This is a genomic window from Streptomyces sp. NPDC006296 (assembly GCF_040613235.1).
GTDB lineage: Bacteria > Actinomycetota > Actinomycetes > Streptomycetales > Streptomycetaceae > Streptomyces.
In genome coordinates this window covers 55,505-112,229 of the sequence record NZ_JBEXRT010000010.1, presented here as the reverse complement: position 1 = coordinate 112,229, position 56,725 = coordinate 55,505, and the positions used below count along the sequence as shown (strand labels likewise).

Annotated in this window: 50 protein-coding genes, 1 tRNA gene and 1 pseudogene (1 of these 52 only partly in view); 16 read left to right on the top strand and 36 right to left on the bottom strand. The window is 71.7% G+C overall.

Going from position 1 to position 56,725, the window contains the following annotated elements; translation table 11 throughout:
* The 13 genes from ABZ172_RS09815 to ABZ172_RS09755 form a co-directional block, all read right to left on the bottom strand.
* A protein-coding gene (locus ABZ172_RS09815) for a protein-tyrosine-phosphatase (RefSeq protein ID WP_356882042.1) crosses the window boundary here: on the bottom strand, positions 1-468 show its 5' portion. The gene continues 174 nt to the left of window position 1, outside the view; 468 of the gene's 642 nt are visible here — the first part of the coding sequence; it begins with the start codon at positions 466-468; its stop codon lies beyond the left edge, outside the window.
* The gene (locus ABZ172_RS09810) at positions 465-1,112 is read right to left on the bottom strand and encodes an L-threonylcarbamoyladenylate synthase (protein ID WP_356882040.1); all 648 of its coding nucleotides are present in this window, start codon (positions 1,110-1,112) and stop codon (positions 465-467) included. Before ABZ172_RS09810 ends, ABZ172_RS09815 begins: the two co-directional genes overlap by 4 nt.
* Before the next feature lie 58 nt (positions 1,113-1,170).
* Complete coding sequence (prmC, locus tag ABZ172_RS09805; protein WP_356882038.1) at positions 1,171-2,016, bottom strand: peptide chain release factor N(5)-glutamine methyltransferase; 846 nt, start codon at positions 2,014-2,016, stop codon at positions 1,171-1,173.
* A 47-nt stretch (positions 2,017-2,063) separates the two neighbouring features.
* The gene (prfA, locus tag ABZ172_RS09800) at positions 2,064-3,140 is read right to left on the bottom strand and encodes a peptide chain release factor 1 (protein ID WP_356882036.1); all 1,077 of its coding nucleotides are present in this window, start codon (positions 3,138-3,140) and stop codon (positions 2,064-2,066) included.
* Between the two features lie 153 nt (positions 3,141-3,293).
* Positions 3,294-3,518: a 50S ribosomal protein L31 gene (rpmE, locus tag ABZ172_RS09795; RefSeq protein WP_033298361.1), complete on the bottom strand. Its 225-nt coding sequence runs from the start codon at positions 3,516-3,518 to the stop codon at positions 3,294-3,296.
* 177 nt (positions 3,519-3,695) lie between these two features.
* Positions 3,696-4,799: an LCP family protein gene (locus ABZ172_RS09790; RefSeq protein WP_356882033.1), complete on the bottom strand. Its 1,104-nt coding sequence runs from the start codon at positions 4,797-4,799 to the stop codon at positions 3,696-3,698.
* A gap of 775 nt (positions 4,800-5,574) precedes the next feature.
* The gene (rho, locus tag ABZ172_RS09785) at positions 5,575-7,611 is read right to left on the bottom strand and encodes a transcription termination factor Rho (protein ID WP_356882031.1); all 2,037 of its coding nucleotides are present in this window, start codon (positions 7,609-7,611) and stop codon (positions 5,575-5,577) included.
* A gap of 387 nt (positions 7,612-7,998) precedes the next feature.
* The gene (gene thrB / locus ABZ172_RS09780) at positions 7,999-8,916 is read right to left on the bottom strand and encodes a homoserine kinase (RefSeq protein ID WP_356882029.1); all 918 of its coding nucleotides are present in this window, start codon (positions 8,914-8,916) and stop codon (positions 7,999-8,001) included.
* 330 nt (positions 8,917-9,246) lie between these two features.
* Positions 9,247-10,317 carry a threonine synthase gene (gene thrC / locus ABZ172_RS09775; protein WP_356882027.1) on the bottom strand — a complete coding sequence of 357 codons (1,071 nt, stop codon included), beginning with the start codon at positions 10,315-10,317 and terminating at the stop codon, positions 9,247-9,249.
* A gap of 6 nt (positions 10,318-10,323) precedes the next feature.
* Positions 10,324-11,676, bottom strand: coding sequence for a homoserine dehydrogenase (locus ABZ172_RS09770; RefSeq protein ID WP_356882025.1), 1,353 nt, complete (start codon positions 11,674-11,676; stop codon positions 10,324-10,326).
* A 95-nt stretch (positions 11,677-11,771) separates the two neighbouring features.
* Positions 11,772-13,163, bottom strand: coding sequence for a diaminopimelate decarboxylase (gene lysA / locus ABZ172_RS09765; protein WP_356882023.1), 1,392 nt, complete (start codon positions 13,161-13,163; stop codon positions 11,772-11,774).
* Positions 13,164-13,192: 29 nt separating this feature from the next.
* Positions 13,193-14,260, bottom strand: coding sequence for an ArgS-related anticodon-binding protein NrtL (nrtL, locus tag ABZ172_RS09760; protein WP_356882021.1), 1,068 nt, complete (start codon positions 14,258-14,260; stop codon positions 13,193-13,195).
* 79 nt (positions 14,261-14,339) lie between these two features.
* Positions 14,340-14,813, bottom strand: coding sequence for a response regulator (locus ABZ172_RS09755; protein ID WP_356882019.1), 474 nt, complete (start codon positions 14,811-14,813; stop codon positions 14,340-14,342).
* 172 nt (positions 14,814-14,985) lie between these two features.
* Here ABZ172_RS09755 and ABZ172_RS09750 point away from each other — a divergent pair.
* Positions 14,986-15,057: transfer RNA gene (locus ABZ172_RS09750), tRNA-Arg, on the top strand.
* Between the two features lie 251 nt (positions 15,058-15,308).
* On the opposite strand, the gene ABZ172_RS09745 is transcribed toward ABZ172_RS09750, so the two are convergent.
* Genes ABZ172_RS09745 through ABZ172_RS09735 form a run of 3 tightly spaced genes read right to left on the bottom strand, consistent with a single transcriptional unit; the run spans position 15,309 to position 16,608 of the window.
* Complete coding sequence (locus ABZ172_RS09745; RefSeq protein ID WP_356882017.1) at positions 15,309-15,683, bottom strand: type II toxin-antitoxin system VapC family toxin; 375 nt, start codon at positions 15,681-15,683, stop codon at positions 15,309-15,311.
* Positions 15,683-15,937, bottom strand: coding sequence for a prevent-host-death protein (locus ABZ172_RS09740; RefSeq protein ID WP_356882015.1), 255 nt, complete (start codon positions 15,935-15,937; stop codon positions 15,683-15,685). The genes ABZ172_RS09745 and ABZ172_RS09740 overlap by 1 nt, the downstream gene beginning before the upstream one ends.
* Positions 15,934-16,608 (bottom strand): ATP-binding protein, encoded by a 675-nt coding sequence (locus ABZ172_RS09735; protein WP_356882013.1) that lies wholly within the window; start codon positions 16,606-16,608, stop codon positions 15,934-15,936. Before ABZ172_RS09735 ends, ABZ172_RS09740 begins: the two co-directional genes overlap by 4 nt.
* A 190-nt stretch (positions 16,609-16,798) precedes the next feature.
* Between ABZ172_RS09735 and ABZ172_RS09730 the strand changes: the two genes are divergently transcribed.
* Positions 16,799-17,671, top strand: a complete 873-nt coding sequence (locus ABZ172_RS09730) for a helix-turn-helix transcriptional regulator (protein WP_356882011.1) — start codon at positions 16,799-16,801, stop codon at positions 17,669-17,671.
* Entirely contained in the window at positions 17,668-17,874 is a 207-nt protein-coding gene (locus ABZ172_RS09725) for a DUF397 domain-containing protein (protein ID WP_356882009.1), read from the top strand. The genes ABZ172_RS09730 and ABZ172_RS09725 overlap by 4 nt, the downstream gene beginning before the upstream one ends.
* 557 nt (positions 17,875-18,431) lie before the next feature.
* Here ABZ172_RS09725 and ABZ172_RS09720 read toward each other — a convergent pair.
* From ABZ172_RS09720 to ABZ172_RS09680, 9 genes are all read right to left on the bottom strand, one after another.
* Positions 18,432-19,502 carry a fatty acid desaturase gene (locus ABZ172_RS09720; RefSeq protein WP_356882007.1) on the bottom strand — a complete coding sequence of 357 codons (1,071 nt, stop codon included), beginning with the start codon at positions 19,500-19,502 and terminating at the stop codon, positions 18,432-18,434.
* Positions 19,503-19,582: 80 nt separating this feature from the next.
* A complete protein-coding gene (gene dapF, locus ABZ172_RS09715; protein WP_356882005.1) occupies positions 19,583-20,593 on the bottom strand; it encodes a diaminopimelate epimerase in 1,011 nt (336 codons plus the stop codon).
* A gap of 113 nt (positions 20,594-20,706) precedes the next feature.
* On the bottom strand, positions 20,707-21,615 hold the full coding sequence (locus ABZ172_RS09710) for a hypothetical protein (protein WP_356882003.1): 909 nt from the start codon (positions 21,613-21,615) through the stop codon (positions 20,707-20,709).
* Between the two features lie 412 nt (positions 21,616-22,027).
* Positions 22,028-22,882, bottom strand: coding sequence for a hypothetical protein (locus ABZ172_RS09705; protein WP_356882001.1), 855 nt, complete (start codon positions 22,880-22,882; stop codon positions 22,028-22,030).
* Between the two features lie 641 nt (positions 22,883-23,523).
* The gene (locus ABZ172_RS09700; RefSeq protein ID WP_356881999.1) at positions 23,524-24,255 is read right to left on the bottom strand and encodes a hypothetical protein; all 732 of its coding nucleotides are present in this window, start codon (positions 24,253-24,255) and stop codon (positions 23,524-23,526) included.
* 57 nt (positions 24,256-24,312) lie between these two features.
* Positions 24,313-25,008, bottom strand: coding sequence for an SUMF1/EgtB/PvdO family nonheme iron enzyme (locus tag ABZ172_RS09695; RefSeq protein WP_356881997.1), 696 nt, complete (start codon positions 25,006-25,008; stop codon positions 24,313-24,315).
* Between the two features lie 117 nt (positions 25,009-25,125).
* On the bottom strand, positions 25,126-26,085 hold the full coding sequence (locus tag ABZ172_RS09690) for a D-2-hydroxyacid dehydrogenase family protein (protein ID WP_356881995.1): 960 nt from the start codon (positions 26,083-26,085) through the stop codon (positions 25,126-25,128).
* A gap of 94 nt (positions 26,086-26,179) precedes the next feature.
* A complete protein-coding gene (locus tag ABZ172_RS09685) occupies positions 26,180-27,547 on the bottom strand; it encodes an NERD domain-containing protein (protein ID WP_356881993.1) in 1,368 nt (455 codons plus the stop codon).
* Positions 27,548-27,925: 378 nt separating this feature from the next.
* Positions 27,926-29,077, bottom strand: coding sequence for a Ku protein (locus ABZ172_RS09680; protein ID WP_356881991.1), 1,152 nt, complete (start codon positions 29,075-29,077; stop codon positions 27,926-27,928).
* Positions 29,078-29,136: 59 nt separating this feature from the next.
* Between ABZ172_RS09680 and ligD the strand changes: the two genes are divergently transcribed.
* The 5 genes from ligD to ABZ172_RS09655 all read left to right on the top strand — a co-directional run bounded on the left by ligD (position 29,137) and on the right by ABZ172_RS09655 (position 35,548).
* Entirely contained in the window at positions 29,137-30,030 is an 894-nt protein-coding gene (gene ligD / locus ABZ172_RS09675; protein ID WP_356881989.1) for a non-homologous end-joining DNA ligase, read from the top strand.
* Between the two features lie 176 nt (positions 30,031-30,206).
* Positions 30,207-32,324 carry a PBS lyase gene (locus ABZ172_RS09670; protein WP_356881987.1) on the top strand — a complete coding sequence of 706 codons (2,118 nt, stop codon included), beginning with the start codon at positions 30,207-30,209 and terminating at the stop codon, positions 32,322-32,324.
* Positions 32,321-32,641, top strand: a complete 321-nt coding sequence (locus tag ABZ172_RS09665; protein WP_356881985.1) for a zinc-ribbon domain-containing protein — start codon at positions 32,321-32,323, stop codon at positions 32,639-32,641. The genes ABZ172_RS09670 and ABZ172_RS09665 overlap by 4 nt, the downstream gene beginning before the upstream one ends.
* A gap of 82 nt (positions 32,642-32,723) precedes the next feature.
* Positions 32,724-34,094, top strand: a complete 1,371-nt coding sequence (locus tag ABZ172_RS09660; RefSeq protein WP_356881983.1) for an FtsW/RodA/SpoVE family cell cycle protein — start codon at positions 32,724-32,726, stop codon at positions 34,092-34,094.
* Complete coding sequence (locus ABZ172_RS09655) at positions 34,091-35,548, top strand: penicillin-binding protein 2 (protein WP_356881981.1); 1,458 nt, start codon at positions 34,091-34,093, stop codon at positions 35,546-35,548. The genes ABZ172_RS09660 and ABZ172_RS09655 overlap by 4 nt, the downstream gene beginning before the upstream one ends.
* 88 nt (positions 35,549-35,636) lie before the next feature.
* On the opposite strand, the gene ABZ172_RS09650 is transcribed toward ABZ172_RS09655, so the two are convergent.
* Positions 35,637-36,743, bottom strand: a complete 1,107-nt coding sequence (locus ABZ172_RS09650) for a ferritin-like domain-containing protein (protein WP_356881979.1) — start codon at positions 36,741-36,743, stop codon at positions 35,637-35,639.
* 189 nt (positions 36,744-36,932) lie between these two features.
* Between ABZ172_RS09650 and ABZ172_RS09645 the strand changes: the two genes are divergently transcribed.
* The 4 genes from ABZ172_RS09645 (at position 36,933) to ABZ172_RS09630 (ending at position 40,508) form a co-directional block, all read left to right on the top strand.
* The gene (locus ABZ172_RS09645; RefSeq protein ID WP_356881977.1) at positions 36,933-37,868 is read left to right on the top strand and encodes a diiron oxygenase; all 936 of its coding nucleotides are present in this window, start codon (positions 36,933-36,935) and stop codon (positions 37,866-37,868) included.
* A gap of 40 nt (positions 37,869-37,908) precedes the next feature.
* Positions 37,909-38,670, top strand: coding sequence for a TetR/AcrR family transcriptional regulator (locus ABZ172_RS09640; protein WP_356881975.1), 762 nt, complete (start codon positions 37,909-37,911; stop codon positions 38,668-38,670).
* 10 nt (positions 38,671-38,680) lie between these two features.
* A complete protein-coding gene (locus ABZ172_RS09635) occupies positions 38,681-38,956 on the top strand; it encodes a hypothetical protein (RefSeq protein WP_356881973.1) in 276 nt (91 codons plus the stop codon).
* A 409-nt stretch (positions 38,957-39,365) separates the two neighbouring features.
* A complete protein-coding gene (locus ABZ172_RS09630) occupies positions 39,366-40,508 on the top strand; it encodes a C40 family peptidase (protein ID WP_356881971.1) in 1,143 nt (380 codons plus the stop codon).
* Between the two features lie 211 nt (positions 40,509-40,719).
* On the opposite strand, the pseudogene ABZ172_RS09625 reads toward ABZ172_RS09630, so the two are convergent.
* Together ABZ172_RS09625 and ABZ172_RS09620 are read right to left on the bottom strand one after the other, a co-directional pair.
* A pseudogene (locus ABZ172_RS09625) lies at positions 40,720-41,064 on the bottom strand (tyrosine-type recombinase/integrase); the annotation flags it as partial.
* A gap of 135 nt (positions 41,065-41,199) precedes the next feature.
* Positions 41,200-41,580, bottom strand: a complete 381-nt coding sequence (locus ABZ172_RS09620) for a hypothetical protein (protein WP_356881969.1) — start codon at positions 41,578-41,580, stop codon at positions 41,200-41,202.
* 492 nt (positions 41,581-42,072) lie between these two features.
* Between ABZ172_RS09620 and ABZ172_RS09615 the strand changes: the two genes are divergently transcribed.
* Positions 42,073-42,822: a transposase family protein gene (locus ABZ172_RS09615; RefSeq protein ID WP_356881967.1), complete on the top strand. Its 750-nt coding sequence runs from the start codon at positions 42,073-42,075 to the stop codon at positions 42,820-42,822.
* Between the two features lie 94 nt (positions 42,823-42,916).
* Here ABZ172_RS09615 and ABZ172_RS09610 read toward each other — a convergent pair whose 3' ends face one another.
* The 6 genes from ABZ172_RS09610 to ABZ172_RS09585 all read right to left on the bottom strand — a co-directional run bounded on the left by ABZ172_RS09610 (position 42,917) and on the right by ABZ172_RS09585 (position 50,428).
* Entirely contained in the window at positions 42,917-44,416 is a 1,500-nt protein-coding gene (locus tag ABZ172_RS09610) for a PIN domain-containing protein (protein ID WP_356881965.1), read from the bottom strand.
* Positions 44,417-44,662: 246 nt separating this feature from the next.
* Complete coding sequence (locus ABZ172_RS09605) at positions 44,663-45,901, bottom strand: styrene monooxygenase/indole monooxygenase family protein (protein WP_356881963.1); 1,239 nt, start codon at positions 45,899-45,901, stop codon at positions 44,663-44,665.
* Between the two features lie 37 nt (positions 45,902-45,938).
* Positions 45,939-46,589: an ATP/GTP-binding protein gene (locus ABZ172_RS09600; RefSeq protein WP_356881961.1), complete on the bottom strand. Its 651-nt coding sequence runs from the start codon at positions 46,587-46,589 to the stop codon at positions 45,939-45,941.
* Positions 46,570-46,983 carry a DUF742 domain-containing protein gene (locus ABZ172_RS09595; RefSeq protein ID WP_356881959.1) on the bottom strand — a complete coding sequence of 138 codons (414 nt, stop codon included), beginning with the start codon at positions 46,981-46,983 and terminating at the stop codon, positions 46,570-46,572. The genes ABZ172_RS09600 and ABZ172_RS09595 overlap by 20 nt, the downstream gene beginning before the upstream one ends.
* Positions 46,980-47,459, bottom strand: coding sequence for a roadblock/LC7 domain-containing protein (locus ABZ172_RS09590; protein WP_356881957.1), 480 nt, complete (start codon positions 47,457-47,459; stop codon positions 46,980-46,982). The genes ABZ172_RS09595 and ABZ172_RS09590 overlap by 4 nt, the downstream gene beginning before the upstream one ends.
* Positions 47,456-50,428: a nitrate- and nitrite sensing domain-containing protein gene (locus ABZ172_RS09585; protein ID WP_356881955.1), complete on the bottom strand. Its 2,973-nt coding sequence runs from the start codon at positions 50,426-50,428 to the stop codon at positions 47,456-47,458. Before ABZ172_RS09585 ends, ABZ172_RS09590 begins: the two co-directional genes overlap by 4 nt.
* Before the next feature lie 372 nt (positions 50,429-50,800).
* Here ABZ172_RS09585 and ABZ172_RS09580 point away from each other — a divergent pair, with 372 nt between their 5' ends.
* Positions 50,801-51,586: a hypothetical protein gene (locus ABZ172_RS09580; RefSeq protein WP_356881953.1), complete on the top strand. Its 786-nt coding sequence runs from the start codon at positions 50,801-50,803 to the stop codon at positions 51,584-51,586.
* A 25-nt stretch (positions 51,587-51,611) separates the two neighbouring features.
* Here the strand turns inward: ABZ172_RS09580 and ABZ172_RS09575 are convergent, their stop codons facing one another.
* Positions 51,612-52,094 (bottom strand): MarR family transcriptional regulator, encoded by a 483-nt coding sequence (locus ABZ172_RS09575; protein ID WP_356881951.1) that lies wholly within the window; start codon positions 52,092-52,094, stop codon positions 51,612-51,614.
* Positions 52,095-52,345: 251 nt separating this feature from the next.
* On the opposite strand from ABZ172_RS09575, the gene ABZ172_RS09570 reads away from it, so the two are divergent.
* Positions 52,346-53,185, top strand: a complete 840-nt coding sequence (locus tag ABZ172_RS09570; RefSeq protein ID WP_356881949.1) for a lysozyme — start codon at positions 52,346-52,348, stop codon at positions 53,183-53,185.
* 116 nt (positions 53,186-53,301) lie between these two features.
* On the opposite strand, the gene lon is transcribed toward ABZ172_RS09570, so the two are convergent.
* Entirely contained in the window at positions 53,302-55,734 is a 2,433-nt protein-coding gene (lon, locus tag ABZ172_RS09565) for an endopeptidase La (protein WP_356881947.1), read from the bottom strand.
* Positions 55,735-55,862: 128 nt separating this feature from the next.
* Between lon and ABZ172_RS09560 the strand changes: the two genes are divergently transcribed.
* Positions 55,863-56,720: a nucleotidyltransferase domain-containing protein gene (locus tag ABZ172_RS09560; protein WP_356881945.1), complete on the top strand. Its 858-nt coding sequence runs from the start codon at positions 55,863-55,865 to the stop codon at positions 56,718-56,720.
* Positions 56,721-56,725: the final 5 nt, after the last annotated feature.

The window sequence follows — 56,725 nt, the reverse complement described above, 5'->3', positions numbered from 1 at the left end:
CAGCGCGCGGGCGCGCTCGACGACGCCCTCCTCGCGGGCGTCGGGCAGGGTGGCCGGGTCTATGGCCCGCACCAGCCGGGTGAACTCCTTGAGGGTGAAGGTCCGCAGTCCCGCCGAGTGCCCCATGGAGATCACCTGGGCGCGGTGGTCCCGGGTGGCGGTGAGCACCAGGTCGGCGCGGATCACGTGCTCGTCGAGGAGCTCACGGCCGACGAACCCGGTGGCGTCGGCGCCGAAGTCGGCGAGGACGACCTCGGCGTTCGCCTCCATGGGGGCGCCCTCGTGCCCCCAGGTGCCCGCGCTCTCCACGATGAGGCCGCCACTGAGCGGATCGCCGAGGCGGTCCACGAGGGCGTGGCGGGTCAGCCGCTCGGTGATGGGCGAGCGGCAGACGTTGCCGGTGCTGACGTGGAGGATGCGGAAAGTGTCGGGCCGCCCCGCTATGCCACGCCCCTCAGGGGCGGTCAATTGGCCACCTCGAGGTCCGGTACCACCTTGCGGAGCTCCTCGACCGAGAGGGCGCCGGCCCGCAGCAGCAGGGGGATCCGGCCGGTGACGTCGACGATCGAGGACGGGACGATCCCGGGCGTCGGGCCGCCGTCGAGGTAGACGGAGACGCTGTCGCCGAGCATCTCCTGGGCGGCGTCGCAGGTCTCGGGCGAGGGGTGTCCGGTGAGGTTGGCGCTGGAGACGGCCATCGGGCCGACCTCCGAGAGGAGCTCGATGGCGACCGGGTGCAGCGGCATCCGGACCGCGACGGTGCCGCGGGTGTCGCCGAGGTCCCACTGGAGCGACGGCTGGTGCTTGGCGACGAGGGTGAGGGCGCCGGGCCAGAACGCGTCCACCAGCTCCCAGGCCTGCTCGGAGAAGTCGGTGACCAGGCCGTGCAGGGTGTTCGGGGAGCCGATCAGGACGGGGGTCGGCATGTTGCGGCCGCGGCCCTTGGCGTCGAGGAGGTCGGCCACGCCCTCCGAGCTGAAGGCGTCCGCACCGATCCCGTACACGGTGTCGGTGGGCAGCACGACCAGTTCGCCGCGGCGGACGGCGGACGCGGCTTCACGCAGGCCGGTCGTACGGTCGGTCGCGTCGTTGCAGTCGTATCGCCGTGCCATCAGCCGGCCTCCTCGGACAGGTGCGGGTAGGGGTGGTGCGGTGCCGGTCGCCCGGTGGTCACGGCATGGCCTTGCGGGCCGTCGCGAACCGGGGCCGCTTGTTCAGGTCGGGGTGGTCGGCCGCATCGGCCCAGCCGCGTTCCTCGGTGAAGATCCACGGCACCTGGCCGCCCTGGGTGTCGGCGTGCTCGATGACGACGAGCCCGCCGGGGCGCAGCAGGCGGTGTGCGGTGCGCTCGATGCCGCGGATGGTGTCGAGGCCGTCCTCGCCGGAGAAGAGCGCCATCTGCGGGTCGTGGTCCCGGGCCTCCGGCGCGACGTACTCCCACTCGGTCAGCGGGATGTAGGGCGGGTTGGAGATCACCAGGTCGACCTGGCCGTCGAGCTCGGGAAGGGCGCTCAGGGCGTCTCCCCGGTGGACGGTGACCCTGGACCCCTCGGCGTTCTTCCGGGTCCACCTCAGGGCGTCCTCGGACAGCTCCACGGCGTGCACGCGCGAGCGCGGCACCTCCTGCGCCATGGCGAGCGCGATCGCGCCCGATCCGGTGCAGAGGTCGACGATGAGCGGTTCGACGACGTCCATCGCGCGCACGGCGTCTATCGCCCAGCCGACGACCGACTCGGTCTCCGGGCGGGGGACGAAGACGCCGGGACCGACCTGGAGCTCCAGGTAGCGGAAGAAGGCGCGGCCGGTGATGTGCTGGAGCGGTTCGCGGGCCTCGCGGCGGGCGATCGTCTCCCAGTAGCGCGCGTCGAAGTCGGCGTCCTGCACGTGGTGCAGCTCGCCCCGCTTGACGCCGTGCACGAACGCGGCGAGTTCCTCGGCGTCGAATCGCGGTGAGGGGACACCGGCGTCGGCCAGCCGCTGGGTGGCCTGGGCCACCTCGGCGAGCAGCAGGTTCATCGCGGTTCTCCGTACGGGTTCACGGGCGGGGCGGTGGGGCTCACGGCCTATGCGGCGGCGAGCTTCGCGGCGGAGTCGGCGTCGACACAGGCCTGGATGACGGAGTCGAGGTCACCATCGAGCACCTGGTCCAGGTTGTACGCCTTGAAGCCGACGCGGTGGTCGGAGATCCGGTTCTCCGGGAAGTTGTACGTCCGGATCTTCTCGGAGCGGTCCACGGTGCGCACCTGGCTGCGGCGCACGTCGGAGGCCTCCTGCTCGGCGGCCTCCTGGGCCGCCGCCAGCAGACGGGAGCGCAGGATGCGCATGGCCTGCTCCTTGTTCTGGAGCTGGCTCTTCTCGTTCTGGCAGGAGGCGACGACACCGGTCGGCAGGTGCGTGATGCGGACGGCGGAGTCCGTGGTGTTGACGGACTGGCCGCCGGGGCCCGAGGAGCGGTAGACGTCGATGCGCAGGTCGTTGGCGTGGATCTCGACGTCGACCTCCTCCGCCTCGGGCGTGACGAGCACGCCGGCGGCGGAGGTGTGGATGCGGCCCTGGGACTCGGTGGAGGGCACACGCTGCACCCGGTGCACGCCGCCCTCGTACTTCATCCGCGCCCAGACGCCCTGGCCGGGCTCGGTGGCGCCGTTGCCGCCCTTGGTCTTCACGGCGACCTGGACGTCCTTGTAACCGCCGAGCTCGGACTCGGTGGAGTCGATGATCTCGGTCTTCCAGCCCACCCGCTCCGCGTAGCGCAGGTACATGCGCAGCAGGTCGCCGGCGAACAGGGCGGACTCGTCGCCGCCCGCGCCCGCCTTGATCTCCAGGAGCACGTCCTTGTCGTCACTGGGGTCGCGCGGGACCAGGAGGAGCCGGAGCTTCTCGGTGGTCTCCTCGCGCTGCTTCTCCAGGACCTTGACCTCGGCGGCGAAGTCCGGGTCGTCGGCGGCGAACTCGCGGGCCGTCTCGATGTCGTCGCCGGTCTGCTTCCAGGACCGGTAGGTGGAGACGATCGGGGTCAGCTCCGCGTAGCGCTTGTTGAGCCTGCGCGCGTTGGCCTGGTCGGCGTGGACCGACGGATCGGCGAGCTTCTTCTCGAGATCGGCGTGCTCGCCGATCAGTTCCTCGACCGCCTCGAACATCTTCGGGCTCCTGGTTTCTGCGTCATACGTCTGCGGGCCTGCTGGAGGTGTGCCGCCGGTGCGCGCCGCTCGGGCGCGTCCGGCCGCACAGCCGGAAAAAACGCCGGTCCCGGCGCCCCGTCGGAGGGCGTCGGGAACCGGCGCAGTGGCTCGCTACTTGCTGGCGGAGCCGGCAGCCTTGCCGAAGCGGGCCTCGAAGCGGGCCACGCGGCCGCCGGTGTCGAGGATCTTCTGCTTGCCCGTGTAGAACGGGTGGCACTCGGAGCAGACGTCGGCGCGGATGGCGCCGCCGTCAAGGGTGCTCCGGGTGGTGAACGAGGCACCGCAGGTGCAGCTGACCTGCGTCTCGACGTACTCGGGGTGGATGTCGCGCTTCAAGGTGTCTCCTAGATTCGGGAGGGTTCCGGGTCGTTCGCGCGGATTGCGCGTCCGTGAACCGGGACCGACGTACCAGTCTGCCAGGACCGGCCGTATCTCCCAAAACGAGGACGCGGCCGGGTGTATTCCCGTGCGTACGGGGCACGTTCCGCGACCGCGGGGTGACGGAACGTCGCGCTACCGCACGACCGAGCCCGCGGTGCCCTTGTCGCCGGCCGACTGCGCGGTGGCGGACGCCGGGACGGGCTTGTCCTGCTTGAGCGCAGCCCACACCAGGCGGTCGGCCTTCTCCTGGGGCAGGACGCGGTTGGGGTCCTGGGGGTCGTACTGCACCGGCATCGTGATCATGTCGACGTTCCGGGAACCGAGCCCCTTGAGCCCGTTCGCGAAGCCGGCGAGCTTCTTGACGGAGGCCAGTTCGGAGTCGGTGGTGACCGCCTTGGTGGCGGTGTCGGCGAGGCCGAAGAGGGTCTTCGGGTCCGAGAACACCCCGACGCTCTTCGCCTGGTCCATCAGGGCCTTCACGAAGGCCTGCTGGAGCTGGATGCGCCCCAGGTCGCTGCCGTCGCCGACGCTGTGGCGGGTGCGCACGAGACCGAGCGACTGCTCCCCGCTCAGGGTGTGGGTGCCGGGCTTCAGCGCGAGGTGGCTGCCGGGGTCGTCGATCGCCTGCGAGGTGGTGATCCGCACGCCGCCGAGCTCGTCGACGAGCTTCTTGAACCCGGTGAAGTCGACCTCGACGTAGTGGTCCATGCGGATGCCGGACATGGCCTCGACGGTCTTCACCGCGCAGGCGGGTCCGCCCACCTGGTAGGCGGAGTTGAACATCGTCTGGTGCTCGGCGGCGACCTGCTCGCCGGTCGTGTCGCTCGTGCAGGCCGGGCGGTCGACGAGGGTGTCGCGCGGGACCGAGACCACACTGGCGGAGGTGTGCCCCTCGTTGACGTGGACGATCATCGCGGTGTCCGCCCGGGCGGTGCCCTCGTCCGCGCCGTACGCGCCGTTGGCGCCGGAGCGGGAGTCCGATCCGAGGACGAGGATGTCCTCGGACCCGTTGTCCACGTCGTCGGGGCGGGCGGTGCCCAGGGCCGCGTTGATGTCGACGCCCTTCAGGTTCCCGTTGAGCGTGACGTAGGCGTAACCGAGTCCGGATCCCCCGACGACCACCAGGGCGGCGGCGCCCCACAGAGCGATCTTCTTGGCGCGGCGGGTACGCGACGGCTTCCTCCGGCGGCTGCCGGTGCCGCGTATTCGGCCGGCACTCCTGCTCTGCTCGGTCATACGGCTCCCTCGTTCGGCGGTGCTCCCTGGTCCCCTGCCAGGAGATTCAGTCGTGGCCGGCCGGCGCTGCGCCGGAGCCCGAAGCAGGGGAAAGCGTTGCACAGCGCACCGGCCGCCCGGGAGGAGCGGCGGCGCGTGCGGGACGGCCCGCGCCGCCGCGCGAACGGGCCGGTACCACCCGTCCCACCTGCGGATTCTCCGGACCGGGCACGGTCCCGTCACCGCGTCCGGCCGCCCGCGCCGCTGTGGGCAAGGTCTCCTCGCACCGGGCCGGGCCCGCGCGGCGGGCGGGGGCGGGCGGCGAGCGGGAGCGCGGTCCTCCCTCCGGGACGCCGCAGGACTGAGCCGTGGCCCTTCCGCAGGGGCGCCGCACGTGTCCCACCGGAGGCCCGGCTCCTCGGCAGGGCAGGGGCCGGCGCGCGTGTCCGGCCGGGCGCCGAGGTCCGCCGGCGCCTGTGCGCGCGGCGCGCGGGCGGTCGGTCGGTGCGCACGCGCGGCGACCGACGTGCTCCTGCGGCGGTCTGCCCGCGGCCACTGCGACGCGCGCGTGCCGTCTGCGGCGCCCACGTCACCGGGGCGGGCGATCGCGGGGACGGCCGCGGGAGGCAGGGCGCGGGCGCGCCGCCGGGCCGCACCCCGTCCAGAAGGGACAACTGCCGCCGGGTGTACGGCGGTACGGGCCGCTCAGTCCGCTCGGAAGCGTCTGCGTCACGGCATGGAACTGCCCCCGTCACCGGGGTGACGGGGGCAGTTCCACGGGGCTGGTGACACGGCGTCAGTCGTTGCCGCCGCCGTTGCCCGGCGTGGTCTTCTGGATCTGGAGCAGGAACTCCGCGTTGGACTGCGTCTTCTTCATGCGGTCCAGGAGGAGCTCGATGGCCTGCTGCTGGTCGAGCGCGTGGAGCACCCGGCGCAGCTTCCAGGTGACGGCCAGCTCGTCGGTGCCGAGCAGGATCTCCTCCTTGCGGGTGCTGGACGCGTCGACGTCCACCGCGGGGAAGATGCGCTTGTCCGAGAGCTTCCGGTCGAGCTTGAGCTCCATGTTGCCGGTGCCCTTGAACTCCTCGAAGATCACCTCGTCCATGCGCGAGCCGGTCTCGACGAGCGCGGTGGCCAGGATGGTCAGCGAGCCGCCGTCCTCGATGTTGCGCGCCGCACCGAAGAAGCGCTTCGGCGGGTAGAGGGCGGTCGAGTCGACACCACCGGACAGGATGCGGCCGGACGCCGGTGCCGCCAGGTTGTAGGCGCGGCCCAGACGGGTGATCGAGTCCAGCAGGACCACGACGTCGTGGCCCAGCTCCACGAGGCGCTTCGCGCGCTCGATGGCGAGCTCGGCGACCGTGGTGTGGTCCTCGGCGGGACGGTCGAAGGTCGAGGAGATGACCTCGCCCTTCACCGACCGCTGCATGTCGGTGACCTCTTCCGGACGCTCGTCGACCAGGACGACCATCAGGTGGCACTCGGGGCTGTTGACCGTGATCGCGTTGGCGATGGCCTGGAGGATCATGGTCTTACCGGTCTTCGGCGGGGCCACGATCAGGCCTCGCTGGCCCTTGCCGATCGGGGCGACCAGGTCGATGATCCGGGTGGTCAGGACGTTGGAGTCGGTCTCCAGGCGAAGCCGGTCCTGCGGGTACAGCGGGGTCAGCTTCTGGAACTCGGGCCGGCCGCGGCCGTTCTCCGGCGCCATGCCGTTGACGGAGTCGAGGCGGACCAGCGCGTTGAACTTCTCGCGGCGCTCGCCGTCCTTGGGCTGGCGCACCGCACCCGTGACGTGGTCGCCCTTGCGCAGGCCGTTCTTGCGGACCTGGGCCAGCGAGACGTACACGTCGTTCGGGCCCGGCAGGTAGCCGGAGGTCCGGATGAACGCGTAGTTGTCGAGGATGTCGAGGATGCCCGCGACGGGGATCAGGACGTCGTCGTCGGCCACCTGGACGTCGGTCGCGAAGTCGTCGCGGCCCCGGCGTCCCCGGCGGTCGCGGTAACGGCCCCGGCGGCCGCGGCGGCCGCCCTCGTCGTCGTAACCGTCGTCCTGCTGGTTGCCGCCGCCCTGCTGGCCCTGGTTCTGGCCGCCGCCCTGCTGGCCCTGGCGGCGTCCGCCGCCCTGCTGGCCACCCTGGTCGTCGCCCTTGCCGCGGCGGTCGCGCTGGCGGTCGCGGCGGTCGCCGCGGTCCTGCCGGTCACCGCGGTCGCCGCGGCGGCCGTCCTGGCGGTCGCCCCGACGGCCCTCGGCGGTGTCCGCCGAGGCCTCCGCCTTGGTGTCGCCGCGGTCGTCCGCGCGGTCCTGGCGGCTCTCGTGCTTCGCCTCGGACTTCTGCTCGGCGGGGGCCTCCGCCTTGGTGTCCGGGCTGCCCGCCTGCGCGGTCGCCCGGCGGCGGCGGCGCTCGCCGGCCGGCTGCTCGTCGTTGGCCGGCTGGCCCGGGATGTCGATCTGCTGCTGCGCGGCGGCCTGGTCGGCGGCGGGCGCGGCGGCGGTCTCCTCACCGGTGCGCGACTTGGACGTGGCGCGCCGCTTGGGCTTGCTCCCGGCGTCCGTGCCGGCGGACGCGGCGGCCTTGGAGGCGGGCGCGGAGGATCCTCCCGCCTGCGCCTCCTTGATGACCTCGATCAGCTGGCTCTTGCGCATCCGCGCGGTACCCCTGATGCCGAGGCCGGACGCGACCTGCTGCAGCTCGGCCAGGACCATGCCCTCGAGGCCGGTGCCGGAGCGGCGGCGCCGTGCGGTGGTGCCAGAGGCAGCACCTTCGGCGGGCGCGGGACTGTCGACGTTCTTGTCGGCAGTCACGCCCATCAGATCGGTGGTGTCGCTCACGAAGGGTCCTTCCCTGGAGCGGACGTCGGCCTTCTGGCTCGGCGACCGGTTGTGCTGTCCGGCTGCGGTCTTCGATCGTGTCGATCGCGGACCTTGCCGGGGCGGTGGTCCGCCGGGTACGGCGGAGAGACGAAAGTGCGGGGTTCCGGCGCGAGATCCCCCTGCTCGGCCCACTCCTGGACGAGCAAGAGGGTGTCGTGCCGGTTCCGGAGCGTGCTCGAAAGCTCAGGCAGGCTGCTCAGGCAGTCGGGGAGGCTCACGGAGGAGTGGTGGTCCCGGAAGGGGACACGAAGCAACGCGCCACGAAGACGTCGATTGCTGACTTGAGGTTAACACTACCGGCTCCAACAAACATTCCCCCTCTCATGCACCGGCAATCACGTGGGATCACGCGGCGAGCGGCAGCACGCTCGCCCCGCCGGCGTCGAGGGCGAGCCGGTTCGCGGCCCATCCCTCCCCCGCCAGCCGGGACACCTTGTCGGCCGACCCCTCGTCCGTCAGCGCGAGCACGGTCGGCCCGGCGCCGGAGATGACGGCGGGCACGCCGTCGGCGCGCAGCCGGTTCACCAGCTCGACGCTCCGCGGCATCGCGGGGCCCCGGTACTCCTGGTGGATGCGGTCCTCGGTGGCGGCGAGCAGCAGCTCGGGGCGCCTGGTCAGAGCCTCGACGAGCAGGGCCGCGCGACCGGCGTTGGCGGCGGCGTCCACATGGGGGACGGTGCGCGGCAGCAGGCCGCGGGCGGTCTCGGTGAGCACCGCGGTGGCCGGGACGAAGACGACCGGGACGACGGTGTCCGCGGGGTCCATCCGGATCGCGCGGGCGGCTCCCGCGTCCGTCCAGGCGAGGGTGAATCCGCCGAGCAGGCAGGCCGCGACGTTGTCGGGGTGTCCCTCGATCTCGGTGGCCAGCTCCAGCAGCGCGGCGTCGTCGAGGCGGGCCTCGCCGCCGGTCGTCACGGCACGCGCGGCGACGATCCCGGCGCAGATGGCGGCGGACGAGGAGCCGAGGCCGCGGCCGTGCGGGATGCGGTTGGCGCAGACGATCTCCAGGCCGCGCGGCTGTCCGCCGAGCAGGTCGAAGGCCGTGCGCAGGGAGCGTACGAGCAGGTGGTTCTCGTCGCGGGGGAGCGTCTCGGCGCCCTCACCGGCGATGTCGATGTGCAGCCCGGAGTCGGCGACCCGGACGACGACGTCGTCGTAGAGCCCCAGCGAGAGGCCGAGGGCGTCGAAACCCGGGCCCAGATTGGCACTGGTGGCGGGGACGCGCACCCGGACGGCGGCGGCTCGGAATGCGGGACCGGCCATCGGTTGGACGACTCTTCCTGTACGGCGGCGGGGATGTCGTGCGAGGTACTGCGACGTGCGTGGGGGTGCCGTTGCGCGGGGACGGGGGGATGCCCGGCAGTCACACGGCTGCTGCACCGCGGCGGATCCGGCGGGGCGGGCCGGTACAGCTTATCGAAGGAAGGTTCTGTGGCGACATAGGGCGCACAGGAGGCGCACGATGCGTGTCGCGCACCTCCTGTGCGCTCTTCGGCCGGGGGCGCGGCCGGGCCGGGGCGGACCGCCGGGGCGTGTCGCGACAGGAACGCCGTCCGCCCCGGAGGGCGGACGGCGGGATCCTCGGAGGACGCGTTACGCGAGGCCCAGCTTCTCGGCCGCGGCCGCCGCGTCGACGGGGACGGTGACCGGCTGCGGGGCGCCCGCGACGGCCCAGTCGGGGTCCTTCAGCCCGTTCCCGGTGACGGTGCAGACGATCCGCTGCCCGGGGTCGACCTTGCCCTCACCGGCCGCCTTGAGCAGGCCGGCCACGGACGCCGCCGACGCGGGCTCGACGAAGACGCCCTCCTGGGAGGCCAGGAGGCGGTACGCGGCAAGGATCTGACGGTCCGTCACCTCATCGATGAAGCCGCCCGACTCGTCCCGCGCGTCCAGGGCGAACTGCCAGGACGCCGGGTTGCCGATGCGGATCGCGGTGGCGATGGTCGCCGGGTCCTTGACGATCTCGCCCCGGACGATCGGCGCGGAACCGGACGCCTGGAAGCCCCACATGCGGGGGGTGTGCGTGGAGACCGCGTCGCCCGCGTACTCCTTGTAGCCCTTCCAGTAGGCCGTGATGTTGCCCGCGTTGCCCACCGGCAGGACGTGGATGTCGGGGGCGTCGCCGAGCGCGTCGACGATCTCGAACGCGGCGGTCTTCTGCCCCTCGATGCGGACCGGGTTGACCGAATTGACCAGCGCCACCGGGTAGTTGTCCGAGAGGCTGCGGGCCAGGGTCAGGCAGTCGTCGAAGTTCCCGTCGACCTGGAGGATCTTCGCGCCGTGGACGAGGGCCTGCCCCATCTTGCCGAGCGCGATCTTGCCGCGCGGCACGAGGACGGCGCAGACCATGCCCGCGCGCACCGCGTACGCGGCGGCGGAGGCGGAGGTGTTGCCGGTGGACGCGCAGATGACGGCCTGGGCGCCCTCCTCCTTCGCCCGGGTGATCGCCATGGTCATGCCGCGGTCCTTGAACGAACCCGTCGGGTTGGCGCCCTCGACCTTGAGGTGCACCTCGCAGCCCGTGCGCTCGGAGAGAACCTGCGCCGGGACGAGCGGCGTACCGCCCTCACGGAGTGTGACGACCGGCGTCGTACTCGTGACCGGGAGCCGGTCCCGGTACTCCTCGATGATGCCGCGCCACTGGTGGGTGCCCTTGCTGGTCATGGGTCCTTACTCCCCTTCAACACGCATGATGCTGGCGACACCGCGCACGGTGTCCAGCTTGCGAAGCGCCTCGACGGTCCCGGAGAGGGCCGCGTCGTGCGCCCGGTGGGTGACGACGACGAGGGACGCCTCGCCGTCTCCGCCCGCGCGTCGCCCACCGCCCTGCTCGGTGGCGCCTTCGTCGCCGCCGCCCGAATATCGGCTCTGCTGTCGGACCGTATCGATGGATACGCCCTGTTCGGCGAAGACCGTCGCGACCTGGGCGAGCACGCCAGGCTTGTCGGCCACGTCGAGACTGATGTGGTAGCGCGTGACCACGTCGCCCATGGGGCTGACCGGCAGGCGCGTGTACGCGGACTCACCGGGGCCGGTGGTCGCCCCGATGATGTTGCGGCAGACGGCGACCAGGTCGCCCAGGACCGCGGACGCGGTCGGCGAGCCGCCCGCTCCCGGGCCGTAGAACATCAGCTGCCCGGCGGCCTCCGCCTCGACGAAGACCGCGTTGTACGCCTCGCGGACGGAGGCCAGCGGGTGGCTGAGGGGGATCATCGCGGGGTGCACGCGGGCGGTGACGGACCGGCCGTCGGCGGCGCGCTCGCAGATGGCGAGGAGCTTGACGGTGCAGCCCATGCGGCGCGCGGAGGCGATGTCGGCCGCGGTCACCTCGGTGATGCCCTCGCGGTGCACCTCGCCGATCCGCACCCGGGTGTGGAAGGCGATACCGGCGAGGATCGCGGCCTTCGCGGCGGCGTCGAAGCCCTCCACGTCGGCGGTCGGGTCGGCCTCGGCGTACCCGAGGGCGGTGGCCTCGTCGAGGGCCTCGGAGTACCCGGCGCCGCTGGTGTCCATCTTGTCGAGGATGAAGTTGGTGGTGCCGTTGACGATGCCGAGCACCCGGTTGACCTTGTCCCCCGCGAGGGATTCGCGCAGCGGGCGGACGAGCGGGATGGCGCCGGCCACGGCCGCCTCGTAGTAGAGGTCCCGGCCGTGTTTCTCGGCGGCGGCGTGCAGCGCGGAGCCGTCCTCGGCGAGCAGCGCCTTGTTGGCCGAGACGACGCCCGCGCCGTTCGCGAAGGCGGTCGTGATGAGGGTCCGGGCGGGCTCGATGCCCCCGATGACCTCGATGACGACGTCGATGTCGCCCCGCTCGACCAGGGCGGTCGCGTCGGTGGTGATCAGTGCCGGGTCGATGCCCTCGCGCACCTTGGAGGGCCGGCGGACGGCGACACCGGCGAGCTCGACGGGCGCGCCGATGCGCGCGGCGAGGTCGTCGGCGTGCGTCGTCATGATGCGCGCCACCTCTGAGCCGACCACTCCACAGCCCAGCAGCGCCACCTTCAGCGGACGCGTACGCATCATCCGACCTCGTTTCTCATACTTCTGATGTGTGGACCAGTCTCACTCACCGGACGGGGGATTCTGCCACCCGTCCGGATTTTGAGATGCGAATTTCATCAGCCGACATCGAGACGCAGGAGATCTTCCTCCGTCTCCCGCCGGACGATGACCCGGGCCTGTCCGTCCCGCACGGCGACGACGGGCGGGCGCAGGGCGTGGTTGTAGTTGCTCGCCATGGAGCGGCAGTACGCGCCGGTGGCGGGCACCGCGATCAGGTCGCCGGGGGCGAGGTCGGCCGGCAGGAACGCGTCCTTGACCACGATGTCCCCGCTCTCGCAGTGCTTGCCGACGACGCGTACGAGCATGGGCTCGGCATCGGAGCTGCGCGAGACCAGCGCGACGCTGTACTCGGCGTCGTACAGCGCGGTGCGGATGTTGTCCGACATCCCGCCGTCGACGCTCACGTACGTCCGCAGGCCGTCGAGCGGCTTGATGGTGCCGACCTCGTACAGCGTGAAGGCGGTGGGGCCGACGATCGCGCGCCCCGGTTCGACGGAGATGCGCGGGGTCCGCAGACCGGCGGACTCGCACTCGCGGGTCACGATGTCGCCGAGCGCCTTGGCGATCTCGTGCGGCTCGCGGGGGTCGTCCTCGGAGGTGTACGCGATCCCGAGACCGCCGCCGAGGTCGATCTCGGGGAGTTCGACGCCGTGCTCGTCGCGGACCTCGGCGAGGAGCTGCACGACCCGCCGGGCGGACACCTCGAAGCCGGCCATGTCGAAGATCTGCGAGCCGATGTGCGAGTGGATGCCGATGAGCTCCAGGCCGTCCAGGGTGAGCGCCCGGCGGACCGCCTCGGCGGCCTGCCCGTCGGCCAGCGCGATGCCGAACTTCTGGTCCTCGTGGGCGGTGGCGATGAACTCGTGGGTGTGGGCCTCGACACCGACCGTGACGCGGATCTGCACGCGCTGGCGGGTGCCGAGCCGCTGGGCGATGTGCGAGACCCGGGCGATCTCCTGGAAGGAGTCGAGGACGATCCGTCCGACCCCCGCCTCGACGGCCCGCTCGATCTCGGCGACGGTCTTGTTGTTGCCGTGGAAGGCGATGCGCTCGGCGGGCATCCCGGCGTCCAGCGCGGTGACCAGCTCGCCGCCGGAGCAGACGTCGAGGTTGAGCCCCTCCTCCGTGAGCCAGCGCACCACGGCGCGCGACAGGAAGGCCTTCCCGGCGTAGAACACGTCGGCCTCCGTGCCGAAGGCGTCCGCCCAGGCGCGGCAGCGCGCCCGGAAGTCCGACTCGTCCAGGAAGTAGGCGGGCGTCCCGAACTCCTCGGCCAGCCGGGCGACTCCGATCCCGCCGACGGTCATCGCGCCCTCGGCGTCCCGGCCGACGGTGCGGGACCAGACCTTGGGGTCCAGCTCGTTGAGGTCGGTGGCCGGGGCGGTGTAGTGCCCCTCGGGAAGGACGTCGGCGTGACGGGGCCCGGCGGGGTGTGCGGATCGGCTCATCGTTCTGCTCTGCTCTCTCGAATCGCTCGTCAGAGGTGGGGGGGCGCGCTGATGCCGAGCACGAACAGGCCGCCTGCCAGCACCGTCCCGGCGGCTTCGGCAAGGGCCAGCCGGGAGCGGTGGGCGGCCGAGGGTTTCTCGTCGCCGGCGGGGAGCGGCGGGGTCGCGTCGTGGAAGTCGAAGAAGGCGTCCGCCACGGCCTCCAGGTGCCGGGCGACGCGGTCGGGCGCCTGCCGGCGCGCCGCCGCGGCGAGCACACCGGGGTGGTCCGCGAGCGCGGTGTGCAGCGCGGGCGCGGGGACGTCGGCGGACGGCTCGTACGCGCCGGTGACGCCGAGCCGCGCCCCCTCACGCACGAGCGCGCGGGCGCGGGCGTGGGCGTAGCGGACCAGGAAGAGCGGGTTGGACTCCCCCTGCACGAGCAGGTCGTCCCCGAGGGGCGCGTGATCGTGGGCGGCGGGCCGCAGCAGCCCCCACAGCGCGGCGTCCCGTCCGAGGCGGTCGAGCAGTCCGGCGGCGGTGGCACCGGCCGGGACGGGGCGGATCGCGGCGCTCTCGCCGGGCGCGTGCCGCGGACCGGTCCGGACGCGCAGCTCCTGCCAGCGGGGGTCGGGGGCGCCGGTGCAGCCGACGCTCACCCGGCCGCCCTGTGTCCGCAGCAGCCGCGCCACGCTCTGCGCGACGACCGCGGCACGGACCTCGCGCGGGTGGTGGAGGCGGTGCAGCCGGCCGGCCTCCGTGGTGACCCGGCCGTAGCGGAGGCCCAGCTCGCGGATCTCGCGGACCCGGGCGGCGCGCGCACCGGCGCCGGCGGAGGCGTCGAGGGTGAAGCTCAGGAAGCCGGGCCCGGTGATCTCGACCCGTCCGATCCCGGGCGCGCCGGCGACCCGGTCCCGCAGCAGTGCGGCGACCTCCCGTGCGGGGAGCGCGGCGGGGCCGGCCAGCTGGAGGGCGATCGCGCAGGCGTAGTCACCGCTGCCGCCCGGCCGGGTCCGCTCGACCCGCGCGTGCGCGGGCACCGGCGCGCGCAGGGCGCCCTCGTCGACCGCGCGGCGCACAGCGTGCAGCACGGTCCTGGAGAGATCTGCGGGGGTCACGGCACCAGCGTATGGGAGGAAGGGGGGCACTTCGCCAACCGGTTTCGCCATGCGGGCAGCGACCCGTCCGGCCGCGGTGTCAGCCGGCCGCGCTCCCGGCGCCCCGCCTGCGGCCGAGCGGCACGGAGTCCTCCCGCCGGGCCAACCGGCGCACCATGCGCACCAGCTCGCTGGGCTCGAAGGGCTTCGCCAGGAACGCGTCGACCCCGGAGAGCTCCCGGGGGCCGGTCTCGCCCGGGGTGCACGCACTGATGACGGCGACCGGCAGATGCCCGGTCCTCGGGTCGGCGCGCAGCCGGGCGGCGGTCTGCATCCCGTCGAGCCGGGGCATCATCACGTCGAGGGTGATCACGTCCGGGCAGACCTCGTGCACCAGGTCCAGGCACTCGACGCCATCGGCCGCGGTCACGACCTCGAAGCCCTCAAGCTCCAGGTTGACCCTGATCAGCTGCCGGATGACCTTGTTGTCGTCCACAACAAGCACGCGGCCGTACATGCCTGACACCCTTCGAGAGTAGGTCGACCGGAGGGGCTGCGTCCGGGTTTTGCCCACTTCCGCCCCCGGAGGGGGGCCGGGCGGCCCTCGTGTGTTCCGCCCGGAGGGGCTCCGCGTCCGGGCCGCCGGACGCGCCCCGGAGCGGCCGGGCGGCGCGGGTATATCCGTTCCCGGGCACCTGCCCGGAGCTGGTAGGGTTTCACTCGTCGCCGCCGAGCGCAGCGACAACGCCCCCGTAGCTCAGGGGATAGAGCATCGGCCTCCGGAGCCGGGTGCGCAGGTTCGAATCCTGCCGGGGGCACTTCTCAGGAAGTGCCGAAAAGACCCTCTCGCCAGTGGAGACACTGGAGTGGGGGTCTTTTCCATGTGCCGGGAAGCCGAGGTGGTCCGGCGCCGGGGAGCGGGACCACCCGGGGCGCTCGTATCGACGCACCACCCGGCAGTACAAGCACTTCTGACCGTCGAGGACATGCGTGCCTGGCGCCCCCTCCCTCCCACGTCGCGGGAGGCGCCCGGCACCTGATGCCCCTGCCCCGAGGTGCGCGGTACAGATCAGGCCCGCATGGTCTGTACGTCGTAGTGAGGGATCCAGGCGTTCCGGGTGATCAGGACCATCCTTTCGGCCTGCGCCTGCGCGACGAGCATCCGGTCGAAGGGGTCGGTGTGCAGCATCGGAAGACGGCCTGCCCGCACCCCGTGGGCGGCCGTGACCGGCACGCTGGTGAACAACAGGTCACGCACCTGCTCGGCCAGGTCCCCCGGCCCTTCGAACTGGCCGAGAAACTGCTTGATGGTGATCTCCCACGGGGACACCGCACTGACATGGACGGCGGGCTCGGTGTCGATCAGGTCCTTGATCCGGTCGGACAGTTCCGTGGCGTCGGCCATCCACCACATGACGATGCGGGTATCGAGCAAGAGTTTCATCAGCGCATCCCGAACGCTTCGGCGATGCTGCCACGCGGGTCGTCGAACCCGACGGGGATGCGGACACACCCCCGAAGCGAACCACGGCCCTGGCGGCGTACCGACGCCCGTGCGGGCAGCGCTTTCGGCACCGGTTCACCCGCCTCGCTGATCACGACCGGTCGGCCGTCGATCATCTGCGCCAGCGTGCCGGTGAACCGGGGCCCGGCGCTCGCCCCGCCGCGCCGACGGAACTTCTCCCGCAGCCACCTCACGACGGGCTCACCGGACCAGCCGCGGGACGACGTACGTCCACGGCACCCACTCCCCCGGTCCGTACCGTCACCGCCTCTCCGGCCTGCAGCCGCAGGGCGGGACCCTCGTCAAGGTCGATCACGACGAAGAGCCCTCCCGAGGCGTAGCGCTCGCTCCGTGTACTGCGGACCGTTCGCCAGGCACCTCCGGCCCGTACGCTCTGGCCGGCCCGGACGGTCACCGCCGCGACGTCCTCTTCCCCGGACACGGGCACGACGCCCGGGGCCAACACCTCGGCCCACACCGTCTTCCCGATGCCGGCCTGCCTCTCGTCCACGCCCCAGCGATGGGCCAGCGCCTCCACAAGGAGCAGTCCCCGACCCGCTGTCTCCAGCTCACCGGGCCGTCGCACCACCGGCCGTCCCTCCCCCGCGTCACTCACCTCCAGCCGCAGCAGCCCACCCCGTTCCCGGCACTCGATGCGTACGCCGACCATCCGGTCACCGGGCGCGGGGACCCGCAGCGCATTGGTCACCAGCTCCGAGAGCAGCAACTCCCCGGCCTCGGCGACCACCTGTCCCGCTCTCCACTCGCCGAGCTTGGCGCGCAGAACTGCTCGCGCCCTGGACACGCTGCTGCGGCTGCGCAGCAGCCGGAAGCTGACTTCGTGGCGTGCGGAGGGCTCTGACATGTCGCTCCTTGGAGATCCGCGATGGTGGGGGCGCGAACACCGGACGCCTGCATGACGTTCAGTGACTCACCGATCACAGAGTGCCCGTGCACTTCGTACTCGCGCAACGTTGAATGGGTCCTTGTCTCTCAATTCATCCCATCGTGCGTTTCGAGGACGCCGAACCTCCGCGGCTGGTAGGGAGTGACGTATGCCATCCGTCAAGCCTTCCACCGTCCTGGGGCGCCAACTCGGCGACGAACTGCGTCGCTTCCGCGAGCGAGCAGGGTTGTCCACAGCAGAGGCAGCCGAGGTCCTCGACTGCACCAAGGGCAAGATCAGCCGGATCGAAAATGGTCACGTCCCCGTCCGCACGCCCGATCTCATCGCCCTGATGCACGCCTACGACGTCGCTGAACCGGAGGCCCGCGAGCGCCTGGCATCGCTTGCCCGCACCGCGAACCGGCGCAGGCGCGAGGGCTGGTGGCATCAGTACGGCTCCGTGCTCGCCGACACCTACCGCGACTACATCGAGATGGAGACGATCTGCGACAGCATCAAGACGTTCCAGGTGCAGCTGATTCCTGGGCTGCTCCAGACCCAGGAGTACGGGAGGGCCGTGACGGTCGCCTCCCGGGCGTGGCAGACGCCGGAAGAGATCGAGCAGTTCGTGCAGGTGCGCCTGGCCAGGCAGGAGCGTCTGACCGGTGACGATTCGCTGGAGCTCTGGGCGGTGCTCGCAGAAGGGGTCCTTCACCAGCACGTGGGCGGCCGGACCGTGATGCACGATCAGTTGGAGCACCTGGCCGATCTCGCGGAACAGACCAACGTCACCGTCCAGGTTCTGCCGTTCTCCCGCGGAGCACATCCAGGTATGTTCGGTCCGTACCTACTGTTGAGCTTTCCACGAGTGTCGGCGCTCGATCTCGTACTGACCGAGACTCCGACCGGCAACATCTGGATGGAGCGGGATTCTGATGTCTCGCGGTATCGCCATCTCTTTGACGATGCTCGTACCTCAGCGTTGCCGCCGACGGACTCGCTCGGCCTGATCCGACGCATCGCCAAGGAGTACAGAACATGAGCCAGGAACGCGGTGCACGGTTGCGGATACTCGCCCACGCGACGTGGCGGACCAGCAGCTACAGCGGTGGGCAAGGGGAGTGCGTCGAGGTCGCCCCCGACCTCCCCGACCTCGTCCCCGTCCGCGACAGCAAGCGTCCCGCCGGCCCCGTCATCACCTTCGGCCACGATGCCTGGCACACGTTCGTCAGCGAGTTGCTCTGACCTCGGACATGTGCACCGCCCTGCACGGGCGGTTCCGGGACCTTGCCGGATCTCCCGGCGGCACCACGGTCCGCTGCCGGCCGACACCGAGAATCCGGACGACGGCCGCCAAGCGCGTTGTCCGGGTGGCGCGTTGACATCGGCCGGAGTCGGGGGACTTCTGACGTTCGACGACGCGTGGACACAGCTCACGGCCGACGCACAGGCCCGGTGGTCCACGCCGATGAGCCTCGATACGAGATGATCAGGAATTTTCATCCCGAGGAGAAGGACCACCGCCCTGCGGCGGCGTTCGGCCACCTGGGCTGGCTGAGCCGGAGACGTTCGTCCCGGGCCTGCGGAAGATCAGCCGGTGCCCGGACGGCCGCCCTTCCCCGGAGGTCGACGCAGTTCCAAAGCCGCGTCGAGCGGACGATTTCCCACCGGGCACCACACGGATCTGCCTACGGTCGACCATCGAGCCGTCCGTGAAGCCCTCTCCTGCGAGCAAGGTCCCGTAGTGCGCTGCACGGGGAATCTCGACTGGTCGACCTGTGGCTCGCGGCTGTGGCCTGAGGTCACCGTCCTCCATTCGCCGCCGCAGGGGCAGCAGCGCTCAACGCCTCGTCACGCGGCGCCAGCGCGCGGAAGTGACGGCGTACGACCGCTTCGTCGCCGAGCACCAGCCCACCCGGGGTGTAGGCCGGAGTGCCGAGGATGTTCCGTTCCAGAACCGGCAGGTAGTTCCAGCGGACGGCTGGGTGCGCGGAGTGCGCGTAGTGATAGAGGTCGCCGTACGGCAGCCATGTGCCCCGTGCCAGCAGCGCCCAGACCGCGTTGTCCGGGTACAGGCGCAAGCATCGGCCGCCCTCGACCACGGCGGGCGGCCCCGGCACGGTTTCGGCGTCCCACCAGCGGTGTTCGACGAGCAGGGACATCCAGGCGAGTTGCGGATACAACAGCAGACGGGGGACTGCGTACCCGAACAGCACCGCCTGCCAGCCTCCGAACGCCGTGATCGTCGCCGGTACGGCGACGAAGCCGGCCAGGCGCCACCAACGGCCCTTCCCCTTGATGATGTTGCCCGCGATACCCCGCACCGTGGCAGCGAAGCCCATGGCGGTGAACGGGAAGAAGAGGGCACGGAGGAAGCGCGATCCCGTGACCCCGTTCCGCAGGCCGGCGTCGCGCAGCTCCCGCAGGTTGGGGTCGGTGCCTGCGACGGTCGCGTTCGGGTGGTGTTCCCGTACATGCCGTCGGCGCCGGACCGGGACCGGCACGAAGCCCAACGGAACGTGGACGGCCACTTCACACAGCACGTTGCCCGCCCGGCCGCTGCGTGTCAGCACGCCGTGTACGGCGAAGTGGCTGACCTCCTGGAGGTGGCGGAGCTTGACCGCCCCGGCCACCGCCGCCGTGACCCATCCGAGGGGCCCGCCGTGCGCCGCCACGAGGCACCAGCCCGCCATCTCCGTCCAATGCCCGGCCACCAGCAGGGCCGGAGTGAAGTCGTTGGCACGCTCACGTTGCAGGGTGCGGATGTCCCGCAGAGTCGTCGGCGTATGTCCGCCCCGACGAGGACTGAACCACCAGCGGTCCACCTGCCGTAACGCCATGCCCACCGCGATGATGCCCAGCCACGTGACCACCGCTGCCCCCACAGTCTCCCGCCCGGCGGACCGCTGCCATGGCCGGAGGCCGCCGCGTGCGCCGCGATCGTGGAGTTCTCTCAGGTGGCGGCGGGGCTCTGCATGGTCATTGCGATGCCGGACTCATCCAGTACCTTGAGATTGTCGCTGTTCAGAGCCGCGAAGGCATTGACTTCGTCGATAAAGACCTCGCCGTCGTACTCCACGGGACCCGAGCCCAGCAGCACGGCAGGGTCGAGTTCGGCGGCGTACACCTTGGTGCCGTTGCCTTCCAGAACCGGCTGCCACTGTGCACCGCCGGTCTGCATCCAGCTGCGAGCGACTCCGCCCGGGTTGCGGACCACCACGGGCCGGTCGGGTTCCACCCGCCCCATGCGCGAGAGCACCGCGCGGGAGGCCGCGACACCCGAACCGCACGAGGGGGTCAGTCCCGCGCCGCGTTCGAAGGTGCGGATGAAGACCTCGGCCTCGGCGAGCGGCCGGACGAAGGAGACGTTGGCGCCGATCGGAAAGGCATCGGGAGTGTTGGCCACGCGCGTGCCCGTGGCCACGAGCTCGGCCTCGTTGTAGGCATTGTCGAGCACCGTGATCAGATGCGAGTTCGGTACGGCGAGCGCGGACACGTGCCGGGTGGTGTGGTAGGCGGGTAGCACCTCGTCGACCACCGGCCCACGGGCGCCGGAGACGATCGGTTCGGCCGGATCGAAGTCCACGGGAGGGAGTTCGACGGAGACCTGCCGGACACCGTGCGGGGTGGTGTCGGCCGCGCGGACCGTGAAGGAGTACGGCCCGGTGTGCAGGACGACCTGTTCCGCCTGGTAACGGTCCAGGAGCAGCCGCCCCGCACCGCGCATACCGTTGCCGCACAGCAGGGACGGGGAGCCGTCGGGGTTGTAGAAGTAAGCCTGCGCCGTTCCGTCACCGTTGTCGGCGATGAAGTACACGCCGTCACCGCCGAGGCCCCGGCGGCGGTCGCACAGTACCTCCACGGCCCGGGGTACGTCGGCCTCCGCGAAGTGGTCCCCCGGCGCCCCGTCGATGACGAAGATGTCATTCAGGCTGCCGTGCGTCTTGATGATCGAGAGCGCCATTGCGTTCCGTCCGTCGTCCTGCCGGCCCTCTCGGCCGGAACCACCTTGCTCGTGCCAGTCTAAGCGGTTGCCCTGTACGCGTCCGGTCTCCGCGCCCCGGCCCCGGGCGGTGGTCACAGCTGAGCGACGACGGCCCGGACGGCGTCCTCGTCCCAGTTCAGACCGGTGATCATCGGACGTGCCCGGGCTTCGTAGGCAGTCAGGGCAAACGGGGCCGAGGTGGATCCGTGGCCCCAGATCGACTCGAATCGGCCCACCCAACGCTCGACACTCTTGAAGTAGACGGACGAGCGACCGCGCAGGTACTCCGCGTCACCCTGCTCCTCCTCGACCAGGACTGCGGCCTTGGAGACGACGACGAAGTCGATCGCCTGGTCGGCTCGAAGGCGGTCCCGGACCGCGAGCGCGCACTGCACGCCCAGGGAGCGGTGGTGATCGACGAGCTGCAGAAGAGAGCGGCCGAACTCGGCCCGTGCCAGATCGTTCGCCCAGCAGATGAACAGACGCTGCACACTGCCGCCGGACTCGATGAGCTGGCGGTTGGCGGCCAGGTACTCCCTCCGCACGGTGAGGAGGTTCGGGTTCGTGGTCAGATCCGCGGCCAGGACCCGCTGTGGCTGCGCACCGGATTCGACGAGGACCCTGAAGAGCATGACGGACAGGCGCGGGACCTCGGATGCGTACACCTGCAGATGTCCGTCGGCGATCTCGCCGAAATCTGCGATCAGATCGCGCTCGAGGTGAGAACGGATCATGGCGAAGTAGCGGGCGTCGGCCATGTCCCGGTCATTCGCACGGCGTAACTGGATGTAGATACGCCGCAGCCACATGTGGTTGGCGATCATGAGCAGGAGCAGAACCGTCTCGACCGCCAGCACCACGTTGGTCAGGTTCTTCTGCTGCATGGCCCAGGCGATGACGGGGACGACAAGGCCGATGATGCCGATCAGGGCGTTGAGAACCTGTGAGGACAGTGCTTCGGCGACTCTGGTCCCCATGTCCCGGCGCGGCGGAGTCGTCATCCTGGATAAACCTCTCTCGTAGGGCTGTCGGCACGGCCGAAGGGCATGATCCCGGAGCTGCGGCATGCCGAACAAGGGGGCCTGCGGCGTGGGCCTGCGTGTCGGGTATCAGCGCTCCGCGGGAAACGGGACGCCGTTCTGGAGTTCGTTCTCCGCCGCCTGGATCGCCTCCCCGGGGCACTGCCCGGGCTGTGGTCGTCGACCACAGGCTCCCGGGGCGTGACCTGATTGTCGTCGATCCGCCGATACGCGTCGCCGACGGGCATCTCGTACGGCTCGGCCGCCGGCATGGAGCACATCCCGGAGCAAGGAGCTCGGCCTCGGAGTCCGCAGCTCAGGTGCCGGCCGCGGAGGCCTCGCCCGCCCGAAGGGGTGAGCGGTCGGAGGCTCCCTTCGAGGCCCGGTCCGCTGCCTACCGGCGCCTGACGACACGCCATCCACGGCCCGGCTGCGGGATCTTTGCCTGATCCACGGCCGGGGACTGCCCGTCCCGGACGACCTCGCCCACGATGACCTGGCCGGCCGGCTCGGCGAGGTGCAGGCCGGCGAGATGTGCCTTGAGCCTTCGGGACATGGGGCGGAAGGTCGCAAAGGTGAGCCCGCCGGACACGGCGGCACCGACCAGGGGAATGGCCTTCGAGACGGACTTGGCGAAGGTCTGCTTCGTCATCTCGACGCCGAGGTAACCGGCGATCTTCTTCACGACGGGGTAGAGGACCCCCTGGGTCAGTGCCTTCTGAGGCAGCTTCTTGGCGGCCTGCTGGGACATCGCCTCCGCCACCTTCCCCACGGCGGCGTTCGCGGACTGGGTCCCGAGCATCACTCCGAAGAAGAGTGTGAGCACGCTCTTGGTGGCGTCGTCGAGGTCCTCGTTGTCGACGGAGAACAGATCGGGCCAGCTGTAGAGGTAGGCGAGCTTCTGCGCGACCCGCAGCATGTGGCCGACGTACTGGGCCAGGTCGGCCGGCACGGTGGCGGGCAGGGCGATGAATCCGGGGATCCCTGCGGCTGCGGAGAGCGCGCTCACCTTGGCGGTCTCGTAGCGAATGGACTCGTTGGCCACCCTGTCCAGCACGTCAAGCGGGATACCCGCCGCTGCAGGGGTCTCTTCCAGCGCCCTGCGCACATCGTCTTCCGAGCAGTGCCGGGCCAGGGCCGTCCGGAGGTAGGCCTCCCTGTCGATCCGCACCCCCGGAAGCCTTGCTGCGCCGACCAGGAGAGCGGAGAAGCGCGACTCCGGGTTCTCGCTCACTTGTCCCGTGACCATGCCAGGAACGTACAGCAGACGGGTGACCCGTATCCCTCGAATCCGGCAGTGCGCGTGCGGATCAGAACCGCGGGAGCATGAGTCGGCGGATGTATGGGGCCGCGACCGCGCCCCTTCGTGAGGTGGAACCCCGGGCCGCCCCGAAGTGCTCCCGGCCCCCTCCCGGCGCCGCCGGGCTCCGCCCCGGGCGTGGCGGAGCCCGGGAGTCGTATCCAGCTCCCGGGCTCCTGGGGTTGCCACCCAATTGCGCTTGCCAGCACCGTTTAAGAGTGCGGATCAGTCGTCATACCGTCGCGTTCTTCCTTTGAACTACCGCGCCGTGGCAGAGGCGCAGGCCGGATTCGAACCAGCATTCAACGGTGTTCGTCCGTACTCGGTCGATCTGGCAATCGGCGGCGATACTGAAGCTGGAGCGAGAGTCTGAGATTGATCGCGGCTGCCTCTGCCGTGTTGGGCCACCCCGGCGTGTGGTGCCGGGGGGAGGACTCGAACCTCCACCGTTACCGCGTCTTCAGGCTGAACGTCAGTTTCAGCTTGCGCTCGTCGCACGGGGCGGACCTCATTCCGCCTCGTGCGGGGTTGCGCAGCCCCCACGCCATCGGCGCGGGGGCGTTCTCGGGGGTGCCGCCTCGCGTCCGGCGTCAGCCGAACAGGTAGCCGAACACCGCGTCCCCGACCCGCCGGTCGGTGACTTCGGCGCCGTTGGCCTCCTCGCGGGCGAACTTCACCGCGTGCTGGAGCTTCTCGACCCGTTCCAGCAGTTCGTTCACCCGTCGCGCGGGGAGCGCTCCGGAGAACTTCACGGTCGTCCAGTATCCGATCGGCACGTCCTCGTAGTACACGTCGACCTGGGCCGGGTGCTTCTCGGTCGCCTCGGCCTTGACGTGGTTGCGCGGGACCTTCTTCGTGCGGATCGTGCGCACCGGGTCGGTCTTCCACCAGTCGGTCGAGGGGTCGAGCGACCAGGACTCGGAGGCGTCCAGGACCGGGAGCTTCTTGACGAAGGTGTGCAGGTCGGTGAGCTGCTTCTCCAGGAAGAGCAGGTAGCTGACCGGGACTTCGGCCACGACCGTGCGGCCCTCGACGGTGACGTCGGCGCGGGCCGAGCAGTTGGCCCAGTCCTTCGTCGCCGTCACGTCGAACAGCCGGGTCAGCGACGCGGACATCTCACGCAGCGCCTCCTCGGCCTTGATCTGCACCCGCGTGGACTCGGGCGGAAGCTGCTCGCCCTCCTCGTCCTTCGGCTGGTACGTGCGCGAGATGCCGGCCAGCAGAGCCGGCTTCTGCACCTTGTGGTGGGCCGCGGTGATGTCCTGGAGCGACTTGCTCTTGACACCCTTCTCCACGGCGATGATCTGGTTGAGCTTCGTCACTTCGCCCCCTTCGAATACCGGGAACGTATCGCACCCGCTTTCGATCGGTCGCGTGATTTACCGCTGCTCCGCGGGCGGGAGGTTCCGGGCCATCCGGAGGCCGAGGTCGTCGATCCGGAACGTGGGGTGGCTGCGCCGGCGCACGGTGGCGCCGCAGCCGCGCTCCGCCTCGGCCCAGCCGCCGCCACGGAAGGTGCGGTAGGAGCCGTAGACCTCCTCGTCGTAGAGGTCCCAGCACCACTCCCAGACGTTGCCGAGCATGTCGTACAGGCCCCAGGCGTTCGGGCGCCGGCCGCCCACGTCGTGGAGTCTGCCGTCCGCGTTGCCCTCGTACCAGGCGATGGTGTCGATCTCCCCGTAGCGGTAGCCGGCGGTACCCGCCTTGCACGCGTACTGCCATTCCGCCTCCGTGGGCAGGCGGTAGCCGTCGGCGGCCGGGTCGCGGACCACCTCGTCGCTCGCCGCGTCGCGGGAGTAGACCGGGGTCAGCCCGATCCGGTCCGAGAAGCGGTTGCACAGGTCGACGGCGTCGAGCCAGCTGACGTTCGTCACCGGCAGGGCGTGCGACACGGCGGGATCGGGGACCGTGTCCGTGAGGGCCCAGTACTGCCCGAGGGTGACGGGGAGACGGGCCAGCTGGAAGGACTCGACGTCCTCCTGCCACTGCGCTCCACGGCGGTCGTCGCGGAGTTCCACGGTGCCGGCGGGTATCCGGACCATGCCGGCGGCCGTCTCGTCGTCAAGCAGGCTCACGTGATGACCTCCCCCTGTCCAGGGGCCGAAGTGCCCCTGACGGCAGGCTACGTCGATCCGGTGCCGGCCACCGGTGGATCCGGGCTCCTCGTGGGCCGTGTGCGACCGGCGCCCCGCTCAGCCGAGCCTGCGGACCGGCTCGCCGTCGAGGTAGGCGCGGATGTCCTCGACCGCTTCCCCGTAGTACGTGGCGTAGTTGGCCTGCGAGACGTAGCCCAGGTGCGGGGTGGCCAGGAGGCGTGGTGCGCTGCGCATCGGGTGGTCGGCCGGGAGCGGCTCGACGTCGAACACGTCGACGCCCGCGCCCGCGATGGCCCCTCGGTGCAGGGCGTCGAGCAGTGCGTCCTGGTCGACGATCGCGGCCCGCGAGGTGTTGACGAGATAGCTGCCGGGCCGCATCAGCGCGAGCTCCCGCGCGCCGATCAGTCCACGGGTGCGGTCGCCGAGCACCAGGTGGACGGAGACGAAGTCGCTGGTCTCCAGCAGTTCCTCCTTGGACCCCATGAGGGCGGCTCCGGCCTCCCGGGCGCGCTCCGGGGTCAGGTTCCGGCTCCAGGCCACCACGTCCATGCCGAAGGCCCGGCCGACCGCGGCGACCCGGCTGCCGGTCTTCCCGAGCCCGAGGATCCCCAGCCGGCGCCCGTGCAGGTCGGCTCCGACCGTGGACTGCCACGGTCCGCCCTCGCGCAGGGAGTTGGCCTCGGTGACGATTCCGCGGGCGAGTCCGAGCAGCAGGGCCCAGGTGAGCTCGACGGGCGGGGTGGCCGTGCTGGCGGTGCCGCAGACGGTGACCCCGTGCCGCTCGGCCGCGGCGTGGTCGATGGAGGTGTTGCGCATGCCGGAGGCGACGATCAGGCGGAGCCGGGGCAGCCGCCCGATCAGCGGGGCGGGAAACGGCACGCGCTCCCTGAGCGTGACGACGATGTCGAACTCCGCGAGACGAGCGGCCAGTTCGTCCTCGGTGGCGCAGTGGTCGGAGAAGCCGACCACCTCGATGTCGTCGGCGACGGGTGACCAGTCGGCGGCGGTGGTCGCCACGGACTGGTAGTCGTCGAGCACGGCACAGCGGAGTTTCATGGTGTCCTGTCCTTCGGCGGCACGGCGACGGCCTGCGGCAGCGCGGTGGCGGCGCCGCGGCAGCACCGGGAAATCTACCGGCCGGCCCCCGGCCTCACGCGTCCAGCCAGGCCTCCGCGTTCCGGGCGACGTCGTAGACGCGCTCCACCTGGGTGGCGGTGAGCACGCCCGTCAGGGGGGCGAGGGCGGACACCTGGCGCTCCCGGTAGACGCGCACACCGGCGGGGGCGGCGACCACCTCCAGCGCCGTGACCGCGGTGAACACCACCACGGTCTGCACGGGCACGGGGTAGGCGCAGTACGCCTCCAGCGCCTCCCGGGCCCGCCGCGCGCCGGGCAGGCCGTCACAGGCGTACGGCTGCGGGGTCTCCTCGTCGACGCGCAGGGTGCCGTCCTCGATCCGTACCGATGCTCCGGGGCGGTGTTCGGTGCTCACCGCGAACACCCCGCCGGGCCCGATGAGCAGGTGCCCGATCTCCGTGCCATCCGGCAGCGGCACGGAGTGCAGCACCCTCCAGCCGTGCCGGGTCAGGCGCTTGAGCTCCGCGCCGACCCGCCGTTCGCCCGCGAGGGTGCCGCGTCGCGGGTCGGCGTCCTTGTGCCGCCGCAGCGCCCCGGTCGCCACCCGCACGAGCGCCCCGGTCCCGGTCTCGCCGAGCTGCTCCCGGAGCCCGGTGCCGGGCCGGCGGGACGCGAGGTCGGTCGCGGGGGTCAGCGCGGGGAGGGTGGCCGGCCGTCGCCGCCGCGCCCCGGTGGGAGCGGTCGCCGGGGCGGGACCGGGTCCGGCCTGCGGACCGGCCACCGGCTCGGGGGCGGCGGTGCTCTCCGGCACCGTCCCGGACGCGGCGGCGCTCCACGGCGCCGGGCCGTCGGCGGGGGGCTTCCCGGCGGCCCCGGGCAGGGTTCCCTCCGCAGCGGGCTCCGGGAGGCGCTTCCCGGCCGCAACGGGCTCGGGCCGGACGGGCTCGGGCCGGACGGGCTCGGGCCGGACGGGCTCGGGCCGGACGGGCTCGGGCCGGACGGGCTCGGGCCGGACGGGCTCGGGCCGGACGGCCTCGGAGGACGCGGGCTCCGGCCGGACCGTCTCGGTGGGCGCGGGCTCGGGCCGGACGGCCTCGGGGAACGCCGGTTCCGGCAGGGCCTTCTCGGGGGACACGGGTTCGGGTGGGTTCCTCCTCGCGGCGCCGCGCCTCCGTATGCCCCGCATCGGCGGGATCGGCGGGACGGGCGGCGGCGCGGGCGGACCGGGCGGCACGACCGCTTCCACCTCACCGACCAGGGCCGGCAGGTCGGGGACCTGGCGTGCGAGTGCGTCGGTCACCGCGTCGCGGTAGCGCGGGTGCAGGACCGTGATCGTGCCGCTGCCCCGGTCCGCCCAGCCGATGGCGGTGCCGTCCGGCAGGTTCACGTAGAGCCGGTCGTGCCCGAAGAGCTGCCATGACGTGACCTTGAGATCCTGCATCGTGCCCCCTCTGTTGACCCGTCCGGCGTCCTTTCTCCCCCAGCCTGGACGGCGGGGCGGCCCCCGGACAGGGCGCAACGCGGGCGCGCGGGGTCGGGGGCACGGCGTTCGTGTTCCTCGCGGGCCCGGACCGAGGTGCCCAGGACCGCTCGGGCGCCCCGGCCGGGCCGGGAGGAGACCGGGTGCCGGGCGGGCCTCCATCCTGGCCCCCGCCTCCCCCGGGACGCCCGGAAACGGCCGTCCCGTCACCTGTACGAGCGGCATCGGCCGCACGACCGGTCCGCCGCACCACCACACCCCGCCCCGGGGGCGGGACCGTCCCGGGGCCGTCCGGTCCGTGAGACGGCCGGCCGCAGGGCCACCCGGGCCGGCCGCGTCTCAGGCCGAGGTGCGCCTGCGTGCGCCCGAGGCGGCCCGCTTCGCCGGCTTCGCCGCGGTCCCCTTCCCGGCCTTCTTCTCCGGCGTCTTCGCCGTCTTCGCGGTCCTCGCCGCGGACTTCGCCGCCTTCGCCCCGGTCGTGCTCTCCGCCGTCTTCGCGGTCTTCGCCGTCTTCTTCGCCGCGGACTTCTTCGCGCCCTTCGGGGGCTTCGCGGCCGCCGCCCGCTCCCCCGCCGCGTCGCCCCGCGCCGTCTTCCTCGCCGGGGTCCGGGCAGGGGTCCGCGCCGTCGCCGCTCCGCCCCGCTTCCCCGGGCCGGAGCCCCGGCCCGGTCCTGCGGAGCCGATGGGGTGGACGTCCGCGACCCCGCCGTCCTGCCCGTGGGACTCCTTCGCCGCCCGGACGCTGCTCTCCAGCGCCGCCATCAGGTCGATCACCTTGCCCTCGGGCTCCTCGGCCGCCTCCGGCGCGGCGGGTTCTCCGGCCGCCTTCGCCGCGACGAGCTCCTCGACCGCCGCACGGTAGTCGTCGTGGAGCGTCTCCAGGTCGGCGTCGCCGAGGGTGTTCATCAGCGCGTCCGCGAGATCCAGCTCCGCGTCGCGGACGGTGACGCCGGAGTCGGGGGCGACGCCTTCCGGGGCGCGGATCTCGTCCGGCCACAGCAGCCCGTGCATGGCGATGACGTCGTCGACGACCCGCAGCATGCCTAGCCGCTCCCGCCCGCGCAGCGCGAACTTCGCCACGGCGACCTTGCCGCTGCGCCTGAGTGCCTCGCGCAGCAGGGCGTACGGCTTGGCGGCGGGGACGCCGTGGGCCGTGAGGTAGTAGGCCGTGTCCAGCTGGAGGGGGTCGACGGCCGAGGCCGGCACGAAGCCCTCGATCTCGATCGTCCTGGCGGTGGGGAGCGGGAGCGAGGCGAGGTCCTCGTCGGTCACGGGGATCACCGTGCCGTCGGCGTCCTCGTAGGCCTTGACGGTGTCGGAGGCCGGCACCTCCTCCTCGTCCAGCTCGCAGACCTTGCGGTAGCGGATCCGGCCGCCGTCGGCGAGGTGGATCTGCCGGAAGGAGATCGAGTGGTTCTCGGTGGCGTTCATGAGCTTGACCGGGATGCTGACCAGGCCGAACGAGATGGAGCCGTTCCAGATGGATCTCACCGATCTCCCCTTACGCCCGATACGCACTCATTCACGGCATTTCATGTGATTCTTATCGTATGACGCCGATCACGGAGGTGGAGGGGCGGCGCCTGGCGCTCAGCAATCTCGACAAGGTGCTGTATCCGGCCACCGGTACGACCAAGGGCGAGGTGCTGCACTACTACGCGGCCACGGCGGCGGAGGTGATGCTGCCGCACCTCCGGGACCGCCCGCTGTCCTTCCTGCGGTACCCGGACGGCCCGGAGGGGCTGCGCTTCTTCACGAAGAACCCGCCGCCCGGTACACCCGGCTGGGTGCGCACCGCCCCGGTCCCCCGCAGCGACGATCCGGACGCCCGGCAGGTGCTGGTCCAGGACCTGCCGTCGCTGATGTGGGCGGCGAACCTGGTGGTGGAGTTCCACACCCACCAATGGCGGCAGGACTCCCCGGCCGTGGCGGACCGGATGGTGTTCGACCTGGACCCCGGCCCGCCCGCGGGTGTCGTGGAGTGCTGCACGGTCGCCCTCTGGCTGCGGGAGCGGCTGGCGCGGGACGGGCTGTCCGCGTACGGCAAGACCTCGGGCTCCAAGGGGCTCCATCTGCTCGTGCCCCTGGAACCCACCCCCTCCGAGGCGGTGACGGAGTACGCGCGCAAGCTGGCGGTCCAGGCGCAGGACGCGCTGCCCGGGCTGGCGGTGCACCGGATGGCGCGCGCCCTGCGGCCGGGCCGGGTGTTCGTGGATTTCAGCCAGAACGCCGCGGCCAAGACCACCGCGGCGCCGTACACCCTGCGGGCGAGGGGCCGGCCGGCCGTGTCCGCGCCCGTGACCTGGGACGAGATCGAGGCGTGCGGGGCGCCGGACGCTCTCGCCTTCCTCGCCGGCGACATGGCCGCCCGGCTGGAACGGTACGGGGACCTCCTCGGCCCGCTGAACGATCCCGGGCGGGCCGGGGCGCTGCCCGCGGGCTGATCGGGGCCGCCGGCGCCCGGGTGTGCACAGCACCTTCACAGCGGCGGGCGGAAGCGGTGAGAAAGGCCGCAAGGGGAGGGTGGAACGTCCCCGCCGTGGTGCACACTCTGCCCAGACACCGCGTCGTGGGCATCCGCCGCCCCGGGGCGCGGAGGGCGGTCGCGGAAGGGTGTGGCGTGTTCACGGGGATCGAAGAGGTCGACTGGGCCTCGATGAAGCATGCCTACGGTCCGGCCGACGACGTGCCGGGGCTGCTGTACCAGCTCGCCTCCCCGGACCCGGCGGAGCGGGAGAGCGCGCTCGACGGGATGTACGGGGCCGTCCACCACCAGGGCACCGTGTACGCGTGCACGCTCGCCTGCATCCCGTTCCTGTTCGAGCTGGCCGCCGATCCGGGCGTACGCGACCGGGGCGGCATCGTGGAGCTGCTCACCAGCATCGGCGGCATCGACCTGGACGAGGACGAGGAGGTCGACGAGCTGGACGAGGACGAGATCGAGGGTGTGGCGAACTACGCGATGGCGGCGGCCGCCGTGTCGGCGGGATCGCCGGTGTTCTTCGAGCTCGTCGCCGACGAGGACCCGGGGGTGCGGCTCGCCGCACCGCTGGCCCTGGCCACCCTGCACGCCCGGCCGGCCGGCGTCCTCACCCTGCTGCGGGAGCGGCTGCCGGTGGAGTCGGACGACGAGGTGCGGCTGGCGCTCGTCGAGGCGGCCGGCCGGATAGCCCTGCGCCACCACCAGGTGGCGGACCGGGCGGCCGACTGGCTGAGCCGGCTCGCGGCGGAGGCCCATCCGCCCGGCCTGCGGCTCGCCGCGCTGGCGCAGCTGGCCCGGTGCGCCCCCGAGGCGCTGCCCGGCGACGTGGTGGGGGTGGTGGCCGGTCTGCTGCGGGAGCTGCGCTCCGGGCCCGCCCGTCCGGAGCCGGTCGCGGGCCCCGCGGGCGGGGACGGGGCCGCCGCGGACCGGGCCCCGGCTCCGGCCCTGGTGGGGCAGCTGCGCGAGCTGTCCGCCGAGGAGCCGGCCGGGCGCGGCACCCCGTGGGCCACCGACCTGCTGCGCACCCTGCACGTGGGCCTGGACGACCGCGTGGCGGACCGTACGGCGCTGCTGTCCGACCAGTTGCGCAGCCCCGACCCCTGGCAGCGCGTCGACGCCGTACGGATGAGCAGCGGGCTGATGCGGGCCTGGCGGGGGTCGTACGAGGACCTGGTGCGGCTGGTCGGCGTGCAGCTCGCGGACCCGGAGCCCCGGCTGGCCGAGGCCGCCTCGTACGCGCTGGAGGACCTGTTCGGTCTGGCGGCGCCCGCGGGGGACGCCCTCGCCGCGCGGGTGGCGGCCGATCCGGAGGCGTGGGTCAAGGAGTGGGCGAGCGGTCCTCCGGGGCTCGGGTCGCCGGTGAAGGCGCTGGCCGGGCTGGGGGACGCGCGGGTGCTGCCCGCGCTCGCGGCGGCGCTGGAGCGGCCGGAGGTGCCGCACGACGTGGGCGCCGCGATCGGGTGTCTGGGCGGTGCGGCGGCCCCGCTCGCCGGGGCGCTGCGGCGCAGGCTGGGCGAGGTCGGCCTGGACGAGGGCGCGTACGACCGGGCGAGCCCGCTGCTCGCCGGGCTGACGGCGCTGCGCGCGGGCGAGGCCGCCCCCGAGGTGCTGCGGGTGCTGCGGGGGGCGCCCGAGTACCGGGGCGAGTGGCTGCGGACGGCGGCGCTCCGGGCGCTGGGGTCGTTCGGGCCGGCCGCCGGGTGCGCGGTTCCGGAGCTCCGGCGGCTGGTCCGGCGGCCGGGAGCGGCGGCGACCGAGGCGGCGGAGGCCCTGTGGGCGGTCACCGGGGACGCCGGGGCGGTGCTGCCGGTGCTCGCCGAGGGGCTGGGCGCGGACCAGGCGCGCGACTGCCGGGCGGCCGTGAGCGCGCTGGCGGTGCTGGGGCCGCAGGCCTCGGCGGTGACACCGCGGCTGCGGGCGCTGCTGGGCCACGACGAGCTGTGGCTCCGGGTCGAGGCCGCGATCGCCCTGTGGGAGATCGCCGGGCGGACCGCCGAGGTGGTGCCGGTGCTGCTGGCGGCCTGGGAGAGGAACTGCCACGTCAGGGTCCGGGTGGCGGAATGCCTGGCGCGGATGGGCCCGGGCGGTGCAGGCTCTGACGCGACACGGGTGCTGCGCGCCGAGCTCCTGTCCGTGCGCCGCCACCGGGCGATGGACGGCGGGTACGGCAGTCACGACACCCAGCAGGACGAGAAGCTGCTGGCGCTGTGCCGGCGGGCGCTCACGGGCGGTACGGGGAAGGGAACCTCATCATGATCATTTTCGGTACGCGGGGCTATCTCCATCAGTTGGCGATCCTGACGATGGTGTGCGGCTGGTGCGGCAATCCGGCGGCGCACACCCTGCGCAAGCGGGTCACCAAGTTCACGCTGTTCTTCATACCGCTGTTCCCGTTCTCCACGAAGTACGCGACGCAGTGCACCTTCTGCGGCGGGGAGCGGCAGATCCCGAAGGAGGAGGCCGAGCAGCTGTCGGCGCAGGCCCGGGGCGGCCAGGACGGCCGGCCGTACGGCGCCCCGCAGCAGCAGCCCGGGTACACGCCTCCCGGCGGCGGGAACCCGTACCGGAGCTGAGCCGCGCGGGGAGCGCCCGCCCGGGGATGCCACGAAGCTGACATAAGGGAAATACGACCCGCCTCTTGCTACGTTGCGGGGCATGACCGCAACGACGGCGGACGCACGCCCGCCCCAGCTACGCCTTCCCAAGCGGCGCGGGGTCGAGCTGGCGCTCCTCATCGGGGCCGTGCTCATCTCCGTCTACGGCTACGCCGCCGTCGGCCTCGCCCGGAACGACGCCGTGCCCCCCGACGTCGCCGGGTACGGCGCCGGGCTCGGCCTCCTGGCCCTGCTCGCCCATCTCGCGGTCCGCTTCCGCGCCCCGTTCGCCGATCCGCTGCTGCTGCCCATCGCGGTGCTGCTCAACGGGCTGGGCCTGGTGCTGATCTACCGCCTGGACCTGGAGACGCCGAACGACCGGGCGGCGCCGACCCAGCTGGTCTGGTCGACGCTCGGGGTCGCCCTCTTCATCGCCGTCGTGGTGCTGCTGCGCGACCACCGGGTGCTCCAGCGGTACGCGTACCTCTCGGTCACCGCGGCCCTGGTGCTGATGGTCGTGCCGATCTTCTTCCCGGCGGTGAACGGGGCCAAGATCTGGATCCGGATCGGCGGACTCTCCTTCCAGCCGGGCGAGTTCGCCAAGATCCTGCTGGCGGTCTTCTTCGCCGCTTACCTGGCCGCGAACCGCAACGCGCTCGCGTACACCGGCCGCCGGGTCTGGAGGCTCCAGTTCCCCACCGGGCGGGTCCTGGGCCCCATCGTCGCGATCTGGCTGCTCAGCGTCGGCGTCCTGGTCCTGGAGCGGGACCTGGGCACCTCGCTGCTCTTCTTCGGCCTCTTCGTGATCCTGCTCTACGTCGCGACCGGCCGGACCGGGTGGATCGCCGTCGGGCTGCTCCTGGCCGCCGCGGGCGCCTTCGTCGTCGGCTCGTTCGAACCCCATGTGCACAGCAGGGTGGAGGACTGGCTGAACCCGTACGCCACGATCGACGCCGGCCGGGGGCCGAGCCAGCTCGCCCAGTCCCTCTTCGCGTTCGCCGCCGGCGGGATGTTCGGCACCGGGCTCGGGCTCGGCCACTCCGTCCTCATCGGCTTCGCCGCGAAGTCCGACTTCATCCTGGCCACCGCGGGCGAGGAGCTCGGACTGGTCGGGCTCACCGCCGTCTTCCTGCTGTACGCCCTGCTGGTGGCCCGCGGCTTCCGGGCGGGCCTGGCGCTGCGAGACCCGTTCGGACGGCTGCTCTCGGTCGGCCTGGCCTCGATCCTGGCGCTCCAGGTCTTCGTCATCGCGGGCGGGGTGATGGGCCTGATCCCGCTGACCGGGATGGCGATGCCCTTCCTGGCCCAGGGAGGGTCGTCCGTGGTGACCAACTGGATCATCGTGGCGCTGCTCATCCGGGTCAGCGACGTGTCGCGCACGCCCGATCCGGGGCCCTCCGCCGGGGCCGGACCGTCCGCGGAGGAGACGTGATCCCCTACATCCGGCACGCCGCCGGCTTCTGCCTGCTCCTGCTCCTCGCCCTGCTGGCCAACGCGGCCCGCGTCCAGGTGTTCGAGGCCGACGGGCTGAACGCGAACCCCGCCAACCGCCGCACCACCATCGACCGTTACGACCAGCCGCGCGGCAACATCCTGGTCGGCGACGCGTCGGTCACCGGGTCGAAGGACACCGGCCAGCAGCTGGCCTACGAGCGCACCTACCGCCACGGCCCGCTGTACGCGCCGGTGACGGGCTACGCCTCGCAGACCTACGGCACCACCCTGCTGGAGAACGCCGAGGACGGCGTGCTCTCCGGCACCGACCCGCTGCTGGCGCCGTTCCCGCTGTGGGGTGACGTCACCCGCAGCCGGCAGCCGGGCGGCGACGTCGTCACCACCGTCGAGGACGCGGTGCAGCGCGCGGCGTACGAGGGCCTGGCCGGCAGGCGCGGCGCGGTCGCCGCCCTCGACCCGTCCACCGGCCGGGTCCTGGCGCTGGTCTCGTCCCCCTCCTACGACCCCGAGGTGCTCTCCGGCACCGGCTCCGCCGTCACCGACGCGTGGACCCGGCTGAACCGTGCGGCGGACAAGCCGATGCTCAACCGGGCCGTCCGGCAGACGTATCCGCCGGGGTCGACGTTCAAGATCGTGACCGCCGCGGCGGCGCTGGACGCCCGGGTGGTCACCGATCCGGACGCGGCGACGGACACCCCGTCCCCGTACGTCCTGCCGGGCACCTCGACCGTGCTGCCGAACGAGGCGCGGGGGTGCGAGAAGGCGTCTCTGGCGGACGCCGTCCGGGTCTCCTGCAACACGGTGATGGCCCATCTCGGCGTGGAGGTGGGCCTGGACGGGATGCGGGAGGCGGCGGGCCGGTTCGGCTTCAACGACGACGACCTGAGGATCCCGTCCCGGGTGGCCCGCAGCAACTTCGACGCGGAGATGAGCGACGACCAGCTGGCGCAGTCCTCGATCGGGCAGTTCGACACGACCGCCACCCCGCTCCAGATGGCGATGGTGGCCTCGGCGGTCGCGAACGGCGGCGATCTGCGGCGCCCCCACCTGGTGGACCGGGTGACCACCCACGACGGCGACACGGTCCGGCAGCAGGGCTCCGACTCCTACGACCGGGCCATGAGCCCGTCGACCGCCCAGCAGCTCCAGCGGATGATGGTCGACGTGGTGGAGAACGGCACCGGCACGAACGCGGCGATCGACGGGGTGACGGTCGGCGGGAAGACGGGCACCGCCCAGCACGGCGTCGACAACTCCGGCACGCCGTACGCGTGGTTCATCGCCTGGGCGCAGGCGCCGGACTCCGGCCGGCCCGCGGTCGCCGTCGCCGTGGTCGTGGAGGACGCGGAGGCCGACCGGGCCGATGTCAGCGGGGGCGGCAACGCGGCTCCGATCGCCCGGGCCGTGATGGAGGCGGCGCTCGGCGGCTGAGACCGGCCCCCGGGCCGGGGCGGCCGGTGCGTCCCGGCCGCGGTTCCCCGTCCGGCCGGCGGCGCGCCCCGCCCCGGGGGCGTGCGGCTCAGCCGGCGCCGCCGTCCGCTATCGCCTCCGCGACCTCCGCGACCCGGGCCCGCTCCTCCACCGCGAAGCGGTCCCGGTCCAGCTGCTCGGCGATCTCCTCGTCCTGGGCCATCAGCAGATCCAGGTTCGAGTCGCCCAGCTCGAAGACGCCCATGCCGACGTAGGTCTTCTGGAGCCGTTCGCCCCAGAGGCCGATGTCCTTCACGCAGGGGACGATCCGGCTGAACAGCAGCTTCCGGAAGAGCTGGAGGTACTCCGAGTGCTCGGAGAGGTCCTTGGCCTCCTGCCGGCCGATGCCGAAGTTCTCCAGCACCTCGACGCCGCTGAGGCGGTCGCGCATGAGGTGGCAGCCCTCGATGACGAAGTCCTCGCGCTCGCGCAGCTCGGCGTCGGTCAGCTGCCGGTAGTAGTCCCGCAGCGCCATGCGCCCGAAGGCCACGTGCCGGGCCTCGTCCTGCATGACGTAGGCGAGGATCTGCCGAGGCAGCGGCTGGGTCGTGGTGTCGCGGATCATGCCGAACGCGGCGAGCGCGAGCCCCTCGATGAGGACCTGCATGCCGAGGTAGGGCATGTCCCAGCGGGAGTCGCGCAGGGTGTCGCCGAGCAGCCCCTGGAGGCTGTCGTTGACCGGGTAGAGCATCCCGATCTTCTCGTGCAGGAAGCGGCCGTAGATCTCCGCGTGCCGGGCCTCGTCCATCGTCTGGGTCGCGGAGTAGAACTTCGCGTCCAGGTCGGGGACCGACTCCACGATCCGGGCGGCGCAGACCATGGCTCCCTGCTCACCGTGCAGGAACTGGCTGAACTGCCAGGAGGTGTAGTGCCTGCGCAGTTCGCCGCGGTCCCGTGCGGTCATCTTCGCCCAGTGCGGGGTGCCGTGGAGCGTGAGCGCCTCGTCCGGGGTGCCCAGCGGGTCGGCGGGGTCGACCTCCAGGCTCCAGTCGATGCGCTTGTTGCCGTCCCACTGCTTGTCCTTGCCCTTCTGGTAGAGGGCGAGGAGGCGTTCGCGGCCGTCGTCGTAGTCCCAGCTGAACCGGGCGGCCCCGGTGGCGGGCACCTGCCACGTCGGGGCCGGGGGCGCGGTGGTGTAGAGGTCGTGTGTCGACACGGGCAAGCTCCTTCGCCTGGCGAGGATCGTGCGTTCCGCGGTGCTGACGTCCGTGGGCAGGTTCACACGTTGGTAGACAAACAGTCAACAAGTCGCGCACAGGGGATTGACTGCCGTGCCGGCAGGCGGTCTCATCGTTCGGGACCGGAACGTGACCGCCGGTAACCCACGTGCGAGGTGCCTTCAGCCATGACAACCGTGACCGACGAGGACATCCGGGCGCTGCGCGACGCGCTCGGCCCGCTCAAGGACCGCGAACAGGTCGCGGCCCGGCTGCTCGAAGCCTCGGCCAAGCACTCCTTCGATCCGGACACCGAGCTCGACTGGGACGCCGCCGCCGAGGACGGCAAGTGGTTCTGGCCGCCCGAGCTGGTCTCGCTCTACGACACCCCGCTGTGGCGCAGGATGTCCGAGGAGCAGCGGATGGATCTGGCACGTCACGAGGCCGCCTCGCTGGCCTCGCTCGGCATCTGGTTCGAGATCATCCTGATGCAGCTGCTCGTCCGGCACATCTACGACAAGTCCGTGACCAGCAAGCACGTCCGCTACGCCCTCACCGAGATCGCCGACGAGTGCCGGCACTCCATGATGTTCGCCCGCATGATCGAGTGGGGCGGGGCGCCCGCCTACCCGGTCCCCCGGCGCTACCACAACCTCGCGCGGGTGCTGAAGACCGTCTCCACCACCCCCGGTTCGTTCGCCGCGACCCTGCTCGGCGAGGAGATCCTGGACTGGATGCAGCGGCTCACCTTCCCCGACGGACGCGTCCAGTCGCTCGTACGCGGCGTGACCCGGATCCACGTCGTCGAGGAGGCCCGGCACGTGCGCTACGCCCGCGAGGAGCTGCGCCGCCAGATGGTGACCGCACCCGCGTGGGAGCGCCGGCTGACCCGGCTCAACTGCGGGGAGGCGGCCCGGGTCTTCTCCGTCTGCTTCGTCAACCCGCAGGTCTACGACCACGTCGGTCTGGACCGCCGGGAGGCCGTCGCGCAGGTGCGGGCGAGCGGCCACCGGGCGGAGGTCATGCAGACGGGGGCGAAGCGCCTCACCGACTTCTTCGACGACATCGGTGTGCTCAACGGGGTGGGCCGCAGGCTGTGGAAGAGTTCGGGTCTGCTGGCCTGAGGACCCCCGTCACGCGCCGGCCGGCCGTAGGCTTCGGAGTATGACGCCCGCACCCGCAGCACCACCGGCCCGCGCGTACCGACGCCTGGGTGTCGAGGAACGCCGCACCCAGCTGCTGGGCGCGGCCCTCACCCTCTTCGCCCACCGGGCGCCGGACGACGTGTCCATCGACGAGGTGGCGGCGGCCGCCGGAGTCTCCCGCCCGCTGGTCTACCGCTACTTCCCGGGCGGCAGGCAGCAGTTGTACGAGGCCGCCCTCGGTTCCGCGGCCGAGCAGCTGACGCTCTGCTTCTCGGAGCCCGCCGTCGGCCCGCCCACCGAGAGGGTCGCCCGGGTCCTGGACCGCTATCTCGGTTTCGTCGACCAGCACGACGCCGGCTTCAGCGCGTTGCTGCGCGGCGGCAGCGTGGCCGAGACCTCGCGGACCTCGACGATCGTGGACGGCGTGCGCCGGTCGGCGGCCGAGCAGATCCTGCTCCACCTGGGGCGGGGCGGCGGCCCCGGCCAGGAGCCCGCCGGGCCGCGGCTGCGGATGATGGTGCGCACCTGGATCGCCGCCGTGGAGGCCGCGTCCCTGATCTGGCTGGACGAGGCGAAGCAGCCTCCGGCGGCGGACCTGCGGAGCTGGCTGGTCGATCACCTGATGGCCCTGCTGGCGGTCACCGCGGCGTCCGACGAGGAGACGGAGGCCGCGGTGGCGGACCTGCTGAGCCAGGAGACCGCCGACGGTCCGGCCGGCCGGCTCGCGACGGCGATCATCCCGGTGGCGGGCCGCGCGGCGCACCTGTTGCCGCCCGGGTGACACTGGCCGGGTGAAAAGCGAGAACACGCCCTTCCGCGGCGGCCCCCTGGACGGCCGGGTGCTGCCCGTCCTGCTCGGCCCGACCGGTCATCCGCCCGCCTGGTACGAGGTCCCGGTGCCGGACGCGGACGGCGGCCCCGCCACCGTCCACGCCTACCGCCGGGTCGCCGCGGGCTACTCGAAACGCCTGGGCCTGCGCCGCGGCTGGGTGTACGAGTACGCCCCCGGCGGCCGTGAGCGCTTCACCCCCAAGTGGCCCTGGAAGAAACCCCGCAGCGGGTCCTGAGCCCGGCCGCACCGCCGGGGCGCGGCCGGGCCACACTCTCCCGGTGACCGCGTCCGACGGGGCGGGCGGTGCCGGCCACGGAGACCCGGGTGCCGGGACGCGGGTGCCGGGGCGCGGGGGCGCGGGTGCCGGGGCGCGGCCCGGCGCGCTCCCCCGTCGGGTTACCGCCGGGTCCCGGCCGGGGGAGCTCCACCGGGGGGCGGAACCACGGCCGCCGCACGCGCCCCGGGGCACGGCCGGCGCCTCCGGGTGTCCGCCGTCCGGGGGACGCCCCGGGGCGGCACGCCGGGCAGTCCTTGCATCACCCGGGGCCGGGTGACCGGATGGACGCCATCCGAGCATTTGTGGGGTAGTCCGATTAATCAGTGTCCGACTGATCGTCGTCACCCCGGACACCGGAGGTGATCTCGTGTCGGGCAGAGTCGCACGCGCCCTGTGCACGGCGGTGCTGGCCGCGGCCGTCGCCGCCTCCCCCGCCGTCGCCGAGCCGACGGGACCGGACCCCGCACCGGCCGCGGGACCGGCTCCGCAGGGCGTGGCCGGGCTGCTGAAGCAGTTGCAGACCCTCTACCAGGAGGCCGAGGAGGCGGGCGAGCTCCACACCGGCACCGAGGAGGAGCTGAGGAAGCGCACGGCCGAGGCCGGCAGGCTGCGGGGCGAGCTGGCCCGCGCCCGGGCCGCCCTGGCCTCCGGGCGCCGGGACGCGGGGCGGCTGGCGCGCGACCAGTACCAGGGGCGCACCGACTTCTCCGTCTATCTGCGGCTGCTGCTGGCCGACGACCCGGCCCGCGCCCTGGAGCAGAGCCACGTCATCGAGCGGGCGCAGGCCGGCCGGTCGGCGGTCGTCGACCGGCTGGCGGGGGCGGAGCGGCACGCCGAGGTGCTGGCGGCCCGGTCCCGGGCGGCGCAGGACGCGCAGCGGGAGCTCACCGCACGGCAGAAGAAGCAGCGGGACACCGTGCAGTCACGGCTGAAGGCCATCGAGGCGATGCTGGCCTCGCTGTCCGCCGAACAGCTCGCGGCGCTGTCGGCACTGGAGGAGAAGAACGTGGGCGAGGCCCAGAAGGCGCTCACCGCGTCGGGGTCGCTCAGCTCGGTCCGCCCGCCGTCGGAACAGGGCGCGGAAGCCGTCCGCTACGCCGTCGGACAGATCGGCAAGCCCTACGTGTGGGGTGCGGAGGGGCCGGAGGCGTACGACTGCTCCGGTCTCACGTCGCGGGCCTGGTCGGCCGCCGGCCGGAACGTCCCGCGCACCTCGCAGGAGCAGTGGCGCCGACTGCCGAAGGTGCCGGTCGGCTCGCTGCGCCCCGGCGACCTGGTGGTCTACTTCCCGAAGGCGACGCATGTGGCGCTGTACATCGGCGACGGCCTGGTGGTGCAGGCGCCCCGGCCGGGGGCCGCCGTGAAGGTCTCTCCGCTGGCCTCCAACCCGCTGCTGGGGGCCGTGCGCCCCGACCCGGCCGGCGCACCGCTGAGCACGTACACCCGGCCGGAGCTTCCCGAGGACGCCGGCTCCGGACCGGACACCGGCTACGACGCCTCGGACGTGTGAGGGCCGGGCCGCCGCGCCCCGTGTCAGGTGACGGAACGCGGCGACCCGGCCCTCGTGCGGGGTGTCAGCCCCGGGCCCCGGTGAGCGAGGCCAGGTAGGCGTTCGTCTTCTCCGGCTCGAAGAAGCAGTCGCCACACAGCGTTGAGCCCCTGACCTGCCAACTCTCGGCATTTCAGGGGCACAAGTCTTGCTCTGGGCCGTCTGTGGGCCGTCAGGCCCGGTGAAAGCCTCTGTCGTAGGCGGCTGTGATCGCCTTGCGCGTGCGCTCCTGGCTGCTCGGCATGAGATGGGCGTAGACCCGCAGCGTCATGGCGGCGTCGCCGTGTCCCAGGTACTCGCTGACCGCCTTGATGTTCTCCCCGCCGTCGAGAAGGGCTGACGCGTAGAAGTGCCGGAGAGCGTGCATCCCGTGCTCCCGCGCTGCGGCATAGTCGTCGTCCGCCGTCTCCGGCTCGGGGATGACGCCGGCCGCTACGAGAGCAAGCTTCCACGCCCCCTCGTTGAGCGAAGTACGCCACACGTGGTTGCCCCTCGGAGCCGACAGGATCAGGCGCTGAGGCCCCCGAGCAACGTGATTGAGACGTCAGACATCTCGATCAACAGCCCGGGGGCCTCGCTCGTTGCGCTTCACGGCCATCACCCGATCGGTGGCCAACTCGAAGAAGCTCAGTGGGCGGAAGTCAGGCTGGGGTCAGCATCCCTTCCAGGTGCCTTCGACGTTGTCGAAGATGCTCTTGTCGAACTTCTTGCTGCTCTTCACGCCAGCCGGGACCGTCACGCATGAAGAGCTGTGCCTCACCTGGTTCTTGGTGTCAAAGAAGGACACGTGAAAATTGACGCTGTGGTTACAGTGATTGTTGTAGTACACGGTGACGGAATTATTCCCGGGCGTGTACGACGTGTTGAAGCGTTTCACCGTCGGATTGGTGTTGCAGCCCCATGAGGTCTCCACTGCCGCGAGTGGAGTGGCAGAGGCGTCAGCCTGCGGGGCTGCGTAGGCAGTACTCCCGAAGATAGGCAGAGCCAGCACCGCAAGAGCCGTGGCCTTGGCACCCATACGAACGATATTCATTACGAAAGCACTCCTCGGAAGACGCTAGTTACACTCTGCGCACTTGCTGTTTCGGAGAGTACTTTCGCACGTGAGAAGACCGCCGGCAATCCGCTTGAGCGAAATTTGAGGTAGTAATTTTCGGGGCCCGGCTGTCTGCAGAATTCGCGTGATACTGCTCGTCAGTTGTGCTACCCACGGAGCTTCTTCGGTACTAAGGGGGCTTTTTATCCCGTTACTTCATACCCGATTGCATGATTGGGCGCATTTTTCGGGACCCACGGCAGTTCGGAGTCGGGCGCGGGCGCGCGTAAGGGGGTCCAGAAAGTTCAGAAACTCAGGTCACCGCGCGCGGCCGGCGTCGCGACCGATCGCGGGGAGGTGTTCCCGTGGGAACAGTGAGCTTCTTCGAGTTGGCCACCGATCGGGGGATGGCCGTGAAGCGCAACGAGCGAGGCCCCGGGCTGTTGATCGAGATGTCTGACGTCTCAATCACGTTGCTCGGGGGCCTCGTTGGTCACACATCCTGCCGCACTCGACCTGCCGCACGCACTCGTGGAGTGGGTCACCATGCTGATCGTCACCCGTGAGGGCGACCGACGCTGCAAGCTCCGCCCGTCCCAGCGCGCGATGGTGGCACTGGTGTACCTGCGCGAACACACCACTCTCGCGAAGATCGCTGCCGGGTTCGGGATCAGCGAGTCCACCGCCCACGCCCATACCAGCGCGGTCATCGACCTGCTCGCCGAACGTGCACCGGGCCTGCTGAAGACGCTTCGCGAGCACGAACCCGACTTCGTCCTGCTCGACGGCACCCTCGCCGAGTGCGACAGGGTCGGCGACGGCCGGGCCGACTACTCCCACAAACACCGGCGCCATGGTGTGAACGTGCAGGTCGTCACCGACCCCGGCGGCCGGCTGCTGTGGCTCTCGCCCGCCCTGCCGGGCCGCGCCCATGACCTGACCGCGGCCCGCACCCACCGGATCATCCGGATCTGCGAGCGCCAGGGCGTTCCCATCCTGGCCGATCTCGCCTACCAGGGCGCTGGCCCGTGGCTGACCACAGGCATCAAACGCAGGCCCCTGCAGGAACTCACCCCCACCCAAAAGACCCTCAATCAAGCACTGGCCGCAGCGCGAGCGCCTGTCGAACGCGGCGTCGCCCGACTGAAGTCCTGGCGGATCTTCCGCAAGTCCCGATGCAGCCCCAACCGCATGACATCAATCGCCAAGGCCATTCTCACACTGGAGCGGCAACGCTGAAGAGGCTCACTGCTCTGAGGGTCTGCGACCTGCACGTGGTGGGCGTGGGGGTCCTACAGAACGCTCCCCGAAAGTCGGCCCTTAGAGCCACACGTTAAGCCCCCGGCTCGCCCAGCTCGCTCTTGATCACTCGCACAGCCCGGCGGATCGCATCATCATCATCCCTACTGTTCCACTGAATTACACCACCCGGGCGCCCAATGGCCATGACCGGCTTGACGTGCATTTTCTGGTTCGTAATGACCAGAAAGGCGCTCAGCGAGTCCGGGAAAGATGAGTTACGAAACAGGCTTTGAAATCCGTATGCACTCGATACATGTTTAATAATAACCCCAATGAACCCCCCTCTGGTTACGATGACCGCATCAACTTCTGCGTCCACTCCGACGGGTTCAAGTTCGCCAATCACCGTTCGACGAAGTGCCTGCAAAACTCTCTGCTCGTAACGAAAGGCGGACCCGGCCGTCCTTCTATTTGCTAGCGCCTTTGCATTTCTCGCTTCAGCAGCCGTAAGCCGGTTGAGATCGCCCCAATCTTGCTGATCATCTACGCTCACTTCTTCACTAACTTCATTCAGCCGCTCCTCCTCCCGCGCAACGGAAGTTGCAAGAGCGGTTGCCATAATCTCACTCAAACTCTCGGGTTCGATTACAGTCAATCGACCACTCCGCAAGAGCGAGATACCTCCCTCTTCGTCTTTCGGAAACAGAATCGACGTATCCCACGACGCAACGAGAGGATCGGTACTGCCTCTGGGCAGCACGAAGAGCTGCCAGGAAACCTTGCTCCAGTACCAGGTGCTGGAGCCGATGTTTCGACATTCAATTTCACCCGTGAAGGTCGGCTCCATTCGCAGGTGGAGCGTCCGGGGCGTCACTGTATGCTTGGATGCGAAAAGCTTCTTTAGATGCCGCACCCACAGAGCATGCCTCATTCCACCGAGGGCCTCCGGCGCAGCAAGGCGTACAGCGAGAACTTCACCCACGTCCGCAGGAGCTTCGGATGGCTGGGTGAATTTATCGATGACCTCCTCAAAGCTGAGCAGGTGCGTGATCCTCGATGCCTTGTCCCCTAGATCTAGATCCAACGGGAAGGGCCACTCCGCAGGCTCGCCAAAGTCCGAAGTATTGGACGAGACGAAGAAGACGTTCTCCGTTGGATGCTCATCCATGTATTCAAGAATCGAGAACCAGATAGCGACGTCACGACTACCCGACTTCTTAGTCCTGTCAACTTTTGCTGGCTTCATGCTCGCGGCTTCCCGAAGTACGGATTGCTTAAGAGCAGATTCAGAGGTCGGAATAGTGTGAAATATTTCCGAATATCGATCACGCCAATACTCGGCGAAGCGATCTCCTCGAAAAGGCGGCTCAGCCCCTGCGAGATTCGGCTCCAGGGAGGAAAGCTCCCTATGTTGCCGTCGCATCAAATCAAAGGCGCGCTGGTAATCGTAGAGTTTATGAGCGGTCAATTCCTCCAGGACGACCCATGGGGCTGAAATCCTCAGACCCGCTTTGGTCAGCAGGCGTAGCAAGTCCGCCTTGGCACCGTGGGGATCGAGATCGTGTACAGCGTTCGTGTCAAAGATGAGCACGCGCTCCCCCTTAGGGCCGCCGAGGGTTCCGTTCGTCCCCCTGAGAGGGACCGCACACGATCTTCTCTCACGACCTGGCCTTGAGGTGGCAGTTGCACGAAATCAGCCCGGCCCTCGCCTGCTCTAGGGGGCAGTTGAGATGCCAGCCAGGTGTCATGAAAAGCCGGGCCGTCTGTGGGCCGTCAAAGGACGGCCCACAGACACCAACGTTCACCAACGATGACCGCTGTTTCGCAGACCAGGCGCCTACTGGGCCCCGGTGAGCGAGGCCAGGTAGGCGTTCGTCTTCTCCGGCTCGAAGAAGAAGTTGTCGAAGTCCGCCGGGTTGTCGAACCCGTTGGCGAACCGGTCCGCGGCGGGCTGGAGCTGCCCGGACGCGCCGATCAGGTTCAGCACGTGCTCCGGGGGCGGGCCGAGCATCGCGTTCGTCCACTTCACGACGTGCTGGGTGTTCTCCCAGTGCCGCTCGAACGTCGCCCCCATCCACGCCTCGTCGAACGGGCGGTCACCATGTTCGAGTATCGAGTGCAGGTAGGAGTGCGCGCACTTGGACGCGGTGTTGGAACCCTGTCCGGTGATCGGGTCGTTGGCCACGACCACGTCCCCGACACCGAGGACCAGGCCGCCGCCGGGCAGCCTGCCGACGGGCGTGCGCACGGTCGGGGCGTAACGGCCCGCCAGCGTGGCGTTGGCGTCGGTCAGCTCGACCTTGGTGGCGCGCGCGTACTCCCACGGAGTGAACCTCTCCATGAGCTCCAGCGTCGTGGCCAGGTGCTCCGAGGGGTCCTTGACGCCCTGGAAGGCGTCGAGCGGACCGCCGGGAACGCCCTCCCAGAACAGGATGTCCGCACGCCCCGAGGTCGTCAGGGTCGGCATGACGAAGAGCTCGCCGACCCCCGGCACCAGGTTGCAGCGCACCGCGTCGAACTCCGGGTGCTCCGGGCGCGGGCCCAGACCGTGGACGTAGGCGACGGCGAGGGCGCGCTGCGGGGTGTCGTACGGCGAACGGGACGCGTCCCGGCCGAACATGGAGACCAGCTCGCCCTTGCCGGCCGAGACCATCACCAGGTCGTAGGTACGGGAGAAGTAGTCCAGGTCGGAGACCGCCGCACCGTGGATGACGAGCTGACCGCCGCGCTGGGCGAAGGTGTCCATCCAGCCGGCCATCTTCACGCGCTGGTCGACGGACTGGGCGTAGCCGTCCAGTCTGCCCACCCAGTCGATGACCCGCGAGGAGTCCGGACCGGCGACCGAGACGCCGACCCCCTCGATCCGCGGGGCCTGCGACTCCCAGAAGTTGAGCTGGAGGTCGCGCTCGTGCTGGAGAGCCGTGTCGAACATGCACTGCGTGGACATGACCCGGCCGGTCCGGATCTCGTCCGCCGTGCGATTGGACATCAGGGTGACTTCGTACCCGTGGGACTGGAGTCCGAGGGCCAGCTGGAGACCGGACTGGCCGGCTCCGACTATGAGTATCTTCCGCATCGCGGTTCTCCGTTAGGTGGGCTGGGTACGTCTGCCGTCATTCGGGGGAGACGGCGAGCGCGTGCCGGACCAGGGCGAGCAGCGACTCGACGGCGCTGATCCGCTGACGCGCGTCCATGATCACGATCGGGACGTGCGGAGGGACGGTCAGGGCCTCCCTGACGTCGTCCTCCTCGTAACCGGGCGTTCCCTCGAAGTGGTTGACGCCGACGATGTAGGGCAGGCCGCAGCTCTCGAAGTAGTCGAGTGCGGCGAAGCAGTCGGCGAGGCGCCGGGTGTCGGCCAGGACGACCGCGCCGATCGCGCCGCGCACCATGTCGTCCCACATGAACCAGAAGCGCTGCTGCCCGGGGGTACCGAACACGTACAGGACCAGGTCGTCGTCCAGCGTCAGCCGGCCGAAGTCCATCGCGACGGTCGTGGTGACCTTGTCGGGCGTGGCCGAGAGGTCGTCGGTCCCCTCGCTGGCCTGCGTCATCACCGCCTCGGTCTGCAGCGGGGATATCTCGGAGACCGAGCGGACGAAGGTCGTCTTGCCCACCCCGAACCCGCCCGCCACCACGATCTTGGTGGCGATCGGCGCGCGCGTGTGGTCCAGCTGCCAGGCCTGCACCGACTCGTCGGGGCTGGCCTGCGTCCCCCGCTGGCGCGGGGTGAAGAGCGGCGCCTCAGAGACGGCGGAGTCCATCGAGCACCCTTTCGAGCAGCGCGCGGTCGGGCTGGCCGGTGCCGTGACCGGTGCCGTAGACGCGGATCTTTCCCTGGTCGGCCAAGTCGCTGAGCAGCACCCGGACGACTCCGAGCGGCATCTTCAACAGGGCGGAGATCTCCGCGACCGTACGCATACGGCGGCAGAGTTCGACGATGGCGTGGAGCTCCGGCATGACCCGCGAGGCGAGGTTGCCGTTGGTCAGCTCCCGGCGCTCCTCGGGCGGGTCCAGCGCGGCCACGAACGTCTCGACGAGCAGGACGTGGCCGAAGCGGGTACGGCCGCCGGTGAGGGAGTACGGACGGACCCGCGCCACCTTGCGGTCGCCCCCTCTGACGGGGAGCTTCCGCACGGGTTCAGCAGCAGACGTCACTGGGTGCTCTCCATCGATGTGCGCAGCTCGCTGCGGAGTTCGGGGGTGAGTACGTGTCCGGCACGGCCGACGAAGAGCGCCATGTGGTAGGCGACGACGCTCATGTCGCAGTCGGGGTTGGCGTGCACACCGAGCAGGGAGCCGTCGCTGATCGACATGACGAAGACACTGCCCTCCTCCATCGCGACCATGGTCTGCTTCACGCCGCCGCCGTCCATCAGCTTGGCGGCGCCCGTCGTGAGCGACCCGATCCCGGAGACGATGGTGGCGAGGTCGGCGCTGGAGCCTCTGGGGCCCTTCTGCCGGCCCTCGGCCCTGGCCGACGTGAGACCGGGATCGGAGGAGAGCAGCATGAGCCCGTCGGACGAGACGACGGTGACCGAGTGGACTCCTGGCACCTCCTCCACGAGATTGCTCAGCAACCAGTGAAGGTTACGAGCCTCGGTGCTCAGCCCGAACGTGCTGGGCGCAGTCAACTGCGTGCCTCCTCGACTGTGTCCCCCGTCTCATCGATACGACCGTCGGTACGGTCCTGGTCGGTCTGTGGGTCGGTCCCGGCCATCTCGGCCTCGACATCGCGGCGGCCGTCCTTCGCCCCCTGGTGGAAGCCGCCGAGGCGGAGCCGCAGCGCCTCCTTGTCCACGCTGGTCCTGCGCTCGGTGGCGGCGGCCGGCACCGGCTCGGAGATCCTCGGGGTGCGCTTGGGCAGCCCCTTGCCGGTCAGGCGCTCGGGCACGGGTGCCGGGTCGGGCACCTCCTCGCCGAGGCCGGTCAGGGGCTGCCGGGGGCCGGGAAGGGCGTCGGCGACCTGCTCGGGCGCCGGACCGCTCCCGGGGCTCGTGTCGGCGGCGTGCTCGTGGCGGTCGGGCCCGATGGCGTACGGGCTCGGCGCGTCGGCCTGCGCGGGGAGGCGGACCTGCATCGTGGTCTCGGCCTCGGACTCCTCGCCGGCCGCGGGCGCGGCGGGAGAGGCCTCGGGCGCGGGCGCGGGCGCGGCGGGAGCCTGCGGCACGGCGTCCGGTTCCGGGGCGTCCGGCGTCACGGTCTCCGGCCGCACGGCGGTCTCCGGCGCGGGCGCGGCGGGCGTCCGTGCCCCCGCGTCCGGCGCCGCGGGGTCTGCGGCGGGGTCGGGCGCGGCGGGGCCGGTGACGGCGCCTTCCGGCGCGGGCCCGGTCCCGGCCGCCGCGTGGCCCGCCGCCCGGGCGGTGCGCTCGGCGGCCTCGATCAGCGGATCCGCCTCGGGGAGGCCCGGACGGGACGGCAGGGCGTTGGAGTTCGCCTCGGCCACGGAACCCGGGAGGTTCAGCGCGGGGGCGTCCCCGGAGAGCGGCACCGGCGGCGGCCCGGCGGCGGGCGGCGCCTTGGGCAGCAGCGTCTGCGGAAGGACCACGACCGCCGTCACCCCGCTCCCCTTCTGCTCGCGCAGCTGTACCCGTACGCCGTGGCGGGCGGCCAGCAGCGAGATCACCTGAAGACCCAGCCCGGCACCGTCCGCGGCCTGTTCACCGGCCTCGAAGGACGCCGGGTCCGCCAGCCTGGCATTGAGCTCGCCCATCCGGACCGCCGACATGCCGATGCCCGCGTCCTGCACGGAGAGCGTCACCTCTCCGGTCTCCAGCAGCCAGCCGGAGAGCTCGACATGGGAGTCGGGCGGGGAGAAGGAGGTCGCGTTCTCCAGGAGTTCGGCGACCAGGTGGCTCACGTCGTCGGCCGCGAAGCCCGCGATCTGGGCGTGCGGCGGCAGCGACTGGATGGTGACCCGCTCGTACCGCTCGATCTCGCTGACCGCGGCGCGCAGCACGTCCACGAGCGGGATCGGGCCCACGTGCCCCTGGTTGTGGTCGGTCCCCGCGAGGACCAGCAGGTTCTCGCTGTGGCGCCGCATCACGGTGGCCATGTGGTCCAGCTTGAAGAGGGTCGCCAGGCGCTCGGGGTCCTGCTCGCGCTCCTCCATGCCCTCGATCACGCCGAGCTGGCGCTCGACGAGGCCGAGGGTGCGCAGCGACAGGTTCACGAAGGTGTGGTGGACGGTGTTCCGCAGGCGTTCGAGCTGCCCGGTGAGCTCCTTCACCTGGCCCTGGAGCTCGGCCCGCTGGAGGGTGAGTTCCTCACGCCCGGCGATCAGATCACCGCGCTCGCCCTGCAGGGTCTCGACCCGGCCGGAGACGTCGTGCCGGAGTCCGTGCAGCCTGCCGTGCAGGGCGTTGATGGACCGGACGACCTGGGCGAACTCGTCGTTGCGCCCGGTGTAGCGGACCGGTTCGGCGGTCTCCGGCTCGGCTGCGATCCGGCCGGCCCCGATCCGCAGGACGGCGAGCGGCTGGGTGAGGGTGCGAGCGACGGCGGTGGAGACGCCGACGGCGATCAGCAGGCAGCCGCCGAGCAGGGCGAGACTGAGCTCCAGCGCGGTGACGTCGTCGTCGCGGAGTTGTTCCAGCCGCTCGATCTGTGCGGTGGCCAGCGCCGACTCGACCCCGCGCATCCGGTCGATCCGGGCGGACAGCGCGGCCTCGACCTTATCGGGGTCGGCCTTCCGGTCGGTGTCGGAGAGTTCGGGGCGGTCGGTGAACCGGGTGAGGTACTTCTCCGCCCCGGTGACCTCGGGGCCGGTGACCGTGGAGGCCAGCCGGTCGCGCGCGGAGCGCCCGGCCGCCTGGTCGAACTCGGCGAGCGAGGCGAGCTCGCGGACCCGTGCCTGCTGGGCGGCGGCGCTGAGTTCGTCGCGGTCGCCGTCGTCGGTGCCGGTGTCCTGGCTCTGGACGGGCAGACCGGTGAACGGGTCGATCTGCTGCTGCGGCTGGGTGCCGGGCACCGCGAGCGCCGCCAGCAGCAACCCCCGGGTGGCGGAGGCCTGTTCGACGGCACCGCCGAGGGCGAGGGGGGCCCGGGTCGCGTCGGCGGCGCGCGGCGGGGTCTTCTCCGCGAGCTCGGCCGCGACGCCCTGGAGCTTGGCGATGACCTCGGAGTACGCCTGGTAGGCCTCCATCGCGGAGCCCTTGCCGGTGAGGGCGGTCCTGCGGAGCGAGGGGATGGCCGCGAGGTCCCTGCGCAGCGCCGCCGGGGCGGCGTCCAGGATCTCGTCGACCTGCTGGTCCACCCGGGCCGCGGGCCCCGTGGTGGCGTCCTTGCGGTCGTCCTCCTCCGCGCGGCCGCCCGCGATGTGGACGGTCACCTCGTCACGCTCGTCCGCGAGGGAGTGCGCGAGGGTGATCGCCTGCTGGTTCAGCTCGGCGAGCGTGACCAGCCGCTGGGACTCGTTGAGGTCCGAGGACGCGCTCAGGGCCGCCGGGGCGCCCGCGGCGACGACGGTGATCCCCACGACGGCGACGCCGGCGACGAGCCGGCTGCGTACCCGTACGTTCCGCTTGGAGGCACCCGCCGCCTGGGGCGTCGCCCCGGACTCCGCGCGCGTGCTGTCCTTGCTCCGAGGCCGCTTCTTCTGCACCGGTGCTCGCAATCTTGACTCGTCCGCCCTTGAAGCAGAGGTGACGCACGGTCACGTGGGAGAGGCACCCCGCCCTGGATGTGCACCGTACGGCTTCCGACCATTCCAGCGCTTATGGGAGGGGGCCGTGCATCAACCGCTCCGCCACTCGAACGAGTGAACCGCAATCCGGAGTTGGCGAACAAGTCTCCCCACCGGCGCCGCCCGGCATGCACGGTCCGCCGGGTGGAAGTTCGGGCCAGGCTTTGGCAGTATGCCCGCCCGCATATGCAGCGAGCCCGTGCCGTCCCGGCGGAGGGGCGCCTGACCTGCTGGTACGGCTCGGCCGGGGGTTCGTGCAGGGGCCGTGAAGACGTCGTGCAGACTGGCCGGATGCGCATCGAGATCGCCACCGAGCCGGGCAGTGCCGAACGCCCCAACGAGGACTGGGCGTCGGCAGCCGTCCCCGCAGCAGGGCGGGGTGGTGCGCTCGTCGTCCTGGACGGTGTCACCCCGCCGGCGGGCGACGACGGCTGTGTGCACTCGGTCCCCTGGTTCACCGCGCGCCTCGGCGGCGCCCTGGCCGAACTGTGCGCTTCCCGGCGGGACCTGACGCTGCCGGAGATCCTCGCCGAGGCCGTCCGGCGCACCGCCGACGCCCATCGGCCCCTGTGTGACCTTTCTCACCCGCGTACACCTCAGGCGACGGTGGTCCTGGCGCGCTGGGACGCGGAGCGGGTCGAGCACCTGGTGCTCTCCGACTCCGTCCTGCTCGTCGAGGCGCCCGGCGGTTCCGTACGGCCGCTGCTCGACGACCGCCTCGACCGGCTGCCGCCGGGCACGCTGGCCTCGGAGGAGATCGCGGACGCGCGGGCCCGCAACAAGGAGGGCGGCTTCTTCACCGCTGCGGCGGATCCCTCGGTGGCGTCACGCGCGGTGACCGGCGAGACCCCGCGATCGGAGGTGCGGGCCCTGGCGGCGCTGACCGACGGGGCGAGCCGCTGGACGGAGAAGTTCCGGGAGGGCGACTGGGCCGCCGCGCTGGAGGTACTGCGCCGGGAGGGGCCGCAGCGGCTGATCGACCGCGTCCGGGAGCTGGAGCGGGCCGACACCGACCGCGTGCACCTGGGCCGCGGCAAGCGGCACGACGACGCCACGGCGCTCCTCGTGGAGCTGTAGCCGCCGGGCGCGTCCGGTCCTCCGCTCAGCCCTCCGCGCGCTCGTTCAAGTGGTGGAGCAGGCGGGCCAGTTCGGCGACCTCGGTCCGGTCCCAGCCCGCGAGCTTGCGGGCGTAGCGGCCCCGGCGGGCGTCGCGGACGCTGCGGAAGCGCGTGAGGCCGTCGTCCGTGAGGTGGACGAGCGAGGCGCGGCCGTCCGCGGGGTCGGTCTCCCGCGCCACCAGCCCGAGGCCCTCCAGGGCCCGCAACTGGCGGCTCATGGTCGCCTTGCCCACGCCGAAGTAGGCGGCGAGATCCGTGGCGCGCTGCGGCCCCGCGGACTCCAGCCGTACGAGGAGCCCGTAGGCCGCGGCCTCCAGGTCCGGGTGGACCTCGCGGGCCATCTCCCCCGAGTTGGCCCGCGCCCGGCGCAGGAAGACCGCCAACTCGCGCTCCAGGGCGAGGAACTCGTGGTCCACCCCGGTCCCGGGCGTCGCGCCGGGTCCACCGTCGGTTCCGCTCCCGTGCACGTCCGCACCCCTCATACTCTTTCCCGCCGATGAAACTTTCTTCCCGCCGCGGCCGTCTCCGCAGCTGGGCCAGTATTTCGCAGGCGTAGACCTCCGGCAGTGCCCGGACCCCCTTCCGGAGCGCGGGTCTACGTGCGTAGCTTCAGGAGCGCCCTGGGTGGCATGTCCACACCATGGCGCCCGTACCGCAGGAGTGTCCCGCACCCGCTCCTGGGCCATGAGCTCCCCCACCGAGCCCTCGGAGGCACGCAATGCCCGTGCACGGATCCGGTACCGCAGCCCCCCGCAGCCGCCGCCGCTTCGCGGCCGGCACCCTCCTCGCCGCCCTCGCCCTCGCGCTCGCGGCGCCCGGCCCGGCCTCCGCGGCCGGCTCCGCCGCCTTCCCCGAACGCGGGACGGCGCGGATGGGCCAGGGCGTCATCGCCCACGACGGCCAGGGCGGCACCCCCGCCGGTGCGCGGGCCGTCCAGACCGAGGGCGTCGACGTCAGCGGCCACCAGGGCGACGTCGCCTGGCCGGTGCTCTGGAACAGCGGGGTGAAGTGGGCCTACGTCAAGGCCACCGAGGGCACCTACTACAAGAACACCTCCTTCACCCAGCAGTACAACGGCTCCTACGACGTCGGGATGATCCGGGGCACCTACCACTTCGCCACCCCGGACACGACCGGCGGCGCCGCCCAGGCGAACTACTTCGTGGACAACGGCGGCGGCTGGTCCAGGGACGGCAGGACGCTGCCCGGCGTCCTGGACATCGAGTGGAATCCGTACGGCGCGCAGTGCTACGGCAAGACCCAGGCCGGCATGGTCGCCTGGATCCGCGACTTCGTGAACACCTACCGGGCGCGCACCGGCCGGGACGCGGTGATCTACACCGCGACCAGCTGGTGGAAGGACTGCACCGGCAACGACGCGGGCTTCGGCGCCACCAACCCGCTCTGGGTGGCGCGCTACAACGGCACGGTCGGCGAACTCCCGGCCGGATGGGGCTACTACACGATGTGGCAGTACACGTCCTCCGGTCCGACCGTCGGTGACCACAACCGCTTCAACGGCGACGTCGACCGGGTGGTGGCGCTCGCGAACGGCTGATCCGCGCCGCTCCCGTCCGCGGCGGAGCCCGCACGCGGAACGGCCCGCCCTCCCCGGGGAGGACGGGCCGTCCGTACCGGCCGTCGGCGTGGTGCCGCCCCGTCACGGCACGGCACCTACGCGGCGGCCGGGATCCTGTCCCGCACCCCGGCCGGGGCGAGCGCGATCTCCAGCACCTGGCGGACGTCGGTCACCGGGTGCACCTCCAGGGTGTCCAGGACCTCGGCCGGGACGTCGTCCAGATCGGCCTCGTTCCGCTGGGGGATCACCACGGTGGTGATGCCCGCGCGGTGGGCGGCGAGCAGCTTCTGCTTGAGTCCGCCGATCGGCAGCACCCGTCCGGTCAGCGACACCTCACCGGTCATCGCCACGTCGGTGCGGACCAGCCGGCCGGAGAGCAGCGAGGCCAGCGCGGTCGTCAGCGTGATGCCGGCGCTCGGACCGTCCTTCGGGACCGCGCCCGCCGGGAAGTGGATGTGCACGCCCCGGTCCTTGAGGTCCGCGACCGGAAGCTCCAGCTCCGCGCCGTGCGAGCGCAGGAAGCTCAGGGCGATCTGCGCGGACTCCTTCATGACGTCGCCGAGCTGGCCGGTCAGGGTCAGTCCGGACGCCCCGGTCTCCGGGTCGGCGAGCGAGGCCTCGACGAACAGCACGTCACCGCCCGCCCCGGTCACCGCGAGCCCGGTGGCCACACCCGGCACCGAGGTGCGGCGCTCCGCCGGGTCCTGGGCGGACTCGGGGACGTGGTGCGGCCGTCCGATCAGACCTCGCAGGTCCTGATCGGTCACCGTGAACGGGAGCTCCCGCTCACCCAGTTCGTGCTGGGCGGCGACCTTGCGGAGCAGCCGTGCGACCGACCGCTCCAGGTTCCGCACCCCGGCCTCCCGGGTGTACTCGCCCGCCAGCTTGCGCAGGGCGGACTCGTCCAGGCCGACCTCGTCCTTCTCCAGACCGGCCCGCTCCAGCTGGCGCGGCAGCAGGTGGTCGCGGGCGATGACGACCTTCTCGTCCTCGGTGTAGCCGTCCAGGGTGACCAGCTCCATACGGTCGAGCAGGGCCTCCGGGATGGCGTCGAGGACATTGGCCGTGGCCAGGAACACGACGTCGCTGAGGTCGAGCTCGACCTCCAGGTAGTGGTCGCGGAAGGTGTGGTTCTGCGCCGGGTCGAGCACTTCGAGCAGGGCGGCCGCGGGGTCGCCCCGGAAGTCGGAGCCGACCTTGTCGATCTCGTCGAGCAGGACGACCGGGTTCATCGAGCCGGCCTCCTTGACGGCCCGGACGATGCGGCCGGGGAGCGCGCCGACGTACGTACGCCGGTGGCCGCGGATCTCCGCCTCGTCCCGCACCCCGCCGAGCGCGACCCGGACGAACTTGCGCCCCATGGCGTGCGCCACCGACTCACCGAGCGAGGTCTTGCCCACGCCGGGCGGGCCGACCAGGGCCAGCACGGCGCCGCCGCGCCGGCCGCCGACCACTCCGAGCCCCCGGTCCGCGCGCCGCTTGCGCACCGCGAGGTACTCGGTGATGCGCTCCTTCACGTCGGCCAGGCCCGCGTGTTCGGCGTCGAGGACCTCCCGGGCCCCGCGGATGTCGTACGCGTCCTCGGTCCGCTCGTTCCACGGAAGCTCCAGCACGGTGTCCAGCCAGGTGCGGATCCAGGACCCCTCGGGGCTCTGGTCGGAGGCGCGCTCCAGCTTCTCGACCTCCTTGAGGGCGGCCTCGCGGACGTGCCCGGGGAGGTCGGCGGCCTCGACGCGCGCCCGGTAGTCGTCGGACTCGTCCGCGCCGGTGCCGGACTCGCCGTTGAGCTCGGAGAGCTCCTTGCGCACGGCGTCGAGCTGACGCCGCAGCAGGAACTCGCGCTGCTGCTTGTCCACGCCCTCCTGCACGTCCTTGGCGATGGACTCGGCGACGTCCTGTTCGGCGAGGTGCTCGCCGAGCCACTGGACGGCCAGCTTCAGACGGGCGACCGCGTCGGCGGTCTCCAGCAGCTGGACCTTCTGGGCCGTGGTGAGGAAGGGCGAGTAGCCGGAGTTGTCGGCGAGCGCGGAGATGTCCTCGATCTGCTGGACCCGGTCCACGACCTGCCAGGCGCCGCGCTTCTTCAGCCAGCTGGTCGCGAGGGCCTTGTACTCCTTGGCCAGCTCGGCGGCGGAGCCGGGCAGCGGATCGGGCAGGGACACGTCGACCCGGGTGCCCTCCACCCACAGCGCGTTGCCGGGGCCGCTGGTCCCGGCGCCGATGCGCACCCGGTCGCGGGCCCGGATCAGGGCGCCGGGGTCTCCGTCGGAGAGCCGCCCCACCTGTTCCACGGTGCCGAGGACCCCGGTGCCGGTGTAGCTCCCGTCGACGCGCGGCACGAGCAGCACCTCGGGCTTGCCGCCCCCGGGCCGCGCGACGGCCTGGGCGGCCTCCACGGCGGCGCGCACCTCCGCGTCCGACAGATCGAGCGGCACCACCATTCCGGGCAGTACGACCTCGTCGTCCAGCGGCAGCACGGGCAGGTCGATCGGCGTGGACGCACCGGAGGCGTTGGATCCTGCAGTCATGATCTCCCCTTAGGCAGGCAAGTTGAGCTATGTGGACTCAATGCTTATGAGCCCCCCGATGTTCCCCGGCCTGCGTTCGCTGTGAGCGATCAGTCGCACCGGGCCCTCCGACCTGCGAGGCTCCCGGCATGGCGGGAACAGCGGGACACGCACCGGAGACCACACCCGGCGACAAGGGGCTCGCGGCGGACGGGACCATCCGCCGCGAGGGTGCGCCGGAGCGCGTCCGGGCGGACTTCGCCCCGGTGGTCGAGGCGGCCCGGGTGCGCCTCGCCGGTGCCTTCGGCCCCGGACGCCCGCACAGCGCGTACCTCTACGGCAGCGTCCCGAGGGGCACGGCCATTCCCGGCGTGTCCGATCTGGACCTGCTGGTCGCCCTGGACGACGAGCCCACCGCCCGGGACCGGGCGGTGGCGGAGGAGACCGCCGCGGCGCTCGACTCGGCCTTCCCCGTGGTCGACGGCGTGGGCCTGCTCCTCTCTTCCGTACGGAGCCTGCTGAGCGAGGCGGAGCGCCACGACGGGGGATTCTTCGTCGCCTGCCTCTGCACCCCGCTGTTCGGCGACGATCTGGCGCTCCGCCTGCCGCGCTACCGCCCCACCTCGCTGCTGGCCCGTGAGACCAACGGCGATCTGGCCCTCGCCCTCCCCCGCTGGCGCGCCGCAGCGGCGGGGGCCACGACGGACGAGGCGCGGCTGCGGCTGAACCGGCGGGTCGCACGACGCCTGGTCCGTTCGGCGTTCACGCTGGTCATGCCGCGCTGGGGCGGCTGGACGAGCGATCTGGACCGGTCCGCCGGACTGTTCGCGGACCACTACCCGGACCGCCCCGTTCGCGCCGCGCAGGTCCGGGCCGCCGCCGTCCTCGCGCGCACCCCGTCGCCGGCTCCGTCCGGGTCGGCGATGCTGATCGAGGACCTGGCCCCCTGGCTCGCGGCCGAGTACACCGCGGTCCACGGGACGAAGGCGCCCCGCCCCGCGGGGTGACGCCG

Excerpts from the sequence above, each read along its gene's own strand:
- ABZ172_RS09810 (WP_356882040.1), bottom strand. The coding sequence starts at position 1,112 with ATGGCACGGCGATACGACTGCAACGACGCGACCGACCGTACGACCGGC.
- prmC (WP_356882038.1), bottom strand. The coding sequence starts at position 2,016 with ATGAACCTGCTGCTCGCCGAGGTGGCCCAGGCCACCCAGCGGCTGGCC.
- prfA (WP_356882036.1), bottom strand. The coding sequence starts at position 3,140 with ATGTTCGAGGCGGTCGAGGAACTGATCGGCGAGCACGCCGATCTCGAG.
- ABZ172_RS09790 (WP_356882033.1), bottom strand. The coding sequence starts at position 4,799 with ATGACCGAGCAGAGCAGGAGTGCCGGCCGAATACGCGGCACCGGCAGC.
- thrB (WP_356882029.1), bottom strand. The coding sequence starts at position 8,916 with ATGGCCGGTCCCGCATTCCGAGCCGCCGCCGTCCGGGTGCGCGTCCCC.
- thrC (WP_356882027.1), bottom strand. The coding sequence starts at position 10,317 with ATGACCAGCAAGGGCACCCACCAGTGGCGCGGCATCATCGAGGAGTAC.
- ABZ172_RS09770 (WP_356882025.1), bottom strand. The coding sequence starts at position 11,676 with ATGATGCGTACGCGTCCGCTGAAGGTGGCGCTGCTGGGCTGTGGAGTG.
- lysA (WP_356882023.1), bottom strand. The coding sequence starts at position 13,163 with ATGAGCCGATCCGCACACCCCGCCGGGCCCCGTCACGCCGACGTCCTT.
- ABZ172_RS09745 (WP_356882017.1), bottom strand. The coding sequence starts at position 15,683 with ATGAAACTCTTGCTCGATACCCGCATCGTCATGTGGTGGATGGCCGAC.
- ABZ172_RS09735 (WP_356882013.1), bottom strand. The coding sequence starts at position 16,608 with ATGTCAGAGCCCTCCGCACGCCACGAAGTCAGCTTCCGGCTGCTGCGC.
- ABZ172_RS09730 (WP_356882011.1), top strand. The coding sequence starts at position 16,799 with ATGCCATCCGTCAAGCCTTCCACCGTCCTGGGGCGCCAACTCGGCGAC.
- ABZ172_RS09725 (WP_356882009.1), top strand. The coding sequence starts at position 17,668 with ATGAGCCAGGAACGCGGTGCACGGTTGCGGATACTCGCCCACGCGACG.
- dapF (WP_356882005.1), bottom strand. The coding sequence starts at position 20,593 with ATGGCGCTCTCGATCATCAAGACGCACGGCAGCCTGAATGACATCTTC.
- ABZ172_RS09710 (WP_356882003.1), bottom strand. The coding sequence starts at position 21,615 with ATGACGACTCCGCCGCGCCGGGACATGGGGACCAGAGTCGCCGAAGCA.
- ABZ172_RS09705 (WP_356882001.1), bottom strand. The coding sequence starts at position 22,882 with ATGGTCACGGGACAAGTGAGCGAGAACCCGGAGTCGCGCTTCTCCGCT.
- ABZ172_RS09690 (WP_356881995.1), bottom strand. The coding sequence starts at position 26,085 with ATGAAACTCCGCTGTGCCGTGCTCGACGACTACCAGTCCGTGGCGACC.
- ABZ172_RS09685 (WP_356881993.1), bottom strand. The coding sequence starts at position 27,547 with ATGCAGGATCTCAAGGTCACGTCATGGCAGCTCTTCGGGCACGACCGG.
- ligD (WP_356881989.1), top strand. The coding sequence starts at position 29,137 with ATGACGCCGATCACGGAGGTGGAGGGGCGGCGCCTGGCGCTCAGCAAT.
- ABZ172_RS09665 (WP_356881985.1), top strand. The coding sequence starts at position 32,321 with ATGATCATTTTCGGTACGCGGGGCTATCTCCATCAGTTGGCGATCCTG.
- ABZ172_RS09660 (WP_356881983.1), top strand. The coding sequence starts at position 32,724 with ATGACCGCAACGACGGCGGACGCACGCCCGCCCCAGCTACGCCTTCCC.
- ABZ172_RS09645 (WP_356881977.1), top strand. The coding sequence starts at position 36,933 with ATGACAACCGTGACCGACGAGGACATCCGGGCGCTGCGCGACGCGCTC.
- ABZ172_RS09640 (WP_356881975.1), top strand. The coding sequence starts at position 37,909 with ATGACGCCCGCACCCGCAGCACCACCGGCCCGCGCGTACCGACGCCTG.
- ABZ172_RS09620 (WP_356881969.1), bottom strand. The coding sequence starts at position 41,580 with ATGAATATCGTTCGTATGGGTGCCAAGGCCACGGCTCTTGCGGTGCTG.
- ABZ172_RS09605 (WP_356881963.1), bottom strand. The coding sequence starts at position 45,901 with ATGCGGAAGATACTCATAGTCGGAGCCGGCCAGTCCGGTCTCCAGCTG.
- ABZ172_RS09600 (WP_356881961.1), bottom strand. The coding sequence starts at position 46,589 with ATGGACTCCGCCGTCTCTGAGGCGCCGCTCTTCACCCCGCGCCAGCGG.
- ABZ172_RS09580 (WP_356881953.1), top strand. The coding sequence starts at position 50,801 with ATGCGCATCGAGATCGCCACCGAGCCGGGCAGTGCCGAACGCCCCAAC.
- ABZ172_RS09570 (WP_356881949.1), top strand. The coding sequence starts at position 52,346 with ATGCCCGTGCACGGATCCGGTACCGCAGCCCCCCGCAGCCGCCGCCGC.
- lon (WP_356881947.1), bottom strand. The coding sequence starts at position 55,734 with ATGACTGCAGGATCCAACGCCTCCGGTGCGTCCACGCCGATCGACCTG.
- ABZ172_RS09560 (WP_356881945.1), top strand. The coding sequence starts at position 55,863 with ATGGCGGGAACAGCGGGACACGCACCGGAGACCACACCCGGCGACAAG.